A 57,671-nucleotide genomic window follows, 5' to 3' on the forward strand; every position below is an offset into this window, starting at 1 on the left:
GATGAATTATTCTGTCAAAGCTTGTTGAATGTTTCTGAAATTGAGCTACAAAATGTGATTGCCCAATTTTTCTCGCAACATGATGCTATGGCAAAAGCAAAGGCACTCGAACTGAGTGATGAAGCTATTCTGCGCTTACGTACAGGTGAGAACCTAACTCAAGGCACAACGCTTACTCATACCTCTAAAATTGTCGCACTCTGTCTGGCAGAAGAAATTGATGCATTATCGAAAGTTGAGATTTCCGAAATTTCATCAGACTATTTCGTTTAATACATTATTTTAGCTATTAGAATGAACTGGAAAAGACGACATTGATGTCGTCTTTTCTTATAAATGATTTCACTGTCTCTTGCACAGCACAGTTTGTCTGTGGAACACTGTTCTTGTTATAGTGATGGTGTAGATCAATGATTGTTAGAGATAAAAATAATAGTTTCAAATTACTTTTCGCATGGTCTGGCACCATACTTCCTAAAGTACTCCCTGCACTATTAATCGTCATATTGATTTCAGCGATTCTGGTCTACCTATCTTCACATCAATACTTCACTATCCCTGCGGTTCCAGCGATTGGCTTTACCATTTTCGGTATCATCCTCTCCATCTTTTTAAGCTTCCGTAACAACGCCTGTTATGACCGTTGGTGGGAAGGACGTAAACTCTGGGGTGCATTAATTGCCAATTCACGACATATCTCTCGTGATTCGCATGTTCTCAGTAATGAACGTCGCAATATCTTGATGTATCGTGTCATGCTATTTACTCACTTATTACGTGATCGTCTTAGAGCTCAACCTCAATCTTTCGAGTTTTATCACGATAAAGTGGATTTCAATTCAACACAGTTGCAACAACTCAGCAAAAAAATTAATGCTGCGCAATATGTGCTTGAAGCTATTCAAAAAGATTTAGTCCTTGCATTACGTAACGCAGAAGTATCGGACATTATTTATAATAGTTTAAATCAGCATATTGTCGATTTAGGCAATATTCAGGCTGGATGCGATCGTATTTTAAGTACTCCTTTACCCTATTCATATTCAGTACTTTTACATCGTACCGTTTATTGTTTCTGCTTTATTTTACCCTTTAGCCTAGAAGCGAGTTTAGGCATTTGGACTCCAATTTTAGTGGGCTTAATTGCTTATTTATTTTTAGGCTTAGATGCACTGAGTGCACAAATTGAAGAGCCTTTTGGATTACAAGACAATGATCTGCCATTAAATTCAATTGTGCGTTTAATCGAACGAGAAATGTCAGAATCACTTGAAGTTGAATTACCTCCCGCAATTCAACCAATGAATCATAATTTAACTTAAGTCTTGCACCGTTTAATACTCTGTGGCTTTATTTAAAGCCTTATTCAATCAAATTAAAAAAGCACAACTGTTGGGTCGTGCTTTTTAATTTTACAAGTATAAAACGCGATAATTACTGCAGTTGCCCCAAAGTCACACGGTCATTACCACCATAATCTTTGACAGTTCTGACCTCTTTAAAACCCGAATTTTTAAAGATATTACGTACCGCTTCACCCTGATCATAGCCATGCTCAAGTACAATCCAACCTTGTGCAGCTAGCCACTTTTTGCCCTGCTGAATAATATGTTCAATATCCGCCAAGCCTTGTTTTTCCGCAACCAAAGCTCGTTCAGGTTCAGCAGCTAAACTCAGCATGTGCTCATCTTTTGCATCAATATATGGCGGATTAGACACAATCACATCAAAATATTGACGATTCAACGCAGCAAACCAACTGCCTAAAAAGAACTTCACCTGTGTTAGATCATGCTTTTCGGCATTTTGCAGGGCTACTTCTAATGTCGGTTCATAAATGTCTGTTGCAATGACAGACCAGTTAGGACGTTCGCTCGCCAGAGACAATGCGATTGCCCCCGTACCTGTACCTAAATCCACAACACGTGTGTCTTCGGGTAAATCCAGACGTAAAACGGTTTCTACCAATACTTCAGTATCTGGGCGAGGCACCAAAGTATCCTGAGTCACGATCAGGTCTAAGGTCCAAAATGGTTGAGAACCCGTGACATAAGCCAAAGGTTCACCTGCTGCAATCCGAGCCAAACCATTTACATAATCTTGCTCTTGCTCTGCGGTAAGTTCTTGTGCAGATTTGAGTGATAAATCAAAAGCATCAATTTTGAGAATATGCTCAAGTAACCAAGCATTCTCTTGACGCTCATAACTTTCAGCCTCTCCACGTAAGGCTAATGCCTGTGCAATATTCATTAGCCACCGTTTTGTTGAGCTAGCATTGCCAATTGATCTGCCTGATATTCACGGTGCAGACTATCAAGCAATTCGTTTAAATCACCTTCCATCACAGCATCTAACTTATATAAAGTTAAGTTGATGCGATGGTCAGTCATACGACCTTGCGGATAGTTATAAGTACGGATTCGTTCAGAACGATCACCCGAACCTACCAAATCTCGACGCATTTCAGAAGTCGCTGCATCAGCCGCAGCACGTTTTGCATTTTCTAAACGTGAAGCCAGTAAAGCCATCGCTTTGGCTTTGTTTTTATGCTGTGACCGTTCTTCCTGACATTCCACCACAGTTCCAGTAGGAATATGGGTAATACGAACAGCCGAATCAGTTTTGTTGACGTGCTGACCACCCGCACCTGAAGCACGGTAAGTATCAATACGCAAGTCTGAAGGATTGATATCTACAGTCGTATCTACATCAATCTCAGGTAAAATCGCAACTGTACACGCTGAAGTGTGTACACGACCTTGTGACTCTGTCGCAGGGACACGTTGTACACGGTGAGCGCCACTTTCAAACTTCAAGCGACCATATACCCCTTCACCATTCACTAGGCAGATAACTTCTTTGTAGCCGCCATGTTCGCCTTCATTTTCTGAAAGCACCTCTATACGCCAACCTTTCGACTCAGCATACTTACTGTACATACGGAATAAATCACCAGAGAAAATAGCGGCTTCATCACCACCAGTTCCTGCACGGATTTCTAAATAGGCCGAATTTGCATCATTTGGATCCTTAGGAATCATCAAGATATTAAGATCAGCTTCGAGCTGTTCAATAATAGCCTTATTTTCCTTAATTTCTTCTTGAGCCATTTCTTTAAAATCTGGATCAGACAACATAGCATTTGCTGTTTCAATATCAGCTTCTGCTTGTCTATACTTTGCCCAGACTTCCGTAATTTCTGTTAGATCATTATGTTCGCGTGACAATTGACGAAAACGCTTGTTATCCGAAATAACCTCAGCATCAGCCAATAGTGCTGTTAACTCTTCATGACGGTCAGAAAGCTGATCTAATCGCAAACGTAACGATTCTTTCATTGTTTAATCTATCTCAATAGCTCAAGCAGTCTAAATTAGGCTGCATAATTTCAAATTTGAGCATAGTTTACCGATTCTGCCCTTTAATTGACATATCTATTATGCTGATAAATAAGCTTTGGAACCTTTCACATTGCTCATATTTTACTTTTTTCTGCTCTTCAAAAAGTTGTTGCTTATTTACCCATACAATGATTAATCAGCCATAAAATGAACGATTTTAATTAAACTCATACAAAGCACTTACCTAACAGTACAACTTAGTGTCTTGCTCTCCACATTTATGACGATGCGTTTTGTTAGATTTGCCACATCAAAAAATTTCGTCCGCATTTTTGGACATGGAGAATACGATGAAATTGAATGCCGTTTTATTAAGCACCGCATTGGCTGCCTCTTCAATGTTTGCAATGAATACTCACGCTGATAGCACAACACGTGTTGCAGCAGCAAGCGCACTAGGTAGTGTTGCGGGTACTGCTGTAGGTAAAAGCATGGGTGGTACTACAGGTGCTACAATTGGTGCTGCACTCGGTGGTGCGGGCGGCGCAGCGGTAGCAAGTGATCGCCGAAACCGCACAGAATCTGCTATTGGTGGTGCTTTAGGTGGTGGTACAGGTTATACCGTCGGTAAAAGCATGGGTGGTACTAGCGGTGGTTACATTGGTTCTGCACTAGGTGCTGCGGGTGGTGCTGCTTTAGGGAACAAAATTTCTAAAGACAAAGCTGAAGAAAAGGCCAAATCTTCACGTAAATGGAAAAAACGTCACCGTCACTACCGTTAATCGCTTCAGTTCCATCATTCAAGCACCATTAGGTGCTTGTCTTACGTTGGGTTAGAACAGCGAGATCTGAAACTGAAGTATTGGGTTCTAAATTGTGAATTTGTTATGAAGAAACAATACAAAGTAATGACAAAAGCCTCATGCTCAAACACAAAGTCCTTCATTTTAATCCGCTCAACTCTTTTAGATTGGACTTAAGCACATAGCACTTTAAAAATGGAGTTTGCAATGAAACTGAATCATTTAATTTACGCCTCATTAATCGCGACCACAATGATGGGAACTGCATATGCCGATAATGGTACTCGTGTTGCAGCAACATCTGCCTTAGGTAGTGTCGCAGGCACAGCAATCGGCAAACAACTGGGCGGTACCACAGGCGCCACAATTGGCGCTGCACTTGGTGGTGCAGGTGGTGCTGCGGTGGCAAGTGATCGCCGTAACCGCACATCTGCGGCGATTGGTGGAGGTCTTGGTGGTGCTGGTGGTTATACTGTAGGTAAAAATGTTGCTGGAACCAATGGTGGCTATGTTGGTGCCGCTTTAGGTGCCGCAGGTGGTTCAGCGCTAGGACGTAAAGTAGCTGAAGATCGCCGTGATGATGAACGCTATGATACTCGTGGCTATCGCTCAGATCGTAATTATCGCTATAACGATGCACGTTACAATGATCGCTATTACCGTCATGACAACGGACGCCATTTGGGTCACCACAAGAAAAAACGTTGGGATGATTAATCCAACACACTACAAAGCATCTTCGGATGCTTTTATTTTGCGCTCAAGCAATATATCGAAATTAAACGATATACAACAACCCACTTATATCGTATTATTTCGATATATAGTTTTCGAGTCCGGATATGCCTACTCTACAAAATACCCAATTTTCAATTCTGGAACTAGCCCCAGTCCGCGATGATAAAAGTATTGCCTTTTCTCTGCATCACGCTCTTGAGCTTGCTCAACACGCTGAAAAATTGGGCTTTGAACGCTTCTGGTTAGCCGAACATCATAATATGGATGGCATTGCCAGTTCCGCTACAGCCGTATTACTGGGCTATATTCTTGCCAACACGCAAACACTTAAAGTCGGTTCAGGTGGAATTATGCTGCCTAATCATGCACCGCTTGTTGTTGCTGAACAATTTGGGACTTTAGCCACACTTTATCCTCACCGTATTGAGCTTGGTTTAGGTCGTGCACCTGGTACAGATCAAGTGACTATGCGTGCTTTACGTCGTGGGCGCCAAGAAACTGAAGATCAATTTCCACAAGATGTCACGGAAATATTACAGTACTTTAAAGCGCCTGAAGAACATCAAAAAATTGTTGCTACACCAGGTCAATCTACCCATGTGCCTGTTTGGCTTTTAGGATCTAGCCTTTTTAGTGCCCAACTTGCTGCGCGTTTAGGACTTCCTTACTCTTTCGCATCGCACTTTGCACCAAGAATGCTCGGGCAAGCGATTCAACTTTACCGCGATAATTTCCAACCATCAGAATATCTGGATCAACCTTATGTTTCGATGGGCGTGCCCACAGTCATTGCAGACACCGATGAAGAAGCTCAATATCTTGCAACAAGTGCCTTCCAACGTGTACTTGCCTTAATGCGAGGACATAGCCTAAAACTTAAACCGCCTGTAGAAAGCATGCAAAATCTATGGTCACCCGTCGAAAAAATGTCAGTGAATAACTTCTTTGCCTTAGCACAAATTGGGTCGGCCCAAACTGTAAAAGAAGGTCTTGAAGATTTACTCAAGACCTATCAAGTAGATGAATTTATTTTCACCTGTGATATCTATGATACTGAAAAGCGTTTAAAAAACTTTAGCTACCTGATGGATATCAAAAATAATATTTGATTAAACCCATTTGAATGCCATCAAGCCTAAGAAGAATCATTCTTAGGCTTTTAATATTTTTCACAATCGAAATCCTTCAATCCGTCAAAAATGACTCCCGAGTAGCCGAATCAACTTTACGCAGCAGATGAATTAATATTCAATTAGAAAACAAAAATTCTGACAATAAAAAATGATTAAGGGATAATCATGCAACAATTTAGTAAGCTGAATACTTCCGGCTATATTTTTCAACATCAAAAACAAGATTATGAAGTATTTAAAGGACTAATCCGAACATCAGCAGAACTAAGCCTAGATACATGCATCGAGCAAAGAGTTGCAATCATTGGGATCGATCAAAAAATTGCAGCATTGCTTGAGAAAATCCGCAATGTTTCAAGTTCAGTATATGTTTTTCAGATACAACCTGCCTTAATTCTTCCACAGTCAGAGCAACGATATAGCCGTTATGTGCAACATCCATTACTTTTAAAAAACAAGCGCCTCATCAATCCCCGAATCAAAAGCATTTTAGCCCTGCGTTTTTTGGACTCTCAAATTCAGGACAACTGGCTAAAACGACAACTAACACCAAATATTACGCGTGAAAAGAAAGAATTTCTGAAATCTGATGATTATTATCACGCCTTGCAACAAGAAAAATGTCAACTTATTACTTGGCCAGTCAAAAAAATTACAGAAAGCTGCGTTGAATGTGTAGATGGCTCTATTTATCCTGTCGACTTAATTATTACAACGAATTTGCATCAATAATTGCAGAGAATTTCAAATGAAGTTTCATATTTATAATTAAAATAAGTGCAAAAAACACCCAATCTAATTATTTAAATTGGGTATTAATTCATTCAATTTTTATATGAATAGCGGTGTAATTTAATACTATCCAATTCGACGTTTTAAACCCGTCATTTGTAAGACACGCGTAGAAATTTCTTCAATCGACATTTCAGACACATTCAAATATTTAATCCCTTCTGAGATATAAATACCTTCAATTGCGCGCAACTCCATTTGACATTGGCTAAAGCTTGCATAGCGGCTATTGGCTTTACGCTCTGAGCGAATCGCAACCAAACGCTCAGCATCAATCATGAGTCCAAACAGTTTATGCTTATGCGCTTTCAGCACAGAAGGCAAACGATTGTCATCTAAATCTTCTTCCGTAAGTGGGTAATTTGCTACACGAATTCCAAATTGTAATGACAAATAAATGGATGTTGGTGTCTTCCCTGAACGAGAAACACCAATCAGAATTAAGTCAGCTTTATCATAATGACGAGTACGTGCGCCATCATCATTATCAAGTGCAAAATGTACAGCATCAATACGTGCTTTATAAGACTCCGAATCGGTCACGGCATGCGTTTGTCCGACTAAAGTTGTAGGTGGTGTACCCAACTCTTCAGACAACTTACTAATAAGCCCTTCAAACACATCCAAATTCACAGCATTCGCCGTATTAATAATATCTCGCACATAAGGATCTACTAAGGTATCGAACACCAAAGGCTGCTGTCCATCACGCTCAGCTCTTTGATTTATCTCAGAAACTACATTCATAGCAGCTTCTTCAGACGTAATATAAGGGATAATATGAATGTCAAAATCTACATTTGGAAACTGGGCCAGTAAAGAGTGTCCAAGCGTTTCTGCTGTAATCGCAGTTCCATCAGAAATAAAAAACACACTTCGCTTTATTTGTTTACCTTCTGACATTAAAATTCTCCTCGAATATTTGTCTAAGTGCTATATAATCATTATAGTAAACTGATCTTACATGACTGTCGCTTAGTAAAATTAAAAAGCTAAGCAGATTTGTTTTAAATTCATGCCAAGATAGTGATTAATACTGCAAAAGTGGAGTAACAACTTTGGAAGCGCGCGTAATAGGTCTAGAAAAATTAGGGAAACACGATGTAGAGCTCGTGGGTGGGAAAAACTCATCTCTGGGTGAGATGATTAGCCATCTAGCGAATGCAGGTGTATCAGTACCTGGAGGCTTTGCTACCACTGCTGCCGCGTATCGTGAATTTCTCGAGCAAAGTGGCCTGAACGCTAAAATTAACGCAGAACTTGCAGCATTAAATGTTGATGATGTTGTTGCACTTGCAGAAACTGGTGCAAAAATCCGTCAATGGATTGTCGACACCCCTCTTACGGCAGATCTCGAAAAGGAAGTCCGCGACGCTTTCGCCACCCTTTCAAACGGCAACCCTGATATCGCGGTTGCCGTTCGTTCATCTGCGACAGCAGAAGACTTACCTGATGCGTCTTTTGCAGGTCAGCAGGAAACCTTCTTAAACATCCGTGGTATTGACAACGTTCTTATTGCGATTAAAGAAGTCTTTGCTTCACTTTATAATGACCGTGCTATTGCTTACCGTGTTCACCAAAACTTCGCGCATGACATCGTTGCATTATCTGCGGGTATCCAGCGAATGGTTCGTTCTGAAACTGGTGCAGCGGGTGTAATGTTCACTCTAGATACAGAATCAGGCTTCCGTGATGCTGTATTCATTACTGCTTCATATGGTTTAGGCGAAATGGTTGTACAGGGCGCAGTAAACCCTGATGAATTCTATATTTCTAAACCACTTCTGAAAAATGGCAAACATGCTATTTTACGTCGTAATCTTGGTTCTAAACACCAGAAAATGGTATATGGCGAAGAAGGTGCTGCTGGTAAATCAGTGGTCGTCGTGGATGTTGAAAAAGCAGAACGCCAACAATTTGCATTAAATGATCACGAGCTTCAAGAGCTTGCTAAACAAGCCCTGATCATCGAAGAGCACTATCAAGCACCTATGGATATTGAATGGGCTAAAGATGGTGACGACGGTCAAATCTATATCGTTCAAGCACGTCCAGAAACAGTAAAAAGCCGTGAAAACGTCGGCACTATGGAACGCTACCTACTTAAGCAAAAAGGTACTGTAATTTGCGAAGGTCGCTCAATCGGTCAACGTATTGGTTCTGGTAAAGTACGCATCGTGACGTCTATTAAAGAAATGGACAAAGTACAAGAAGGTGACGTACTTGTTTCAGACATGACTGACCCAGACTGGGAACCAGTAATGAAGCGTGCCGCTGCGATTGTGACCAACCGCGGTGGTCGTACTTGTCACGCAGCAATTATTGCTCGTGAACTTGGTGTACCTGCAATCGTAGGTTGTGGCAATGCAACAGAAGTCTTGACTGATGGTCAAGAAGTCACTGTTTCTTGCGCAGAAGGTGACACAGGCTTTATCTACGAAGGTTCGTTAGATTTCGAAATTCAACGTAACTCAATTAACTCAATGCCAAAACTTCCGTTCAAAATCATGATGAACGTAGGTAACCCTGACCGTGCATTTGACTTTGCTCAAATTCCTAACGAAGGTATTGGTCTTGCACGTTTAGAGTTCATTATTAACCGTATGATCGGTGTACACCCTAAAGCGTTATTGAACATTGACAGCTTGCCACGTGAAACTCGTGCAGCAGTTTTGGCTCGTACTGCAGGTTATGCTTCTCCTATCGAATTCTACGTTGAAAAACTTGTAGAAGGTATTTCTACACTTGCTGCGGCATTTGCTGATAAGCCCGTGATTGTTCGTATGTCTGACTTTAAGTCAAACGAATATGCGAACCTAATTGGCGGTAAGCTTTATGAACCAGAAGAAGAAAACCCAATGCTTGGTTTCCGTGGTGCAAGCCGTTATGTATCTGACAACTTCCGTGATTGTTTCGAATTAGAATGTCGTGCATTGAAAAAAGCACGCGATGAAATGGGCTTGACCAATATTCAAATCATGATTCCATTCGTTCGTACTGTACATGAAGCAAAACGCGTCATCGAATTGCTTGCTCAAAATGGTCTTAAACGTGGTGAAAATGGTCTTAAAGTGATCATGATGTGTGAATTACCAACCAATGCTCTATTAGCTGAACAATTCCTTGAACACTTTGATGGCTTCTCTATCGGTTCTAACGACTTGACTCAGCTTACATTGGGTCTGGATCGTGACTCAGGTATTGTTTCTCACCTGTTTGATGAACGTGATGCGGCAGTTAAAGCATTACTTTCTATGGCAATTCATGCATGTCGCAAAGCTGGCAAATATGTTGGTATTTGTGGTCAAGGACCATCAGACCATCCTGACCTTGCAAAATGGTTGATGGAACAAGGAATTGAGTCAGTTTCTCTTAACCCAGACTCAGTTTTAGACACTTGGTTCTTCCTTGCAGAAGAAAAAGCTCAACAAGCTTAAGAAAACATGTTAAAAAAAGACCCATTAGTTGGGTCTTTTTTTCTCTTTTCATTTTTTGAGATTTTATTTTTATGCAAATTTACTTGGCACGTAATAATCAACAAGCTGGTCCGTACACTTTAGAACAGTTGAATCAAATGCTTGCCAGCCAACAAGTACTCTTAACAGATTTAGCTTGGCATGAAGGTATGACCGAATGGAAAGCTTTAGGTGAATTAACCCAAGGGAAACTTGTATACACACCAACAGGTTATGTTCCTCCAACACACACGCCATTACATAACCCCACAATTATCCAAACTAAAGTTGAAGGCAACGTATCTAAAACTGAACTTGCATCAGTCAATATTCGCGCATTAGCAAAAATCATTGATTTACTACTTTGGTTGCCCGCGGCAGCAATTCCTTCTTTCTTTCTTAACGCCAATCAGGTGAATGAGCTAGCTAGCATTCAGCAAAAAATGCAAGCTGCAGATACATCCACTCAAGCAATGCAATTGCAACATCAACTTTTTGCGCTTATTCCAATTGAAGCTTGGCAAACAATGTTTGCCTATATCATTATTATGTTGGCTATTCAGGCGTTCTTTTTAGCAAAGTCTGGGCAAAGCATTGGTAAAAAGTTAACTCGAATTCAAATTGTAGATGCTGATAGCGGTGAAAAAGTTAATTTGACGCGAATCTTCCTGTTACGCAGTATTGTATTTATCATTTTAAATATGCTGTTTATGCCGTTTATTACGATTGCCGATTATTTATTCGCATTCGGTAAAAAGCGACAAACATTGCATGATAAACTAGCAAAAACCATCGTGATAAAGCAATAAACGTGACAAAAATAAAGGGATGATCGGTTCATCCCTTTTTTTATACATAAGTTTGATATTTCAATAAAAAAAAACCAAAAACATCCAATTCCGACCACTAAAATCAGGTTTTATAACAGACATTTAAAGCGACTTTATATATAGCTTAGTTTAACGATATCAGGCATAATGCCCTACAACGTAGCGGTGCCACATGCTTGAGAAGTTTTTTTATTCAAAAATCAAAATTCTCAATCATGCGACACTTTAATCGCTATCCCATATTATTTAGGGAATGGGACTCTTCACCGAGGTTGTAAAATGAGACAAACGATTTTAGCTGTATTGTCTTTATCAACGATTGCTGCACTCTTAACTGGGTGTGGTGGTGATATGGTACTTCTAAACTCTAAAGGTCCAGTTGCACAAGGTCAAAGTGACTTGATGATGACTGCGATCTATTTAATGCTATTGGTCGTAATTCCTTCGATCTTAATGGCATTATGGTTTGGTTGGAAATATCGCTCGTCGAATAAAGATGCAGACTATAAACCTACTTGGGCACACTCAACTGCTATTGAAATTGTAGTTTGGGGTGTTCCAGTTATTATTATTGGTATTCTAGCTTGGTTAACTTGGTGGGGTTCACACAAGTATGACCCGTACCGCCCAATCGATTCTGATAAAGCACCATTAACAGTTCAAGTTATCGCTGAACAGTTTAAGTGGATCTTTATCTATCCTGAGCAAGAAATTGCGACTGTTAACGAAATTCGCTTCCCAGAGAAAACTCCTGTGAACTTGCGTTTGACGTCTAACTTCACAATGAACTCGTTCTTCATTCCTGCACTTTCTGGCCAAATTTATACCATGGCTGGTATGCAAACCCACCTGCATTTGTTAGCAAATGAAACTAGTCCAGCTGAAGGCTACCGCGGTTTCTCTTCTAACTACTCAGGTTATGGCTTCTCGCAAATGCGTTTCCGTGCGCATTCAGTGACTGAAGCTCAGTTTGCTGATTGGGTCGCAGCGGTGAAAGCAGGCAACGGTACTTCAATTAACCCTGCTGCAATTCAGAAAGGTGTTTTAGACCAAGCCGAATTCGCAACCTTGCGTGATGGCAACCGTTCGCATCATCAGATCGAAGTTCTTATCGCTAAAGCGACTACTCCTGAAGAAAAGGCTGCTGCTGAAGCAATGAAGCCTTATCCAACTAAGCCACATCCTGTGACTTACTACTCTTCTGTTGAGAAAGGCTTATTTGAATCAGTGATCAACAAATACATGAGTAACTATCACGGTGCTGATCATTCAGCTACTGCGGGTGCTCACGGGGCTGCTGCTGACGCACATGCCGCAGTTGAACCTGCTTCATCGGCTGTAGGGGAATAAGACATGAGCTTCTTAGGTAAGTTAGGTCCAGACTCGATTCCACACGATCCAATCGTGTTGGTAACGGTTGCATTAATGATTTTAGGTGGTATCGTTGCTGTCGCAGGTATTACCTACTTCAAAAAATGGAGCTACTTGTGGAACGAATGGTTCACATCTGTAGACCATAAAAAAATTGGTATCATGTATATTTTGGTATCTGTAGTCATGTTACTTCGTGGCTTCGCAGATGCGATCATGATGCGCTTACAACTTTTCCTCGCTCGTGGTGGCGGTGAAGGTTACTTACACCCAGAACACTATGACCAGATCTTCACCGCTCACGGTGTAATCATGATCTTCTTCGTAGCAATGGGTCTCGTTGTTGGCTTAATGAACATCTCTGTACCTTTACAGATTGGTGCTCGTGACGTTGCCTTCCCATTGTTAAACTCTGTAAGTTTCTGGCTATTCGCTGGTGCTGCTGGCTTAATGATGGTTTCACTTGCTTTAGGTGAATTCGCTGCTACAGGTTGGATGGCTTACCCTCCTCTTTCTGGCATTGAATACTCTCCTGGTGTTGGTGTTGACTACTATATCTGGGCGTTACAGATTTCAGGTTTAGGTACGCTTTTAACTGGTGTTAACTTCTTTGTTACCATCATCAAAATGCGCGCACCTGGCATGAAACTTATGGATATGCCAATTTTCACTTGGACTGCACTTTGTACAGCAGTTCTGATTATTGCTGCATTCCCAGTGTTAACTGCAACAATTGCAATGTTATCTCTAGATCGTTACTTCGGCTTCCATTTCTTCACAAATGAGCTTGGCGGTAGCCCAATGCTTTATGTGAACTTGATCTGGACATGGGGTCACCCAGAAGTATATATCTTGGTATTACCAGCGTTTGGTATTTACTCAGAAGTTGTATCAACATTTGCTCGCAAAACGTTGTTCGGCTACAAATCTATGGTGTATGCAACAGTTGCAATTACAGTATTGTCATTTGTTGTATGGCTTCACCACTTCTTTACCATGGGTGCAGGTGCCAACGTTAACGCGTTCTTCGGTATCATGACTATGGTTATTGCGATCCCGACTGGTGTGAAAATCTTCTCTTGGTTATTCACCATGTATAAAGGTCGCATTACGTACACAACTCCAATGCTATGGACACTTGGTTTCCTTGTGACTTTTGGTATCGGTGGTTTGACTGGTGTATTAATGGCTGTTCCACCTGCGGACTTCCTTGTACACAACTCTTTATTCCTTATCGCTCACTTCCATAACGTAATTATTGGTGGTGTTGTGTTCGCAATGTTTGCGGGCATCATTTTCTACTGGCCAAAAATGTTTGGTTGGAAGCTTAATGAAGCTTGGGGTAAAGCAGCATTCTGGTTCTGGTTCTTCGGTTTCTACTTTGCATTCATGCCGCTTTATATCCTTGGCTTCATGGGTATGACTCGTCGTTTGAATACATATGACAACCCTGAATGGGATCCGTACATCACAATCGCATTGTTTGGTGCAGTATTAATCGCAATCGGTATTGCATGTTTCTTAATGCAAATCATTGTTGGTTTCTTACAACGCCATGACAACATGGACGTTACAGGCGATCCATGGGATGGTCGTGTACTTGAATGGTCTACATCTTCACCTGCTCCGTTCTATAACTTTGCTCATCTTCCAAAAATCAGCGGTATCGATACATTCTGGAATGACAAAGAGAATGGTGTTGCTTATGCACGTCCAACGTCTTATGAAGATGTACATATGCCAACGAACCGTGCTGCTGGCTTTGTAATCGCAATGTTCATTACTGTTATGGGCTTCGGTTTAATCTGGCACATTTGGTGGTTAGTTGTCGTGACCTTTGTTGCTGCAATCATCAGCTTCATCGTAAGCTCTTTCACTAAGAAAGTTGATTACTATGTTCCTGCTGCTGAAGTTGAGCGCATTGAAAACGAACGCTATGCGATTCTTGAAAAACACTTGAAGAAGGACTAAGACAATGGCTGAAGTACTTCATCACGATAACCACGGACACGATGAACATCATCATCATGATGATACAGACATTACTGTCTTTGGTTTCTGGTCTTACTTGATGAGTGACTTGATCCTATTCGGTACACTCTTCATTGCTTTCGTTGTATTAAGTGGTCATGTTCCACCAGGTACCCCAAGTGCTAAAGAACTATTCGGCGAGTCTTTAGGTTTCGTATTAACTGAAACTTTTGCTCTCTTAATTTCTTCAGTTACATTTGGTTTTGCTGTACTTGCATCATACAAAAAGAATGTTAGCCAAGTTTTAATTTGGTTAGCAATTACTTGGGTATTTGGTGCATCATTCATTGGCATGGAACTGTATGAGTTTAATCACCTTGTACATGCTGGTCATGGTCCAAGCACAAGTGCGTTCTTATCTGCGTTCTTCACTTTAGTTGGTACGCACGGTATTCACGTAACTTCTGGTTTGGTATGGATGATCGTGTTAATGGTTCAAATCAAAAAGTATGGTTTGACATTACCGAATACACGTCGCCTTGCTTGCTTGAGCTTGTTCTGGCACTTCCTTGACATCGTATGGATCTGTGTATTCAGCGTAGTTTATTTGCGGGGAGTTCTCTAATGGGTCACGATAATCATGCGTCTGATGCAGCTCACGGCACCGTGAAGCAATATACTATTGGTTTTATTGTCTCTGTGGTATTAACCATTGTTCCATTCTATATGGCAATGAACCCAGAAAACTTCGGTCGTGGCGCAACCCTTGCAGTAGTTGGTATTACTGCAGTTGCTCAGGTTCTTGTACAGTTGATTTTCTTCTTGCACATGAACTCCTCTGCAGAGCAACGTTGGAACGTAATTGCATTTATTTATACAATTCTTACAATTGCTGTTCTTTTGATCGGTTCTGTATGGGTTATGAATTACCTCCACTTCAACATGATGCTCTAAACTGGTTGTCATGTTAAAAAAGTATTTATTCCTGACTAAACCAGGAATTCTCTTTGGTAACTTCGTTACCACTTTGGGCGGCTTTTTCTTAGCCGCCCAAGGTTCTGTAGATTTCCTTTTACTTCTGATTACACTACTAGCTACAACTTTGGTTGTTGCATCAGGATGTGTAGTTAACAATGTCATTGATCAAGACATTGACCAGAAGATGCAACGTACTCAAAACCGTGCACTTGTTAAAAAAACGATTAGTCCTAGTGTGGCACTGATTTTTGCCGCAGCTTTAGGTCTTTTAGGCTTTGGCATGTTATGGTTTTTTGTCAATGCATATTCTTTTGGTTTTGCTGTTCTTGGTTTTGTTGTTTATGTTGGGTTTTATAGTCTTTGGAGCAAACGTACCACCATTCACCAAACAGTGATTGGAAGTATCTCTGGTGCAAGTCCACCTGTGATTGGTTACACGGCTGTCTCTAACGAATTCGATGTAGCTGCTTTGCTTATTTTCTTAGCTTATGCACTTTGGCAAATGCCTCATTCATGGGGAATTGCAATCTATCGTTTCGATGACTATAAAAATGCAGGTATTCCAATTTTACCTGTTGCGCGTTCAATTTTACGTACCAAGGTCGAAAGCCTGATTTACGTTATTTTGTTTGCAGCAGTACTCAATGGTTTATATTGCTTTGGTTATACAAACTTATTCTTCTTAATTACTTTTAATGGTTTATGTGCTTATTGGGTATATTTATCAATTATTGGTTTTAAAGCCGAGAATGATCAAGTTTGGGCTAAACGTTATTTCTTGTATTCTGTGATTCTGATCACAGCATTAAGTTTTAGCTTTAGTTTTAGCTATATAAGCCCTGCCCCGCATTTACCCCTGTTTTAAAAGATAGAGACCTCCTCTCTATCTTTTAAAGCTGGTCTTCATTTCTACACATAATTACTATTTGTAAGTTCATATCTATTCCACACCTAGATAAATCTTCGATATCATCACTACTTTGCGCATAAATTTAATATTGCTTGAATTTTATTGCCAAACCTTCTAAAATTCACCCCTCGCATCTAATGCGACACAACCTTGGTTGTGACTCCTTGCTTCTAACAATTACGTTAGGGGCTGTATAATCCGTAAGGAGCTGACAATGCGTCACTACGAAATCGTACTTCTGGTACACCCAGATCAAAGCGATCAAGTTGTGGGTATGGTAGAACGTTACCTAACTCACATCAAAGAAGCTGAAGGTCAAATCCACCGTCTTGAAGACTGGGGTCGTCGTCAATTGGCTTACCCAATCAACAAGATCCACAAAGCTCACTACATTCTTATGAATGTTGAGTGTGGTCAAACTACTCTTGATGAGTTAGAAGAATTGTTCCGTTACAACGACGCGATCCTTCGTAGCTTAATCATCCGTCGTGAAAACGCAATCACTGAAGAGTCATTATTGGCTAAGAGTGCTGAAGAAAAGCGTGCGCGTAAAGCTCAACGTGAAGAAGCACAACTAGCTGCTCAAGACTCTGCTGAAGCATAAGGAGAACATCAATGGCACGTTTTTACCGTCGTCGCAAGTTCTGCCGCTTTACAGCTGAGAACGTTACGTACATCGACTACAAAGATATCGACACTTTAAAACAGTACATCACTGAAAATGGCAAGATTGTTCCTAGCCGTATTACAGGTACTAAAGCTCGTTACCAACGTCAATTAGCGCTTGCTATTAAACAAGCTCGCTACTTGTCTTTGATCCCTTACACTGACAATCATAAGTGAGGTTGAGCTGTGGATATTATCTTATTACAACGCATTAAAAACCTTGGTAAATTAGGCGACAAAGTATCAGTTAAAGCTGGTTACGGTCGTAACTTCTTGATCCCTCAAGGTAAAGCTGTAGCTGCAACTGAAGCTAACACTGCTGCTTTTGAAGCTCGTCGTGCTGAACTTGAGAAACAAGAAGCTGAAGTATTAGGTGCTGCTACTGCACGTGCTGATCAATTGAACGAAGTTAACATCGTTATCACTGCTAAAGCTGGTGACGAAGGTAAACTTTTCGGTTCTATCGGTACGCGTGACATCGCTGACGCTTTAACTAATGCTGGTCTTGTTGTTGACCGTGCAGAAGTTCGTTTACCAAACGGCGCTCTTCGTCACACTGGCGAATTCAACATCGCAATCCAATTGCATCATGATGTTGTTGCTGAAGTTCTCGTTACTATCGTATCTGAGTAATTTCTTGCAAGAAAAAAGGGCATGCTCACGCATGCTCTTTTTTTATCTCTACATTTTTCTAATCTTCAAATGTCAGGCTAAAATCAGCTGAAATTTTGATTCTATTTTTATATCAGAGTGCGTATTATTGATGAAATTATCATGATGCGATGCACTTCAATATGCATGATTCATCCCTGCTTTTATCTTTAGGTTTTTGATATGTCTCAGGCGAATGCCACTGCTACACCAAACTCACCCAAAGCAGACAACAAAATAAATGAGTCGAATCAACTCAAAGAATTTCGTACACCACCACATAATTTAGCTATTGAACAGGCTGTACTTGCAGCACTAATGACTGTTGCTGAGTCATTTGAGCAAGTAAGTGATGTGCTCAATGAACAAGATTTTTATGCAACACGCCATAAGTACATTTATCGTGCAATTGAAAAACTTGCTCAAGAAAATTCTCCTTATGATGCAGTATTGGTGAATGACTGGTTAATTAAGCAAAATTTGCTTGATGCAATTGGTGGTGAAGAATATTTAATGCAACTTATGGCAGACTCTCCTTCAAGTTTTTATAACCTTGAAACCTATGCCAATAAAATTAAAGAATTCTCGACTTTACGCAATATGATTAAAGTCAGCTCTGAAATTTTACAAAATGCCTATGACACCAAAGGTCGTAGTGTGAGTGAAATTTTAGATTTAGCTGAGACCAATATTTTCTCAATTGCCGAACAGCACAATAATAATAAGAAAAATTCAGGTCCTAAAGCCATCAACACTGTTGTTGCAGATGTCTTTGATAAATTAAATGAATTGTCACAGCTAGATGGCAATATCACTGGTTTAACAACAGGTTTTGTTGAATTAGACAATAAAACCTCAGGTATGCAAGCGGGAGACATGATTATTGTCGCAGCGCGTCCATCTATGGGGAAAACTACTTTTGCCATGAACTTGGTTGAAAGTGTATTGTTTAACTGTGACTTACCCGCGTTGGTGTTCTCAATGGAAATGCCCGCGGACTCGATTGCTATGCGTTTAATTTCTGCATACGGCAAAGTACATCAAGGGCATTTACGTTCAGGCAAACTCGACGGTGATGAATGGTCTAAAGTCACAGGTACGATTTTACAGTTACAAGAGAAGCATCTGTATATCGATGACTCTTCTGCCCTGCCTCCAACTGAATTACGTGCTCGTGCGCGTCGTATCGCCAAACAGCATGGTGGTAAATTGGGCTGTATCATGGTCGACTACTTACAATTAATGAAAGTCCCTGGTATGGGTGATAACCGTGTTGGTGAAATTGGTGAAATTTCTCGTAGCTTAAAAGCTCTTGCAAAAGAAATGCAGTGTCCCGTCATTGCTTTATCACAGCTTAACCGCTCTCTGGAAAACCGTCCTAATAAGCGCCCAGTCATGTCTGACTTGCGTGAATCAGGTGCGATTGAGCAGGATGCCGACTTAATTATGTTTATTTACCGTGACGAGGTTTATAACAAAGAGTCGAAGGAAGCTGGTACGGCTGAAATTATTATTGGTAAGCAACGTAATGGTCCAATTGGTACAGTCCGATTGGCTTTCGAAGGTCAATATACACGTTTTAGTAACTTATCGCCTGAGTACTATAGTCAGTACGATGATGAAGAATAAAAAATGGGCACTCAGTCCATTTTTTATTTACTCATGAATAATGCAAACAGCATCATTTTACAATCGTCTTTATCGAACAAAACCGATAACTCATAGATTTAAATAGAATAAAGCCATGAAATAAGATGGGTATTTGATTTTTATAGGTCTACAATAACTAACGTATTTTATGGATATTTGCCTGAACGGTAATACCCTTCCATGTTTCTGATTCGATGACTTGAAATAAAACCCTAGTTTTAATCTTGCCATTCTCTATTCCCAAAGGAGTCATTCGGGTGCGCCAAGCAACAGTTTGTATTGATCAATCAGCACTTCAATATAATTTAAACCGTGTTAAACAACTTGCCCCTAAGGCAAAAATCGTGAGCATGGTCAAAGCCAATGCTTATGGACATGGTATCAAAGACTGTCTTGCAGCCTTGAATAATACCGATGCTTTTGGTGTCGCCTGCTTACAAGAGGCACTAGAAATTCGTGCCTTAGGCTATGAACAACCGATTACGTTAATTGAAGGAATATTTTCAGCGGATGAAATGCCGACTGTCATAGAACAAAAGCTTGAATGTGTCGTGCATCAACAACAACAAGTGAACTGGTTACTTGCCCATCAAGAGCAATACAATGCACTTGGGCTCAAAGTCTGGATTAAACTCAATAGCGGCATGAACCGACTTGGTTTTAAAGCAAGTGAAATTATTGCCGTCATTAATACCTTAAAAGCAGCTGGTTTTACATGTGTATTAACCATGCATTTTGCCAATGCTGATGCCGATCATCCCTTAAATGAACAGCAAATAGCACAATTTATTGATATAAAACAAAGTTGCGCTCCCATTCTTGCTTCATGCTGTAATTCTGCTGCAATTTACCGTTGGCCTGAACTCCATTTTGATTATGTTCGCCCAGGCATTATGCTGTATGGTGCAACACCATTCGCAGACCAGACAGTAAGAGACTTAGACTTACAACCCGTCATGACTTTTACTGCTGAAGTTATTGCCTTGAATCATATCCAAAAAGGCGAAAAAGTGGGCTATGGTTCAACCTATACTGCAACACAAAATACCGATTTGGCTATTGTTTCTATTGGCTATGGCGATGGTTACCCGCGTGCATATGTCAAACAAAATTATGTAGTAATTGAAGGGAAAATGCTTCCTGTTGTCGGACGTGTAGCGATGGATATGGTTGCTATTGATGTTACAGGGTTAAAAGTTGCTCTAGGCACACCTGTTGAGCTTTGGGGCAAACAACGTTTGGTCGATGATGTTGCCGATGCAAATGGTACCATTGGGTATGAGATTTTATGCCGTTTGAGCCAACGCCCTCATCGGATAGTGAAATAATAAAATATTGCTTTAGATACTGCTTTCTTCGATGAGTAGTATCTAGGGTTGTATAGCTGAACTGAATAGAATTTATAATTGCTGTTCTGGAATAAGATATAACAACTGCAAAAAATGCTGTAATGATTCATGTTGCAGTAATAAAGGATTAAATTTGCTAGATCCCAATTGCTCAAAATAATGATGTACTTGTGAATGCCGACCTATATATTTCATACTCCAATCTGAAAAATGCGAATCACTCAGAATGTATTGTTGTGACAATATCGTTAAATCAGAGTGTCGTTGATCTTTTTCTATTTTATTCAACAAGTTTAAAACCGAATCTTGTTCTCCTTCCAAACATTGAAAGAAGCAACCATCTGCATAACACAATACGCCTTTGATCTTCAGCTTTACGTTAAAATCCCGGGCTTCAGATAGAATGTCTCTTAAATCTTGTAGTAGTGTTTCGGGTTGAAATTTAGCCTGACTGGCATAGCAAAGTTGGTACATTTTTTGATTTCCTATCTTATTGTTTTATTCATTGTATAAATAAAAGCATAGCGCGATTTCTCGCGCTATGCTTTAAAAAATAACAATACATCATTATTTAAAATAATCTTCCGACGGCTTTGGTAAATTCTGTAATCCACTCCGTAGTGTATCTGACCATTGCTTACTAATATGTTCGAAGTAAGGGTCTTCTTCTGTGATTCGCTTACCTTCAGGAATACGTAAACTGTTCTTGTTATAGATGAGCGCATCAAGTGGCATACCCACCGATACATTTGAGCGCAATGTCGAATCAAATGAAATTAGGCTACAACGTAAAGCTTCACTGAGTGGCATATCATAACTTAAGGCACGATCTAAAATTGGCTTACCATATTTGCTTTCTCCAATCTGGAAATATGGTGTATCGCTGGTTGCACAAATAAAATTACCTTGTGGGTAAATATTATAAAGCTGCATTTCTGCTTGACCAATTTGTCCACCTACCAACAAACTACAGTAATAATTACTTTGTTCCTGCGTGTTTTCAGTTACATCTGCAATGACCTTTTGCAAGGTATGACCGACCAATTCAGCTACTTCAAACATGGTATTTACACTATATAAATTTGGTGTTTGTTGTAATTCTAAATGGTTTTTTAGATGTCCAATCACGGCCTGCGTTGTCGCTAAATTACCCGATGTTTGAATCGTGATAAAACGTTCGCCTTCAATTCCAAATGTATAAAGCTTTCGAAATACAGAAATATGATCTACTCCCGCATTCGTTCGCGTGTCACTGATAAAGACGAGACCTTCTTTTAATCTAAGCGCACAACAATAAGTCATCTCTTCCCCTTAACTTACATTCATTAACATGCAAGTACTTGAACAATTGAGTGCATCGTTTCAATTCCCCCTTTTTCGCGCACTCCACGAATTGGGGCAACATCCCAATAATCTCGACCAATTGCCACATAAATATGCTGGTCTGGGCTAAAAATCTGGTTGCTGATATCGAAACAATACCATGTGTTTCCCAGAAATACTTCCGCCCATGCGTGACTGGCAAGGTGTGATGTATTTGGCACAAATAAATAACCTGAAACATAACGCGCTGGCAAGCCCAAAGCTTTGCACATTGCAATAAAAACATGACTGTGGTCTTGGCATACCCCCTGACGATTATGAAATGCTTCAATGGCAGACGTATTGACTGAAGTGTGATTTGGAATATAAGGAATATGCTGCAAAATGGCTTCAGCAAGTTTAGCCAAATTTTCATGCGTAAATTCAGGTACGAAACGATGTGCAAATTCTTTCATTTCCGCATTGCACATGGTCGTTGGCGTTGGTTGTAAGAATTGATAAGGATTTAGATGATCTATTAGACCCATCACCGAAGGCTGCTTATTCAGCTCAACAATGCCCTGCGCCATAATTGTCATTTGCTCATAAGCATAACGTTGTGAACTGGTAATCCAGATGTTATTGAACGAATCTCTCTTCGTACAACGCTCACCTGGCACACTGACATCCCAGTAATGCACATTCTGATGTGCATTATTCAATGGGGTCATTTTAATATACTGAATGCTATTACATGCCTGTTCAGTATATTGATAGTGTGTCTGGTGATTGATCATGAGTTTCATGCATTCACCTCAAATAAATATTGAATTTGATCACTAAAGTTATAAAAATTTATTTGATCAGGTTGAGTTTTAAGCTGTTGCCAAGCCGTATCTAAACTGTCCCAACCCATTTTCTCCAATACTTGTATAAGCGCCGAAATTTGCTCTAAGGTTTGTGTCTGATCTTGCTTTAAGCGAAGTTGTCGATCTAGTTGCTCTAAAGTTTGCCCCAAAGAATAGAACAAGAAAGTTTCTTCCGGCTCACCCTCTAACACTTCACGACAATCTGCAATCACATCACAAATACATGTCGAACTTGCACTCGCATTCCGAATATATTGATTGAGTTCTGCATAGGTTTTTGCAGAAAAAACGCCTCTCAATTCTTGAACATTGTCTTTGGCAAACTGAAACTGTTGAATAAATGAATAAGGTTGTTCTGGGTCTAATACCAATTCATTTAGCGAGCTTGCATCAAATGCAGGTAAACAAAAAGCATGGGCATAAGACACAGCTTTCTGATCATCCATAAATGGAAATTGCTGACATAAATATTCAATACGCGTTAAATAACGACCTAACCAAAAAATTTGCTGTGCATTCGTGCTAAGTAAGATCATGAAATTGCTCCTTCATTGTTTTGGTTACTTATGAATGTAAATGATCTACAACCCAAGTATCTTTAATGCCACCACCCTGTGAAGAATTCACTACAAGAGAGCCTTCTTGCATTGCCATACGTGTTAACCCCCCCGGTACAATTTCGGTACGATAAGGGGAACTCAGCACAAATGGACGCAAGTCAATATGTCGTTCTGATAACCCTGAATCAGTTAACATCGGACAAACTGACAAATCCAATGTAGGTTGAGCAATGTACAAATGTGGCGTTGCTAAAATTTTATCTTTGAAAGTCGCAATTTGCTGTGCAGAAGCATGTGGTCCGATAAGCATGCCATATCCTCCTGAACCCTGTGCTTCTTTCACAACTAGTTGAGCTAAATTGTCTAATACATATTCAAGGTCTTTGCTTTCACGACATTGATAAGTTGGTACATTTTTAAGGACAGGTTGTTCAGCTAAATAAAACTGAATCATTTTATCGACGTACGGATAAATGGATTTGTCATCTGCAACTCCTGTACCAGGCGCATTTGCAATCACGACATTCTTTTGTAAATAGGCAGACATTAAACCCGCAACACCAAGTGTACTGTCAGGCATAAAACACAATGGATCGAGATAATCATCATCAATACGTCGATAAATTACATCAACTTGCTGTTTACCTCGCACCGTTTTGACATAAACCTTATCGTTTTCGACGTAAAGATCACGCGATGTTACTAAAGGCACACCCATTTCCCTTGCCAAAAAGGAATGCTCATAATATGCGCTGTTAAAACGACCTGGCGTTAAAATGACAATAAAGGGATTATCGTTAAAGGCATTTTCGGCCAATATTTCTTTCAGTAGTAATGGATAATGCTCTATACCTTGTAAGTTATTTTGCAAACATAATTCAGGCATCAGTTTTTGGCTGATTTTTCGGCTTTCCAACATATAAGACACACCCGATGGCGTTCTTAAATTATCTTCAAGCACATAAAACTCGCCATGACGATCTCGGACAATATCAATGCCACTAATTTGGCTGTAAATTTTGCCTTTTAAGCTCTGATTACACATATGTGGCTGAAAAGCCTCATGCTTGAGAACTTGTAGTTCAGGCACAATACCCGCTTTAAGAATATCTTGCTGATGATAAATATCATGTAAAAATAGATTTAGGGCCTTGACGCGTTGTGCACAGCCAAGCGATATCTTATTCCATTGCTTTTTCGCAATTACTCGCGGGATCACATCATAAGGAATGGTACGCTCTGTGCCTTCTGCTTCTCCATATACCGTAAATGTAATGCCTTCATATAAAAAATGCGCTTTGGCATGCTGATTTAAAGCTTGTAATTCATCTAAATTATATTGTGAAAGCCAATGTTCAATTTTTGCGCAAGCGGTTTCTGAAACTGCTTGATCATCTAACATTTCATTAAAAAAAACAGAGTTCGTTCGCTCAAAAAGTAACTGTGTCTTCTCCTGCGGTTTTGCTACACCCTCCACTTTTGCTGTCAATTGCTTATTATTCACTTCTAGTGATAAACCATTAATATCTAAAATCTCTTTTTCATTAAGCATATGACCCTCTTTATAGTTATAGCCAAACTCATTTTTTATTAAGCAATAAGAATGCCACTCCTTGCATCTCTTATACTGATTTACTATTAATCCATTCTTTTCACTTCGACTCAATGTCATTTCTGCTTGATCTTGTGTCTAAATTTATTAAACTTTCTTTGCCCGATTCGGTGATAAATACTTGCCAATTCAGTTCGGTTTTCTTATTGTGTTTAACACTGTCTTGTTAATTCCCCACTTATTTATTTTTATTTGAATTATGTCTGCACAAGAAAAAGAAACATCGAATAGCCTTTATCGACAATGGCAAATCCTGTCCCGTCTTTCTACAGGAAAATGGATGGGAACTCGTGAAATACAGGAAATTTTGCAAAGAGAAGGCATCGATATCAGCTTGCGCACCATTCAGCGTGATTTGAATCAGATTTCACAGCGATTTCCAATTGAGAGCAACAAAACCGTTCCACAGGGATGGCGTTGGCGTTCTGATGCGCCAATTCAAAGTTTGCCTCATATGACCAGTTCTCAAGCTGTCACTTTTATGATGGTTGAGGAACACTTAAAACACCTTCTTCCTCCAAGTTTACTGGAAGAAATGAATCCTTGGTTTGATTTGGCTCGTCGTAGTTTATCTACCCAAAATAATGTACGCCAATGGATTAATCGGGTACGTATAGTCCCTGCTAATCAACCTTTAATTCCACCTGTGGTGGATCGTGCTGCGCAGCAAGCCATTTATGAAGGTTTATTACAAGATAAACAATTGGAATGTGTTTATCAAAAACGCCCTCAAGCAGATGAAAGCGTTTATACATTGAACCCTTTGGCATTGGTGCAAAAAGGTGCAACTATTTATTTAATTTGCACTCGCTATGATAAAACCGACATTCAAACTTTTGCTTTGCACCGTTTTAAGTCAGCCAAAGTACTAGATTCTCGTGCACTACATCCTGTCAATTTCGATATTGATGCCTATATTGACTCAGGTGCACTTGGATTTAGAGTCGACTATAACAAACCAACAGATAATGTTGCTTTAAAACTGACCATTCCAGAATGCGAGTCACATTATTTTGAAGAAAGCCAGTTAAGTCGAGATCAGGTGATTACCCCACTTGAGCATAATCTGGTTCAAATTTCTGCAACTGTTCCTTTTACCTCTCAACTCACGTGGTGGCTACGCAGTTTTGGTAATAAAATTCAGAAAATTGAGCCTGAAGAAGTTGAACGTGTAGTCCGACAACTAGACTGAAATGATTGTGGCAAAAATTTCTAGGTAAAAAAAAGTCCCAACTATTGGGACTTTATAATTTTATTGTATTTATCTGTTTTAATTTATAATCTTGCGTGGTGAAAGTTTTAGACATTATGTTTCTGAACCCCGACTCATATTGTCTACATCGATTATATTTTTTGCTGCACATGGGATGGTTCAGCAAGCAAGTTCTCCTCGGTTATATCGAATGGATTTAGTGGTCATCACTGGTTTCTCCGTGTGGTTTAAGTTCATTCAATATACTGAATCTTCTACTTGACCTGAAATAAGCAATTGTTCCAATCAAATCATATTTTCTGCTTAAATCAATTTATGCAAATCATCTAATAAATGAGATCATCAATAAAACGTCATCTTGTGTTTATTTTATTTAAGAATAAATATTCTGCTGCTTTTCAATCCAAAGTTCTAAACCAGCAAACGTCTTAAAATCATCCACTGCTCTTACATTTAGATGTGGACTACGCTCCAATACCATTTTACTTAAAGCATTGCCTGGCCCAATTTCTAACACAATATCGGGCTGGTTTTCTTGTATAGCGGTTAAACACGAATCCCAATCTATGGCATGGTTCATTTGATCAATCAGCGCTTCGACTGCATCGCAGCTTTTAAAATATTTATGCCCACCTGAACCACTAATGATAGGTACTTCCAAACGATTAAACAGATGCTGTTGTAAAACCTGCCGATAAGGAGCTACAGCACCATTCATTAAAGATGTATGGGAAGGAATACTGACATTCAGTCGCTTCACCGAATGTGTTCCCACCTGTTTAAGTTGTTGTGTCAATTGTTGTAAGTTCGATGCCAGACCACCGACAATAAAATGGCTATCGCTAATTTTTATTGATAATTCAGTCTCTGTGTTTGCCAAAATGGGGGATAACCCTGCCCAATTCATGCCCTGAATAGCCAACAAACCACTCGGTACATGCACAGCGTTTGACATCAATATGCCCCGCTGTCGGGCTAAATAAAGTCCTTGTGCTAAATCTGTTTGAGTTGAGCAAATCAGTGCACTTAATTCACCAAGTGAGTAACCTGAAAAACTCATCGTTTCTTCTAAGCAATGTTTTAACTTTTGGCAGCGACACCACTGTAGGGCAAAAATAAAGGGTTGAGCAAAATCATTACAATACAAATCTGTCTCAGATAAGTCAGCCTTAAACAACTCAGGCAGATGTTGCGTGAGCTGCAAATTGACATCTAACTCTATAGCAAGGTCTTTCAATTGCTGAACATGAGCTAAGTTCTGCACCCCTTGCCCACTAAATAATATTGCGAAATTCATGTTCCACCTTCAGCATGAACAAAGTCACCCCCAATAAGTCTGCACTTCCACCAGGACTAAGATGATGTTGAACAAAGTAATCTTCGATTCTTTTCACTTCTTGCATCCAGTCGACTTGTAGTACCCCACCGCGTACCAAAAACTGCTTCGCCATATCTTGCACAATATATAGAGCCGATAAACCGCCACGCCAAACAATATTGGTATCTTGCAGATGAGACATTAATGCAAGTAAAGCTTGAAGCGATGCACGCTTTTTATCTTCTGTTTTTGCATAAATTTCTAAATAATGTGGAATAGCAATATCTAACACTGTTGTAAAGCCTGAAGCCACTTCCTCAATAGCACCCGTAATGCCGTATTGACTGCGCATGCGTTGCCCATGACTGTCGGGATTACGCTCTAGATGATGCAGTAATTCCTCTTGCCATGTTTGCTGAATCATACGACTAATCGAACTCGCATTCAGTGCAATATCTTGAGCAAAGCATTTTCCTACCGCTGCACTGGCAAAGCCTAAATTAAAAATTGCCCCTTTGTGAGTGTTAATCTGTGCAGTTGCGTGCATCATTTTTTGTTCAGCTTGAATGCCACATTGCCGTATATTTTCAAAAGCAACGTGCTGATAACCATTCAAACATTGGGATTGAAAATAACCCTGTAAAGCGTCAATACTGCGCTGAAATAATGGAAAATCCATATCAGTATGACTGCCCTGTGTTGTCGGACATACTAAACCGGGCTTTTGTTCTAAACTCACTTCTTCATAAAGCGCTGTTCGCGCTAAATGATCTAATCGCATAGCATACTGTGAAATATCCAATACACAGTCATGCTTCTGTATAATCTGCATCTTCAAGCGTACCTTCTAATAATTGTTCTAATCTCAGCATATCCACCCGCTGCAATCCTTTTACAATAATGCTCTGCGATTGGTCTGGATAAATCATCAGGAGTTCATTAAACGATACATGCCAAGCTGGGTGTATTTGGATTTCTCCATCCAAACGTATCTGGCTCAGTGCTTGAGCCTGTTGAAGCAGATTTAGAATCGCTGAAATTTGTGTTAAATCTTTTGGATATAACACCAAATCCAAGTCGGATGTTGAACGTACATAGGCTTCTTTAGTGAGATATTCATAGGCATAAGACCCGTAGACATACACTTCGCAGCCAAGCTCTTGCAAAGCCTCAGCAAAATCATGAATTACTGTATCTGAAAAAGTGTTTGCATGCTCTTTTAAGAGCATATGTAAAGATAGTGGTCGGGCGATCAGTTCAATTTCAGTAATATCGACTAAACAAGCAACCCGATATTTACACCCCTCAACCAAGCAATTGATCGCCAGCTTGACCTGAGCTGCATCGTCATTGTCCTGCCGACAAATAGTCATTGGCACGGACTGTTGCAGCAACTGGTACACTTTTTGTCTAGCAGGTTCAGGTAAGGAACTATCCAAAAAATGTAGATCTGCTACGGGATGCAAATAAGCCAAGTCATGACGATCCATATTCTACTCCTTAGCTGAGTGCTACTTTCTCGACAATTTGATTACAAAGCATTCGCCCCTGACGTTGCTGACCAACTACACGGCGCTGATCTGTCATATAACTTTCGAGATGTTTCCGTTGATTGACTAATGCTTGACTCACCCAATCGGTGTCCAAGTTTTCCCATACGGCGTTGATAGCGCCCATCTTGTAGAAATTTTCGACTCCTGGTGCAAAGATGGCTGAGCTTTGCGACAGTTGTTTCAACTTTTCTACAGGAATTTTGGTGACACGCGCCATCGCGTTCAGATCCATGACTTTGACCTGAGAATCGCTCAGTGCATACACTTCATTTGCCATTAAGCCATAAGAGAGGAAGCCACCACTGACGGCTTGACCGAAAATAATGGCAAGATTGGCATGTCCACGACGGCGTAATAAATCTACACATGAAGCTAAATGTGCATAAGTACGGTTGAGACACAACAATTCATCGGCACGGGAAAGATCTTGTCCTTGCGTATCTACAATAAAAACCACAGGAGTTTGATCACCTTGTTGTACCAATTTTAAAATTTCAGAAGACAAGTGAATGGCAATGTCCTGATTAATCGGCGCAGCATTAACCGTACCCAGAATTCGTACTGGACCAACCGCAGTCTGTGCATCCCCTTTAATGACATAACCCTCAATCTGATAATTCAGATGATTGGGAAAAAGTTGTTTCAAAACTAATTCTGTATTCATTGCATCATCCTTGCTTTAACATCACGACTTCATGCGCCGAGAGCATTGGAATTTTTTCTGGCTGAGCAATGCCCATTTCATGCCAAATCTGTAAGCCATCGTTTTTGCCAAACCAGCGTTGCTGTTGTTGTTCAAGCTGCTGGTGTTGCTGCAATAATTGTTCTAAGTCTAGCGGAGCCGCCTTAGCATCTAGCTGCGTTAAAATCGCATCGCGAATATCTGCAATATCATCCTCAACCAAAGCTTGTACATGATTGAGTAAATAACGATGTTTCCCACCTGTAACGCGCCAAACCAAAGCACGGTCTTTAGAGTCAAATTCTTCCACGCCTTTGACCGTTTCAATCACTTCTGGGCCAGAAAGTGCCAAACGCCCTTCTTCTGTCATGATGATGGCACTGCTCAAACATGCACTAATACCCATACCACCAAAAGCACCACAGGTTCCACCAATCACCGTAATAATCGGAATACCTGCATGTCGCACTTGCAACATGGCACGCATGATTTCTGAAATTGCGATGAGACCTGCATTGGCTTCATGTAAACGCACACCACCTGAATCCACAAAGAACACCACGGCTTGTGATTGATCCTGAATGGCTTTTTGTAAAAGACCGACTATTTTTGCCCCGTGGATTTCCCCCACGGCACCGCCCATGAACTGTCCTTCTTGGGCAATAATATGAATTGGGGTTTGATTGATTGCTGCTGTACCAATAATCACACCATCATCAAAACTACCTGGAATATCCAAAGCAGATAAGTGCGGACTGACTTCGATTTCGGTCGGCTTCAAGATTTCTTTAAAGCTGTTTTCATCGACGACAGCTTGAATACGTGCACGTGCGGTTTTTTCATAAAAACTGTTTTTGAGCATCACTTGATCCATGTTCTATACTCCCTTAAACATAGATATTGCTTGGCTTAAGCGCAGGTTCACTACCGCTGGGGTCGCCCCCATATCATTCAACTGAAATTTAAGCCCTGCCACTGCATGACGTTGTGCAAATTCATTCAGTACAGACTGCCAAACATGTTGAAAACCAACGGCTGATGTGGTGACTTCAATCTGACAAATATCCGCCTGATCATGCTGTGAAACCAAGACTTCTAAATTTCCAGAACCGACCACACCACAAATAACAGCCGCCTGTTCAGCACTCAGCGGTGCTGATTGCAATTCAAATTTTAACTTTTCCATGTCAATCACCAGTTTCTAAAGCGGCTTGGGGGGCTATATAAACCACCCGACCATTTAACTAAATCTTTCACCGATTTTGCTGCGAGCAAATCACGACTCACTTGTGTTGGATCAATGCCTAAATCTTCTGGACGTTGAATAATGCCGCGCTGACGTAATTCTTCAACTTTCGCTGTATCACGCTTCATCCCCACTGGGGTATAACCTGCTACACCACGAATCGCTTGTTCCCGTTCTTCTGGGGTCCGACATAACAGTAAGTTGGCAATGCCTTCTTCCGTCACAATATGGGTCACGTCTTCGCCATAAATCATGATTGGTGGGAGTTCGCTGTCCATTTTGTCTTGTAACTGCCACGCATCTAACTCTTCTACAAAGACAGGATGCATATGTTCACGGTACGTTTCGACCAACTGCACTACTAGTTTGCGACCTTTTATGAGTTTGCCGTCCACCGCTTCACGCCCTGCTTTGGTATAGGCATAACTGGCATGACGACGTCCATGCGGGTCAGAACCCATATTCGGTGCCCCCCCAAAACCAGAAATACGGTCTACCGTCGCGGTTGAGCTGTTGCCTTGCAAATCAATTTGTAATGTTGAACCAATGAACAAATCACACGCATATAAACCCGCAGTTTGACTAAAGGCACGATTCGAGCGCATGCTGCCATCACTACCCGTAAAGAACACATCTGGACGTTCTTTAATATAGTCTTCCATCCCGACTTCAGAACCAAAGCTATGAATTGATTCGACAAAACCACTTTCAATTGCTGGAATTAAAGTTGGGTGCGGATTCAAAGCCCAATTGGTACAGATCTGCCCCTTTAACCCCAATGAAGCCGCATAAGTAGGCAGCAATAATTCAATCGCCGCAGTATCAAAACCAATGCCATGATTTAATCGTTGAATTTGATATGGTGCATAGATACCTTTAATAACCATCATCGCCATTAAAATTTGCACTTCGGTAATTTGTGCAGGATCACGGGTAAATAACGGTTCTATATAGTTGTGCTTGGGACTTTCAATATAAAAATCAACCCAATCTGCTGGCACATCGACACGTGGCAGCTTATCGACAATTTCATTGACCTGTGCAATCACAATGCCGCTTTTAAATGCGGTGGCTTCAATAATTGCTGGCGTATCTTCGGTATTGGCACCCGTATATAAATTTCCTTGACGGTCTGCCGCATGTGCCGTGATTAAACACACATTTGGAGTGAGGTCGATAAAATAACGCCCGTATAACTCTAAATAGGTATGAATTGATCCGATACTAATTCTTTGCTGCTGAACCAATTGAGCCAGACGCAAACTTTGTGGGCCAGCAAAAGAAAAATCAACTTTAGAAGCAATACCCTTTTCAAAGACGTCTATGTGACTCGGTAAAGCCAATACAGACTGAACAATGTGTAAATTATTCACCACATCTGGATTACATTGACTTAAGCTCTTGGAGAGAAAATCTGCCTGTTTCTGGTTATTGCCTTCTAAACACACTCGATCTCCGCAAGCAATGACCGTTTCTAATAGTTCAATGACACGTGCATGTTCAACTTTCTTTTCAAAGCCTTTTTGCTTTGCTTGATTGAGTTTTTCTTGTCTACGGGTTCTCTGCTTATCCCATAAATGCTTCTTAACCATCTGGTTCATGTTGACACCTTTATGCTTTGATTAACCGAAAATGGCATTGATCGTGAGGAAAAATACCGATGGAGCGAGCAAACAACCCAAACCTGTATAGAATGTTGCAACTAAAGCACCATAAGGAACTAAGCGCACATCTGTACCTGCCAAGCCAGCCGCTGTACCACTGGTTGTACCCGCCAGACCACCAAAAACCATGGCAGAACGAGGGCTTTTTAAATACATGAATTTTGCAAGTAATGGTGTTCCGACCATAAAGAACACTGACTTAATCAAACCAATCGCAATTGATAACGCAATTACTTCTGAGCTTGCACCCACTGCTGTGCCTGTTACTGGGCCCACGATATAGGTCATTGCGCCTGCACCAATTGTGGTCATCGAGACAGGATCTCGATAACCCATGAGCCAAGCGACCATAGCGCCAATCACAAAGGGAATCACACAACCCAACAGCAGCGCGATCATGCCGACTTTGCCTGCTTTCTTGACTTCTTTTACATCGACTTCAAATGCGGTAGAAGCAATTGCCAAGTCACGCAACATTGCTCCTCCAAGCAAAGCAAAACCACCAAAAATCGCGATGTCTGAAATGCCTTTTTCACCTTGGGTATATACGCCTGCAAAGTACGCCAAAACCAAGCCCATGGTGATGGCAATCGCTGAACTTTGTAATTTACCCTTGGTCAGATATTTTGAGAGGAGATGCGAGACATACATCATCAACCCCGTTACTGCCAACGCTGTGACTAACGCATTTTTCGTCAATACTGTGACTATTTCTTCCATTACGTTTCTTCCTTGTAACCCAACCAACCGTTTTTATTCTGTATCCATGCCTGACTGGCTGTTAGACCGCTTTTTCTACTGTTTCAACTGACCATTCATAGGTTGCATAATCACCGCTAGATTTGTTCAACCAACGAATGACCAATACCGTACCAATGAGTGAAGCGACAGAAACAATCAGCCCCAACATTCCACCTGAAAGCGCTGCAACTACGTTTTGTCCTGCTGACATGGCAACGACGATTGGAATGTACATCCCTGACCAATACAACACACCGAACTGAGTGACTTGAGGCAGGTGCCCACGTTTAGCCAAAACCTCCTTTGATATAATTAAAAGAATCATGGCAATTGCCACACCACCTACATTGGCTTTTACACCAAGCGCCATACCGAGAATATTTCCTAAATACACACCGAGTAGATGGCAGATTGCCAGTATGGCTGTTCCGTAAATAATCATCGCTGAATCCTCCCTGGATCATGCTTTGCTTCTAATAATCTGACTTATAATTTGCTATAGTTATAGCCTATCTGTATCCAGTGTACAATATTTTGTACTCAAATAAACATAAATTGTATACAATTTTTTGGTGGTGTATGACTTCTATTGCAGAACTCCCTCTTTCTATTCAAATTAGTAAAAAGTTAGAGGATGATATTATTTATGGTTTCTTCTTACCGGGAACCAAACTTGATGAACAAGAATTGTGTGATCGCTATGGTGCTTCTCGTACCCCAATTCGTGAGGCATTAAAGCTTCTTGCAGCCGAAGGTCTGGTCGAAATTCGCCCACGTCGTGGCGCCATTATTCCGACCATTAACCCATTAACTTTATGTGAAATGTTTGAAGTGATGGCTGAATTAGAAGCCATGTGTGGACGTTTAGCCGCGCGTCGTATTCAACCTGAAGAAAAACAAGAATTACAGCGTTTGCATCTATTGTGTCAGGATTATTTAAAGCAAAATGATTCAGAAAACTATTATGAAGCCAACCGCTTATTTCACTTTGCCATTTATCAGGCCAGTCATAATGCTTTTTTAATTGAACAAGCATCCACCTTACATAAACGTTTACATCCCTATCGACGACTACAGCTTCGTGTAAATAATCGAATGAATAATTCTTTTTCGGAACACAATGCCATTTTAGATGCCATTTTTGCAGGTGATGAACAACAAGCTGAAGATTTATTGAAAGCCCATGTGGTTATTCAGGGTCAAAAATTTACAGACTTTATTTCAACAATCGAGAGTATTCAGCCCAAAAGTTAGTCTTTTGTAGAGATTCGAGCACCCAGATAGGTGCTCGTCAGTTCAGCCACTTAAAACAGTTCACGTTTATGAAACCGTCGTGATTTTTGGGTGGTTCAATTCTGCAAAATTTTGAATTTTATCAATGTCTTTTTGAATCGAGCTCGACACCACATTCGGTAGCACCTGATTCACTTTGACAAAGATTTTTTCAGGATATCCCACTTGATAGTACAACTTATCGTTCTGTAAAAATTGATATAGCTCTTCAGCTACAAAAGCAGGGCTGTCCATTTTTACACCCAGCTTTGCATTCATTTCCACTACTACTGGACTGTTCATGGTGGTGGCGGTTGCCCGAGGTGAAAAGTATTTAAACTGAATCGGTGAGTTGGAATATTCACGTGCCAAGGCTTCGGTTGCACCGCGTAAGGCAAATTTACTGGCACAATAACTCACATAACCTGGGTAACCAATACTGCCAAAAGTCGAACCCATGTTAATAATTTGACTTGGTGCAGTTTTCGACATTAATGGAATAATGTGCTGAATCAATTGCAGTGGATAAACCACGTTAATCAGCATCATCTGTTCAATCGCGTCGCTAGATTGATGACTAAACAAAGAAAAATCATTCACCCCTGCATTATTAATATAGTAATTAATGTGAATCTTTTGCTGCGTCAGTGCTTGAATAAATTGTTCACGACTCTCGGCATCGCTCAAATCGCAACGCAGACTTTGTAGCTTTAATTGAGGATATTGTGCTTTAAGCTCTGCCTGCATAACTTGTAATGCTTCAGCATTACGTGCCACAAGTATCACGTTCACATTGTTTTTACATAAATTTTCAACGATAGCTTTACCTATGCCACCTGTTGCCCCAACAATCACTGCAGTTAAATTTGACATAACCCTATTCCTTTTCATTGTATTAAGACTAGTGCTTAAAATGTTTCGTTCAATCCTAAACCCATACTGATATAGAGTTTACGCTGCTCAAGAGGGACTAAAATTTCACGTCGACCATGCATAAAACGTTTGTTGTCGATAATCGCAACATCACCATCTTGCCATTCAATTTCCTGCGTATGCTGTTCGCAAAGTTCCGCAAGTTCTGTAATCAGTTCCTGACTTATCTCGCGACCATCCGCAAAAGTAAATTTCGGTTTTTGATAATTGTAGGAGGGTCCCAAAATGGTATTGGCAAATGCAGGCACGCCTTTCAAATTATCATGGCGAATCATGTTCATTTGCAGATGGTATTCCACACCTTGATCGTGAGAGGGAGTGATCGTTTGTCCTGGAATCATCCGAATAAACTTATTTAAATCCTCCCAAGTTACCGAATCCACCTCCGCAATATTGAAAGCAGTCGCCACATATTTCTGCCAAATCTGTTTTGGTAAATAGCGGCTAATGGTCATCGGTGCAGCAAACTTTTGTTTTAACGGCTCGGATAAGTTTTTCCATACTACATGTCCATCACACACAGTGGTCTGTGAACCTTGAGAAGCACTCACTTCACTAAAAAAAGCAATAATATCTGGAGGTAATGGCGTAGAACCATTTTCAATATGCAACCCAACAGCCTGAGTGCCTGCATCCACTTTCTGAGATTGTTGCGTGATATTTTCACGAGCAGGATCATAAGTCAGCTTTTGGCATAAGGCTGTCATCAACTCACTAAAACGGTGCACGTCATAATGTTCATGTCTGAGTAAAATCCAACCTTGCTCACGTAAGGTATTTTTAATTTCTGCATGGCTTGATGGTGAATAGCTGTCTCTATTCTCAAGGTCAAATACGGATTGTTCAATATTCATATCTTTACTCACTATTTAGTGAAATTTTATGCGTGGAAATTAAATCTTCAGGTCTTATTGCGGCTATCGTTTGCTTAGCTGAACGACAGTTCATTGAAGCGATAAATACTGCCCAAATTGCTTTTTAATTTCGTTGCGTCTCAATTTCCCGTTGTCGGTTAACATCTGATTATTCAGTGAAAATGGTTCTGATGATCGATACCATTGCTTAATTTGGGCATAGTCAGGCATGCGCTCATTTGCTTTCTGTATCGCTTGCGCTAACATGCCATCCGATACATTGTCTTTGGCATAAATCACGGCAGAAAGATAAGGCTGTGCTTCCCCAAAGATAGCAATCTGATTAATTTCGGGTTCACTCGAACCATTCGATTCCACCCATTCAGGTGAAATATTGCGCCCAAAACTACTGACAATAATTTGCTTAATACGACCCGTAATAAACAGATAACCGTCTTTATCAAAGAAGCCTGCATCACCTGTGTGAATCAGAGGATCAACTGCAACCTCATTGAGATAACCCTGCATGGCATTGCCGCGTACTACCACCTCACCATTGTCCGCAATTTGCACATCTACATGGGGTAATGGTTTGCCGACACTGCCAATTTTTCTGGCATTCGGCAAATTGAGGCTAACCACTGAAGCGCATTCTGATAGTCCATAACCCTCATAAACAGGCAAATTCAACTGTTGCGACTGCAACAACAAATCAGTCGAAACCTTACCACCACCAACTGCAATAAATTTCAAACTCGCAAAAGCCTGAGCACCAAATTGCTGAATATATTCCACCATTGCCTTGAGCATTTGCGGCAACAAAATCACGCTCTGAATCTGGTATTGCTGTACCGTTGCTGCAAAGTTTTCCACCTTAAACTCATGGTTCGATACCAGTCCAAAATGACTGACATTACCGACTACAATTGAACGTCCCATATTCAAGGCAACATAAATGCCTGCAATGTTTTCCAATAAAGTAGCAAATGGAATCAAACATAAATGTCGTCCCAATTGGCTCGACTGTAATGCTGCACTGAGCGATTCTGTAATCGACTGAATCGTGTCTTCCGCCAGACATACCCCTTTAGGTGTACCTGTGCTGCCTGAGGTGTAAGTAATCTTTGCAGGAACGACAGAATCCATCGTTGTTGGTGCAGTCACATTTAAACGAATAAAAGTGCCAGAAGCCTGTTCAGCATTAAGTAATTGTTGAATACGGCCTTGCTCACTCAAGGTATGCAACCATGTATGATTTTGCGCCACACAATCAAGGTGATACGCTGACAGGGTAAGATTTACATCTGCCATAAAAATCGTATCGACTGCACTGTCTGTTAACAAATGTAAAATCTGCTGAGCACTAAAAAATAGAGGGATCGGAATCACGGTAATCCCTGCTTTTTTAGCAGCTAAATCAATCAACACCCAATCAATACTATTCATGCCCCAGATCGCAAGTTTCTGCGTCTGTAACAGCCCCAGTTCCTTACTGAGGCGTTCCATAACATGATGAAGTTCTGCATAACTTACTGTACGTACTTCGGTCACAATCGCTTCACGTTTAGGCGTTTGTTTAGCGTACGCTGCAATAACATCGAAAAGTTGATTCATAGACTTCCCCCACTGATTGCAGCATGATTCACTTTGAAATCATAATGTTGTTGGGTTACAGCCAAAGCATCAGCAACATTAATTGCCAACACCAATGGTTTTTGCTGATAGTAATTTCCCCACTGTTTTTTGGCTTCACCCAACACTTCAGGATTTGCCTTTTCTAATACATGAAAATGCAACCCCATTTGCTGTAGTACATAACGTACGGCTATCGTACCCGTACATACCGCCCACTCGACTTCCGCTATCGTGAGATAGAACACCAAAAATGCCACGATCATTTTGGCGTATTCCATGTTCTGAGAGGCCAGATTACCAATTTCTACAATCTTGTCTCGCGCCACATCGCGTTGAATCATTTTTGTTAACGTTTGTTCAATCGGTTGTACGAGGTACTGCTCTAAAAATGCCTGATGAGATTTGAGCGGTTCAATGCCAATCGCCACATGAGTTTGATGCTGAAATTCCCCTACAAATAAGGTGGAGGAATAATGTGATAATGTTGCTTTATGCATTTCCTGATACTTAGTACTGATAAAAGCTTCCACCTGTTTTCGCTCAGGTTGGCCTTCTTGCACAGCATGAATATGGAGCATCATCTTTTTTTGATGTGACACGACTCGATAATTTTTCTGACAGTTTAATCCATTCAAATATTCTAGTTTTAATACAGAATTTTCATAAATTTTATGATTTTTATAATAATTCAGACCACTAAATGTAGTTGAAAATTTTTTCCCAAAGATGAATGTCGTCATAGTCATCTCGCCATAAATTGATTCATTAAAAAATAAGTTTTTAAACTTAAAATTTACTTAAATATTTATGACACTTTTATGACAACCATAACTCTTAATATTTTATTTATTTTTATATTCAAACACTTATATTATTTCAGCTTCATTACATGAGATTTAAGATACAAAACAGCATATTGTAAACCATGACCCATAATCTAACTGAAAATTATTATCTTTTACACTATTCATTATACTCACCGAGTGCTGATGAGATATTTTACAAAGCCTAATTCGAAAAACTAAAATAAATACACACTAAACACTTAAAATAATTATATTTTATTAAAATATATAAAGTATAAAATTACCATCTCCATTTTTTTAATTCACTCAAATGAAATTGATTATAGCTTACACTTAGTTTTAGTCTTGAAAAATACTAAAAATTTTTTAATAAAACAATATATTGGATAATTTGACCTATAACTACCCATTGAGTCATAGGTCAAATATTGAATCTATTAAGCTTGAGCCAAGGCAATCGCTAAGTCACCTGTACCTTTTAATTCCGAGACTTGCCCATCTAAAGGCTGACTGAACTGAATACGCTTGATCTTCGAAGCTTTTTGTTCAGAAAAGACTGGAATTTGGCTCATGGCAAATTCAGACAATGCAGTGATGGTTAAAGATGGATTTACCCCTAAATTACCTGGGACAATTGAGCCATCAATCACACGTAGGTTCTTATAACCAAAGACTTGCCCTGTAAAATCAACCACACCATTTGACTGGTCACGCCCCATCGGCACACCACTCATAATATGAGCTGTAGTAGGTGTTCCCAATATAATTTCTGTCAATGCAGAACCAGGTTCTCCACCCAGTTTTTCAGCAATCAGTTTGGTCGCTTTTTCAGCCGCAGGGAATGAAACCGTCAATGGTGTGTCTTCAGGCTTTTGAACTGCAGTAATACTATTTTTAAACAATCGATACCACTTACGGCGCCATTCCAGATGAATAAAGGCTTCTGACTTTTGCATGACCAATAAGATAATAGAATTTTTAGCTTTGCCCTTATAACGCAGGACTTTATAAGTTTTCCAAGGGTGTAACAAGGTATTGAATACAAACTTCATAAAACGAATAAAACCTTGTCCTGTGACCATGGGTACATAAGGAATGTAGACCCAAGAAGCATCCGCCCCTTCAGGGAAACGGGTCACTTCAATATTGGTATCTGCATCGACTGAAATAAAGGAACTGATCGCTACACCATCATCTAATCGTTCACGCGTGTTGTTCGCTGTGGTTAAGGTTTCCGAATTGGTGCGAATCTCTTGCCCTAAGAGTTTCGAGATATTCGGTAAAGTCTTGTGTTGATCCCGCATTTTGAGCAGCATCGGGACAGTACCCATTACCCCTGCAGACAATACCACCCCACGACTGCGTAGACTATACTGACGAACTTGTTTCCCTAGGGTTTCTTTAACAATAAGTTCATAACCCGAACTACCATCTTCATTTAGCGGGGTAATTTTGATGACTTCAGAACTTGGACGAATCTCAACCCCATTACGTTCGGCAAAATACAGATAATTCTTCATCAAGGTGTTTTTCGAATTATTACGGCAACCCAACATACATGCACCACAGTAATTGCAGGTTTTGCGCTCTGGTCCATCACCATTGAAATACGGGTCCTTCACTGCTTTATTTTGTTGACCATCCGCTTGCGGAAAAAAGACGCCAGTAGTCACCGTTTTAAAAGAATTGGCATAGCCCATTTCGCTTGCGACTGCTTTTAATGTATGGTCTGCTACATTGGTATAGGTATTATGGGTTGTTCCTAACATGCGCTGCGCCAAACCGTAAAATGGTTTGAGCGTTTCTTTCCAGTCTTTCCGAATTTTAGTCCATGCCTCTGACTCAAAAACCGCATCGGGTGGAATCAAATGTACATTGGCATAAATTTGTGAACCGCCACCCACGCCTACACCATGTAAGATGGTTGTCTTACTGGTAAAGGTAAATTGCATGGTGCCTTTGAATCCCAACTCAGGCATCCACAAATAATTTTTGGTATCTAAATTGGTGGTTGGAAAATCATGGTCTTCGCGGCGTAAACCTTTCTCTAAGATCAGGACGTTATAGCCTTTTTCACTTAAGCGTAGCGCACTGACCGAACCACCAAAACCAGATCCAATGACAATCTGATCAAAATCAAAATGTTGATCACCCATTCTATTAACTCCTTTAATAGCTTTTTTTATTTTTAAACATGCATCAGCCCTGAGCTTCAAAAATTATTCTGAAGCTCAACTGCCCTATTTAAGGGTTTAAACAGTAAAACTAAGACTTCATACGAATTAAAAAATTCAGCACCCAAGTGGCAAACTTGCCATACGGCGGCGCCAGAAACTTCAAACTCGAAAACCCTGCCTGATAAAATACTGGGCGCATTTTTGAGAACGTGAGAAAGCCTTCATAACCATGATAATGCCCCATCCCACTTGCCCCCACACCACCAAAAGGCAAGTCATGTTGTCCAACGTGGAATAATGCATCATTTACAGACACACCTCCCGACATGACATGACTAATATAGAACTCGACTAAGCGTTTATTGTGACTAAATGGATAAAATGCCAATGGTCGATCACGATGTACAATGTAATCGACCACTTGATCAGGGCTTTGATAGGTTTTCACCATCAAAATGGGGCCGAAGGTTTCACGCGTATCAATTTCCATCTCAGCAGTGCTGTTGAGCACCAAAGTCAGCGGAATTTTTCGTGTTGCAGCATCGGCTTCTTGTTGGTTTAAATTAATCAGCGTTGCCCCTTTGGCTTCAGCGTCAGCTAGACTGTGAACTAAACGCTGGTAAGCACGATGATCAATCACCGAAGTATAATCTTTACTATGAATATCAGGCACATGCTCTTGCACCCAAGCCTTCGCAGTTTCAATAAATTCCTGAAGTTTCGATTCATGCACAAATAAATAATCAACATTGGTACAAATTTGTCCCGCATTAAACTGCTTCACGAACATAATCCGCTCAACCGCTTTGTCGGTAGGATATTCTGGATCGATGACAGCAGGTGATTTACCACCGAGTTCCAAAGTCACAGGAGTTAAGTTTTCAGCCGCAGCCGCCATTACTTTACGTCCTGTAGTACCAGAACCCGTAAACATCAGATGATCAAATGGCAGTTTTGAAAATGCGACACCAACTTCGCCTGTTTCATCAAAAATTTGTAATTTTTCTTTGGCAAAATATTTAGGGCTAATCTCAATAAGCAACTCTGCCAAATGACGTGAATTTTCCGACATTTTCACCATAGCGGTATTCCCCGCAGCAAACACGGCGGACAATTGCGAGAACATCAAATTAATTGGAAAATTCCACGGCACAATAACGCCAATCACACCCAGTGGTTGAGGAATTAGGCGATTCTTGGCACCAAAGTACATGCTGTGATCGACTCTACGCTTTTGTACCTTCGTCCATTGGTTCAAATGTTTAATACTGCTATTAATATCGTCAGTAGCCGTAATAATTTCTGCCAGTAAAGTTTCATGACGTGAACGATTGCCATAATCACGATTTAAAGCTTCAATAATCGCTTCCCGATGATTATTGATCATGGCCTTTAAATTCAATAAATGCTGTTTGCGTTGTGAATTGCTTTCAATACCTTGCTGATGAAAGCTCGTGCGCTGTAATTGGAAACAGTCTTGTAATGTCTGTTCGATAACTGTTTGCTCTAAATGCGACTGAACTGTAAGTTCCATAGTCTTTCCTTTTAACGGCTAACGGTGGTAGACGCGTTCTTATGCCTAAATGGAGAAAATCTCTTACTCTACTCTAACAAAACACTTGAATTAAGCTTGACTTTTTAGGACACTAACTTGATCTTTTAGGACATTCAGGATCATTGTTATGGCAAGTTATATCCGTGCAGCCAGCCTTGGCGGGTTCGAAGAACTTGTTCGTAGTTACAGTGTAAATCCTATAGAAATATTAAAACAAGTCGGTATTTTGCCATCTTTACTACGCGATCCAGATGCTTTCATTCATTATGATCATTATTTAAGTTTATTAGAAAATGCTGCTTTGCACTGCCAAGAAGAATGTTTTGGTTTAAAACTTGGCGCACTACAAAATATTAGCACGATTGGTTTAATTGGCGTGTATATGTCCCGACAAGCGACCATTTTAGATGCATTACGTGTCGCACAGAAATATGTCTATCTGCATGCTGAAGGCGTGGTTTTTCATGTCAGCGAAGTGAGTGAACAACTTTGTAAACTCACTTTTGTTCGCTTAAGTGAATACAATGTCGAAGTCCCACAAAAGTCACAACTGGCAATCTGCCTCGTGACTAACATTTTAAAAGATTTAATTGGACCTGCATGGCATGCCGAAAAAATTCATCTTAAGCAACATGCTCCCAAACACCCTAAAGTATTTACTGACCATTTCGCTTGCCGAGTTGAGTTCAAAACAGAAGAAGATGCACTGTATTTTCCAGCCAGTTTTTTAACGCATAAACCTTATGCGTTTAATGAAGATCTGGTAGATCAACTGATCGTACAGCGACTGGAAACGCAAAGTAGTACCAAAGGTGATAACGACACTTCTCTAATTGAAAGCTCAGTTCGCATGTTAATGGCAACAGGTGACTGTAGTATTGAAAATATTGCTTTATGTATGGGCATGCATCCAAAAAAGTTACAACGGCTCTTAAAGATGCAAGGCACGACTTATCGTGATTTGCTCGAAAACGTCCGCAAGAAAGAAGCGCTTCGTATGATTAACGCGGGTAATGTCAGTCTCACAGATCTAGCCTTACAACTCGGTTATGCAGAACTCTCCATTTTCAGTCGTAATTTTAAACATTGGTTTGGCACAAGTCCTTCCGAATGGCGTGATCACAATAAACAAGCGTTTACACATTAAAACCATATTGAGTCTTTGAGTATAATTCGATTAGCTTCAACGCATTCACACATAGAATATACTCTTCATCATGATGAGCAATTGGTAGATGTCGTAATATTGCTATAAAAGTAAAGCTAAGGATGACGCCCATTCTTAGCTTTACTTTTTATCTTCAGTTGTAGATTTATCGTCTTATATCAATCTTGGGATACATCAAGCCAGCACTTTAACCAACATTGAAATAGCGACCACAATCACAGTTATGGCAAAAATCTTTTGAATAACGCTTGATGGCACAAGGTTTGTTGCTTTACGTCCTAATAACATACCCACAATACAAGCAATCACAAAGGTTACTGAAATACTGATGGGATACTGAAAACCATCCAATACATGGATTGAAATACTTACACCACCGATCAAGAAGATAATCATCAGTGAAGTGGCGACAATACTGTTCATGTCTAAATCTGTGGCTTTACGTAAGGCAGGCACAATCACGAAGCCTCCGCCTACACCTAGTAGTCCAGTCAACAACCCTGCAACCACACCAATAAAACCCAATACAGAAGCTGTTTTGAAATTCCAGATGAGTCGTCCAGTCGATTTATTCACTTTACAAGGTGGATTTTCCATATCATTGACTTTATTAAAAAAGACTCGATAAGCCACCACCAACATCACTAAGCTAAAAGCAATACTCAACCAGACTGGAGAAATGATATTAGAAAGCTGTACACCATAACGTGCTGAAGGAATACTAATCAGTGCAATCCAAATCGCAGCACGATAACGCACGATTTTTTTGAAGAAACCCTGAATTGTTCCCACAAAAGCCGACAAGGTGACAGCCAATAAGCCGACTGGGGCTGCCTGAGCCACACTCCATCCCTGACTCGCCATCAGTGCAGGAACTGCGAGTATTCCTCCGCCAGCACCCGTCATGCCAAGCAAACATCCTATTGCCAAGCCTTCTAAAACTAACAACCACATGGTTCTAGACCTCTTTACCTCAAGGTGGACTCTTTTTTAAATAAAAGAGTCCCTAACCCATCTATGAAATGACAGATAGGGACTTGTTTTTTAAGGAGTTAAAAAATAATTAGCGTTTAGGTTTAACCAGCCATTCATGCCCTTTGAGCATGCCATCCCAATACATCGGTGGAAGAATCTGCTCTTTTAACAGCCATGCCAGTCGTGTCGGTTGTTCACCATTAAGCAGCCATTTTGGAAAGCTTGGGAGCAACTTGCCACCATAACCAAACTCGGCCAGTACAATTTTTCCACGCTCTACAGTAAGTGGGCATGAACCATAACCATCGTATTGGGCAAAGTTGGCACCACCTTGTAAATATTCCAGCACATTCACGGCAACAATCGGCGCCTGCTTACGTGCTGCGGCGGCTGTTTTGGCATTTGGTGCATTCATGACATCACCCAAAGCAAAAATATGCGGATATTGGGTATGCTGTAAGGTATGTTGATCGACACTAACCCAACCTGCCTGATCGACTAAATTACTTGCCCGAATAAAGTCTGGAGCTTGCTGTGGTGGTACCACATGAATCATGTCAAAATCGGTTTCAATAATAGGACTGTTTTCACCATTCAGTTGCTTAAACCAAGCTCGCTTTTGTCGACCATCCACCTTGATGAGTTGATGGTTAAAATGCAAATTAGCGTCATAACGTTTGACATATTCCATCAAGGCAGGCACATAGGCTGGCACGCCAAATAACGCTGCACCCGTATTGTAAAAATCAATCTGGATATCTTTAAGTACGCTCTGCTTTTGCCAATGATCCGCAGATAAATACATGGCTTTCTGCGGTGCACCCGCGCATTTAATTGGCATCGGCGGTTGGGTAAAAACTGCCTTACCGCGTTTCATTTCTCGGACTAACTGCCAAGTGTAAGGGGCTAAGTCATAACGATAGTTAGAAGTCACACCATTCTTACCCAAAGTTTCGACCAAGCCCTCAATTCCATGCCAATTTAGTTTTAACCCTGGGCAAACCACCAAGACCTCATAATTCAGCGGCTTGCACCCTTCCAACAGCACTTGCTTATTGTCTGGATCAAAAGCTGCCACTGCCGCTTTAATCCATTGAACTTGTTTTGGAATTAAGCTTGCCATAGTTCGCACAGTTTTTTCAGGCTTAAAAATACCACCTCCCACCATGGTCCAACCCGGTTGGTAGTAATGAACTTCTGTGGGATCTATAATGGCGATATCTAAATTCGGCTGACGTGAAAGTAAGCTTGACGCCACAGAAATACCCGCAGCCCCGCCCCCTACAATGACCACACTCAACTTTGGAATATGTTCTTGTGCATGTGCCGATTGCTTTAAAATACGGGGGATTACACCTTGCAAGTCGTATCCTAAAGTTCTTGCTGTCAATAACATTTGCTCTAAGGTCTGATCTGTTACTTGAGACAACGCCCAAAGGGTAATAGACCGTGTTCCAGATCGGCAATATGCCAATAAAGGCTTTTGAGCTTGCGTATAGAGGTGTTTAAATTCTTCGGCTTGCTCATCAGTCACTTTACCGCTCACCACAGGCAAATACTGAATTTGAATCCCATAAGGTTGTAAAACCTGTTCAATTTCAGCCACATTCGGTTGATCGGGACCTTCACCATCTGGACGATTACAAAAGATGGTTTTAATACCACGTGCTGCGATCAATTCAATATCTTGCGTAGTAATTTGATCGGCAACCCAAAATTCAGTATTGACTTGTTTTAATTGCATCTTCTCTCTCCTTTACTGACCACAAGCTTTATTGGCAGGTAATGCGATATCAATTTTTTTCGGATAAGGAAGATTCAAATTGTTCATAATTTCTACAAATTCAGCTTTACTTTTGCCTGTGCCCAAACGTGAATTGTGCAGACGCTCATGCCCGACTGTCGAAGCTAAACGACCTTTATAATCATGACCTGGGTAAACAAGAGTCTCGTCTGGCAAAGTAAAAATTTGAGTATGAATGCTGTCATACAAGATTTCGGCATTGCCTTCCTGAAAGTCGGTACGTCCGCAACCATCAATCAGCAAAGCATCCCCTGTAAACACCATACCCTCTGCAACATAACTGGTACATGCATTGGTGTGCCCTGGGGTATAACGTGCTTCAATATTTATTTCACCTATCCGAATCACACTTCGATCAGTGATAAATATATCGCCACAACTCACTCCTGAATTGCGATGTAATACGGTTTTACAAGCAAACTTTTCACGTAATAAATTGGCAGCGGTAACATGATCCGCATGGACATGCGTATCCAAACTATAGACCAGTGTTAAGTTATGCATTTCTAAATACTGGGTATAGATGTCTATTTCAGAAGCAACTGGGTCAATCAATACAGCTTCACGTGTCTGCTCTGAAGCCAATAGATAAGTATAAGTTGAACTTTCTACTTCAAAAAATTGATGAAAGATCATGTTGTAACACCTGAATAAATACGTTTCTTTATTCTTAAATTGCAAACATGGTGCCAACTTTTAGCTATTTTAATTATATTCATAAAAAACAATATATTAAAATTTAAATTATAAATTCACCCTTTTATACCATTCCATCTTTGTTTCATTTTGTGTTTCAATAAGAAACAACTGAAACACATAGTGAAACACCATGCCGACTCTTCGTTTTTCTTTAAAAACTCAGTTAGAATTATTTTTAGAACAATTACAAAGTCTTATTGATGAAAGTTTGATCTTGATTCAAGAACAGCAGAGCCAAAACTTTATTTATGAATATGGCACATCCGAATTTAATAAAAAAACTATCACGACATTCAAGCATTTAATTCAAAATACACAACTACAAACTGGGCTGATTCATCTGCCTGAAAGCTCTGCTCAATATTTATTGACTAGGAAAAAACTCGATGTACTTGATCAACAGTTTGTAGGCGAAATTTTTGTATTGCAGCCTGTTTCTTTAAATACGGTAAAACCAAAGCCTGTAACAGCATTATCTCTACAAGAGACTTTTCATAGCCAGTCAAGTTCAATGCAGCATATGTTCTCCATTATTGAGCGGGTTGCAATTACCGAATTTCCTGTACTGGTTCGGGGGGAATCAGGCAGTGGAAAAGAACTTGTGGCACAGGCTATTCATCAATACAGTCAAAGAAAAAAGCATCCGTTTATTGCCATCAACTGTGCTGCGCTCAATGCCAGTCTGTTAGAAAGTGAATTATTTGGGCATGTTAAAGGAGCTTTTACTGGCGCAATCCGTGAACACAAAGGTGTCTTTGAACGTGCGGCAGGTGGTACCTTATTTCTGGATGAAATTGCCGAAATTCCACTGGAACTACAAGCCAAATTATTACGAGTTCTCGAAACAGGAGAGTTCACGCCTTTAGGTGGTGAAAAATCGTTAAAGTCGAATGTCCGTATTATTGCAGCGACTCATCGTGCACTACGTGAAGAAGTCAAGTCAGGACGCTTCCGTCAAGACTTGCTCTACCGTTTAAGGGTCATCCCGATTTTCGTACCGCCACTGCGTGAACGCAAAGAAGATATCCCTTTGATTGCCGAATTTTTACTGAATGAACATCGGACTTCAGCGCAAGCCCCTCTTCTTTCAGAGGATGCCCTGCAAACTTTAATGGCATATGACTGGCCGGGCAATGTGCGCGAACTCAAGAATACGTTGTTATATGCACTGGCAATGGCGAATGGTCGTTTCGCAATTACGATTTCTGATTTACCTGATGAGATCATTCATGCAGCACAAGATTCTGAATCTACAACTGAAACATATGAACAACCTATACGAATCAACACCACAAAACTGGATGCCTTTACCTTGCAGCAAACTCTCAAAAAATATCAATATGACTTGGGATTGACAGCACAGGCCCTAGGCATTAGCCGAACCAGTTTGTGGCGCTACCGCAAGAAATTTGGAATATAAACCTCATTTCAAGCGAGCTTTAGTCTTTTGTAGAAAATAGAACCTGTTTTGCATTGAGTATGGATAGGATACTTTTGCCTTACCATCTCAATGCTTTCAATGACTGAAATAAAGTCGAAGCCGTTGCACTAATCCTTGATCGGATTTTTTCATCAAGTTGGCATAATCACGTTGCGCCAGTTCTTTCATTAATCCCAGCCAGATTTGACGTTGCGCTAAACTAGAACCCCGTATAGAACCCAAATAATGTGTCTTTACTGATCCTACACCACAAAATTTTAATGTCGTATCTTTAAGTTGTCGTGTGCTCGGTTCGCCAAAATACCATTTATACGTCCAACCTGCTTGGTCTAAGGTGGTAATGATTCTGGCCGTTTTGCGTTTTAAATGCCCACGAATACGGTTGCTGTTTTCAAAATAACTAAAGGCCTGACTAGGAAGAAATAAACGATCAATAAACCCTTTCGCTACAGCAGGTAAACCACCCCACCACACTGGGAAAATCCAAACCAAATGATCCGCACTCATTATTTTAGACCATGCTGCTTGTAAATCGGGTTCAAGCTCCATTCTTTGTTCATAACCATATTTCAGATTTGGATCAAAATGTAATTTGCCAATTTCAATCACTTCAACCTGCAAGTCAGATGGTACAGCTTCAATATAGGCTTGCATTAAAGCTTGATTAAAACTTGTTGATGATGGATGAGCATTGATGACCACTATTTTTCTTTTCAACTGCTTACTCATATTCTTCTCTAGGTTAGAACAGATTTATCTTTTCAGATATCATCTGATATCTGAAATAGACCTAGCCAAAATAACGCTTAAAGTTTAAGATATCAAGTGATATTTAAAATTTAAATTAATCTATGAAACCCACAAAAATTTCTCGTGATGAAAAACAAATTCAAACTAGAAATCAGTTAATTGAAGCAGGATTTCATCTTATATCTGAGCAAGGCTATAGTGCGGTATCCATTCGGAATCTTTCAAAAAAGGCAGGCTATACGCAAGGTGCTTTTTATTCAAATTTTGAGCACAAAGAAGATTTTTTACTGACCTTAATGAAAATTCAATTTGAACAAGAAAATCTGCAATTACAGAAAATTATTACTCAGACACATTTAATACAGTCTGATTTAATAGCCGCACTCGAACAGTGGTTAATCGATTTTTTCCAGAATGATGAATGGTTGAAAATTTCAATTGAATTGCAATTATATGCGGCACGTGACGAAGTATTTTCCAATGAATATCAGCAAGTTTGGCAGAATCATCAGGCGCAAGTTTCAGAAGTTTTACAACAACTTATTCCAAATTTTTCTGCGACAGAGTCAGCTCAACATGAATACAAGCTTCTAGAAATTATCTCATTAAGTTATGGTTTAGCGCTTCAATATATGATTTTTAAAGATGATGTGCATAAATATGTAAATATTATGATACAGCAACTCATCCAAATAATGCCAGCACATTAAAGCTGGCTCTTTCAATACCTATCCCCCTCATCAAACCCCACATCTAAGCGCTTTAAAATAAAAGCAGCACAGACTGGATAAACATCTGGAAAAAGTGGATAGAGACAAGTGCTTAATCACGTTTCAATCAAGCTAAAGCTGATTGACTAAAGGATTGAGCACATGACCTCATCAAATTTACAACAATGGAATGACTTGGTGGATGGATGCATCGATTTCCGCCCTCAAGATGGTGTGTTTCGCGTCGCAAGGGATATGTTTACCCAACCAGAACTGTTCGATCTGGAAATGGAATTCATTTTTGAAAAAGTCTGGATTTATGCCTGCCATGAAAGTGAAATTCCCAACAAACATGACTTTTTGACCGTTCAAATTGGACGTCAGCCCATTATTGTCAGTCGTGATGGCAACGGCGAGTTACATGCCATGGTCAATGCCTGCGAACACCGTGGTGCAACACTGACCCGTGTTGCGAAAGGCAATCAATCAACTTTTACCTGCCCGTTCCATGCATGGTGCTATAAATCGGATGGTCGTCTAGTCAAAGTCAAAGCACCAAGTGAATACTGTGAAGATTTTGATAAATCAAGCCGTGGGCTTAAACAAGGACGCATTGCGAGTTATCGGGGTTTTGTGTTTGTTAGCCTAGACACGCAAGCCACAGATTCTCTAGAAGACTTTTTGGGCGATGCCAAAATTTTCCTTGATTTAATGGTGAATCAATCCCCAACGGGAGAACTTGAAGTTCTACAAGGCAAATCAGCCTATACCTTTGCAGGGAACTGGAAACTGCAAAATGAAAATGGCTTAGATGGCTATCATGTAAGTACAGTGCATTATAACTATGTTTCTACGGTGCAACATCGCCAGCAAGTAAATGCTTCCAAAGGGGCTGAACTGGATACGCTTGATTACAGTAAATTAGGTGCAGGTGATGCTGAAACCGATGATGGTTGGTTTAGCTTTAAAAATGGACATAGTGTTTTATTCAGTGATATGCCAAATCCAACGGTACGTCCAGGTTATGAAACCGTTATGCCCTATATGGTCGAGAAATATGGTCAAAAATATGCTGAATGGGCAATGCATCGTTTAAGAAACTTGAACCTGTACCCTAGCTTATTCTTTATGGATCAAATTAGCTCGCAACTCCGAATTGTTCGTCCTGTGGCTTGGAACAAAACAGAAGTCATCAGCCAATGTATCGGTGTGAAAGGTGAATCCGTTGAAGCGCGTCGTAACCGTATCCGTCAATTTGAAGATTTCTTTAATGTTTCAGGTTTAGGCACTCCTGATGACTTGGTCGAATTCCGTGAACAACAAAAAGGGTTTCAAGCCCGACTAGAACGTTGGAGTGACATTTCACGTGGTTATCAAGCTTGGGAATATGGTCCAAGCAAAAACTCAATTGATTTGGGCATTGAACCTGTTATCACAGGGCGTGAATTTACCCATGAAGGTCTTTATGTCAATCAACACGGTCATTGGCAACGCCTAATGCTCGATGGCTTCAAGAAAAAGTCATTAAAAATGCTCGACATCACTTTTCAAAATCAAAACGTAGCGGATGAGGTGTAACCATGTCACAACAACTACAATTTGCAGTTTCTCAATTTTTGTATAAAAAATCAGAGCTTTGCGATAAATATGACTGGGACGCCTATCTTGATCTTTATGATGAGGACAGTGAATATCACATTCCACAGTGGATTGATGACCACAATTATGTGCAAGATCCGAATCAAGGCTTGTCCTATATTTACTATGCGGATCGCTCAGGTTTAGAAGACCGTGTATTTCGCATTCGTACCGGTAAAGCTGCATCGGCGACCCCTTTACCTCGTACCTTTCACAGCATTAACAATGTGCAGGTACAAACACGTGAAGATGGTTTGGTTGAAGCCAAAGTGGCTTGGCATACCCTATATAACCGCCAAGGTTTGGAAGGCTCCTTCTATGGTCATGCGACTTATCTACTCCGTCAAACAGAGCAAAGCTTCAAGATTCGTCGTCAGCACAGCATTTTGCTGAATGACAAAATTGATTCTGTTTTAGACTTCTACCACGTTTAAGGAGCATAGAAATGGGACATTCTGTTGCTTTAAATTTTGCCGATGGTAAAACCTTTTTTATCTCTGTGAACCAAGACGAATTGCTGCTTGATGCAGCGGTTCGACAAGGGATTAATTTACCACTCGATTGCCGTGAAGGCGTGTGTGGAACCTGCCAAGGAAAATGTGAAACGGGTATCTATGCGCAAGATTATGTCGATGAAGATGCTTTAAGTGAACGTGATTTGGCAGAACGAAAAATGTTGGCTTGCCAAACTCGAGTAAAGTCTGATGCCGCGTTTTATTTTGATCATAATTCAAGCATCTGTAATGCGGGTGAAACTTTAAAAATCGCAACAACAGTCACTGCGATTGAATTGGTTTCAGAGACTACCGCCATTTTACATTTGGACGCTAGTAGCTTTAGCTCTCAACTACAATTCTTAGCTGGGCAATATGCGCGTTTGCAGATTCCAGATACCGATGACTGGCGCTCTTACTCCTTTGCTAACCGACCAAATGCCACAAACCAATTACAATTTTTAATTCGACTATTACCCGATGGCGTAATGAGCAATTACTTACGTGAGCGTTGTCAAATAGGTCAGACGCTACTGATTGAAGCACCTTTAGGCAGCTTCTATTTACGTGAAGTAGAACGCCCACTGGTCTTTATTGCAGGGGGTACAGGATTATCCGCATTTTTAGGTATGCTCGACAATTTGGTTGAACAACCCAATACCCCACCGATTCAACTTTATTATGGGGTAAATTCAGAGTCAGATTTATGTGAGCAACAGCGTTTACACCACTATACTGAGCAATTTTCCAACTTTAGTTATCACCCAATTGTGACCAAGGCATCAGATGAGTGGCAAGGCAAAGCGGGTTATATTCATGAACATTTGAATAAAGCACAACTGGCTGAACAAGCATTCGATATGTATTTATGTGGTCCGCCACCAATGATTGAAGCCGTTAAAAGTTGGCTTGATGAACAATCCTTACAAGACTATCGACTGTATAGCGAAAAGTTTTTACAGAGTAATACTGCACGAACCTAATTTTAAAACCTAAATTATGCATTCTTCATGGTAATTTCTAGTAAATAACCCCAAAAGAGCCAAGATTATCCTTGGCTCTTTTTTGTCACATCAAAATACGTATCTGATAAACATATATTCGGGCTTAAACATCAATACAGAGATCAAATAAAACTGATAAATCCGAAGATTTATCAGTACATTTTTGCTTAAGCCACACCAGCAAAGTCACGCAACATGCTAATGAATGCTTCTTTTTCCTGTTGTGGATATTTTTCAAACACTCCATTTTGATGGCTATCGGCGATTTCAAACAGATATTGTGCTGTTTGTTTGCCCTTTTCTGTCAATTGATACAAGTTCTCGTGATCTGAAAGTAGCCCTTCACGTTTTAAAATTTCTGCTGCGCGTTCTACTTCTTGCATCGGCATAGCAATATCCCGTGGTAAATCTTCCTTACTTGAAGCAGTTCCGCTGGCAAGCACTAACAGCAATCGAGATTCACTGGTACGAAAACCCGATGCCAATTGTTTCGGAATATAATCCGTTTGATAGGCTTTAAAGGCACGGCTCATTAAATAACACACGTTGTTATATAAATGCCCTTGTTGTGGAATTTCAGAAAGTGTTGGTTCACTGTGTTTTAGCTTTAAACTTGGATGTGGCATCACGCATGAATATGCACCTTGGTGATAGACCAAAGGACTGCGACCTTGATCATGAAATTTCACAACTTTACCAATCATAATCCAGTGATCGCCCCCTTCAATCACTTGGTGACGTTCACATTCAAATATGGCAGAACAGTTTTCTAATAATAAACTCGCACCTTCACCTTCCTGATAATTGGTTCCTTCAAACTTATCAATATTGCGGCGTGAAAACTTGTTGGACAGTTCAATTTGCGAACCTGACAAAATATTGACAGCAAAATGTGTTGCTTGCTCAAACACAGAAAAACTAGATGATTTTTTATCAATGCTCCATAAAATCAGCGGTGGATCGAGTGACACTGAATTAAAACTATTGGCAGTTACTCCGACTTTTTCACCCTGTTCATTTTGCGCTGTGACAATGGTCACACCCGTTGCAAAATTGCCTAATGCGCGTCGGAATTGCAAAGGATCTATGCTTAACGGTTGTACTTTTTGTATTACATTCATCTTTTTCTCCTTAATTTCCATATCACAAGGAAAAGGCTTAAATATCTAAAACTAAACGGGATGATTTGGAACGAGAGCAGCAGACCAAAATTTGTTCATTACTGGCTTTTTCTTCATCGGTAAAATACACATCGCGATGGTCGGGTTCACCTTCAATTACATCGCACATACAGGTGCCACAAACCCCTTGCTCACAAGACATTTCAATGTTGATGCCTTGTTTGGCTAGAGCCTGTAAAATGGTTTCTCCTGCATCTACCAAAATAATTTTTCCACTCCGTTCAGCGATCACTTCAAATGCATCGCCCGAAGTATCAGTTTCAACTTGGAAATATTCTTTATGAATCTGTGCTTGCGGGAAATTGTGGGTCGTAGCGAGATTGACCACCCAGTCCATAAAACCCACAGGACCACAGGTATAAATATGACTTGTTACATCAATATCCTGAATCGCGGCTTCAAAAAACTGGCGATGGCTCGCTCCTTCAGATTTAAAGTGAAAGGTGGTGAATGGTGCTAGTTCGCCATTTTTAATTTCATTGACAAAGGCACAACGGTCTTCGCTCGCACCACAATAATGCAGCTCGAAAGATGCACCCTCATGCGCTAATTGATAGGCCATGGTGATGAGCGGGGTAATGCCAATACCTCCACCGATCAACACCGTATGTTTCGCTGGGTACAATGGAAATAAATTTTTGGGTGCACTCACCTGAATGTGCATTCCATCTTTTAAATCATCAAAAGCTGAAATCGAACCACCACGTGATTCTGCATCTCTTAAAATGCCTAATCTGAACTTGCCAGCCTGATTTGGATTTTGGCAAAGCGAGTATTGACGAATCATACCATTGGGTAAGTGCACATCAATATGGGCACCTGCTTCAATTTTAGGTAATACTTCGGCATTAGCAGATTCAAATTCCATGACTGCAATATTGCCACCTTCTACATGGCGGTTTTTTACGACAACATCATAAAGTGTAGTCATTTTTGTTTTCTCCTTTTCACTTGCTTGGCACAAGGCTTAGCGCATGAATAAACCACCATTAATATCCCAAGTTGCACCTGTGACAAACCCAGCATTTGGACTTGCCAATAACGCACAGGTTTCTGCAATAAACGACATATTGCCTAATGCTTTAACAGGAATATTCTGGATAAATTGTTCCATTTTTTCGTCTGACACTACGCTATGCACAATGGCTGATTCCATTGGACCAGGAGCAACGGCATTTACTGTCACACCTTTAGCTGCAAATTCTTTAGCAAAGATTTTGGTTAAAGTCACAATGGCACCTTTGCTCGCTGCATAATGTGCGCCTGTTGCCGTACCACCATTTTGCCCTGCCAAAGACGCCATATTAATAATGCGCCCATAGCCTTTTTGCACCATGTACTGACCAACAATTTGGCAGGACTGGAATGTACCGCGCTGATTAACTTGGGTAACCCAGTCAAAATCAGCAGCCGTAATCTCCAAAACTGGGGTTGCCTTAGTGACCGTAGCGTTATTGATCAACACATCAAGCTTTGCAAATTTTTGTTCGATCCACTGCACCACGGCATGAAAGTCGTCTTCAACTGAAATATCCAGTTTCACTGGAAACATTTGCTCGGGAAACTGACTTGCTGCTTTGACTTTTTCCGCCTTTTCCAAAGTACTGGCAGATAAAATTACCTGATGACCTTGGCTAGCAAAATATTCCGCAATGACATTGCCCAAACCTGAAGCAGCACCTGTCACTAATACAACCTGTTGCATGCCGATGCTCCTATAGAATGTAGCTAATACCTGACAAGGTATCGGTAGAATTAATTAAATTAATGATTTTACGGTTAATTTTTAAACCTGCGTCGGTATCACGGTTTAAATGGTAAGTCACATCTGCGGTGTAGTGTTTGAGGTTCTCTTTACGGAATTCACGCAAGTTTTGCGCACAACGTAAAATGATTTCACCTTCTTCATCTTTTAAAATCCGAACACGTGAAATGCTCCGAACCGTATTTGCCTTGGGTGAAGTTGAAATTGCTTCGCCATTTTCTAAACGCTGAACACGCAATTTACGCATGTGATGATCGTCATAGGCATAGTTCAGATTGTTTTCATAATCGGTAAGCGTCGGATCAATTGGAATGATATACACTCCTTTTTCATTCCAAAGATTTAACCAAGCATCATGCTCAGAGTGATCCAGCATATCGGCTTCTGCCCAAATAAACGCTGTGACTTCATTGAGTAAATTTAAATCAATTTTCATGTTATTCCCCTTAAGCCGTCATCAACTTTTTCCACTGTTGATAGGCAGAGCGCATCCCAGTTTCAGCACTCACATCACTTTTTAAACCATCTTCAGTTTGTACTTCACCAGCTAAACCACGGTTCAACATAATCCAGAGGTTTTCGCCTGCGGCTGCCCCTTTTTGTACACGTTCCCATGCTTCGGCATCATCGGGCGTACCAAAACCAAATGGGCCTTGGAAATGCTCATGCAAACGCAGGCGATATTGATTCGCAATTTGTGGGCCGCCATCCATGGTAATCACGGAGTGATGAATTTCTGTTTTATCGACTGAAATCGGCTGCATGACTCGGAAAAATGCCATTGAACAGGCAATGTTCGGAAACAGGTTTAAGTTAAAACCAGAACCGCCCACAGCGCGCACAATACGACGCACTTCCAATTCCGCATGACCTTCATCACGTAAAGCTTGTGCTAAATCTTCAAAACGTTCCTGAATTGGACGTTCCATTAATTCTTCGTCTAAATCGACCAATTCAGGAATCATCACCATCACACTGTGACCATTGCCTAAATCTTCGACATAACCGGGTTGATTTTCAAAGTTAAATAATTCTTCTGTTTTTTCATCGACTGAACTTAAGAAAGACTTGTGTACCAATGGAAAATGATAAGCATCAGTGGTGTTTTCAAGCTGGATTTTCCAGTTCCCTGGGAAGGTAAAACGATGTTCGCCTAAAACTTTAATTGGATAACCCGCACCTTGTTTCATGAACAAATCAATCCACTTTTTCGCAGGTCCAAGAAATTGTTCTAAAGGCTCTACATCATGATTGAATGACGCGAAAATCATGCCGTTATATTCTTCAACACGCAGGCTGACCAATGGCAATTCTGATTTATCTAAACATTCACCATAACTTTCTGGGGAAGGAACGCCGCGTAAACTGCCATCAAGTGCATAACTCCAACCGTGGTATGGACAAACAAAGCT

General features: G+C 40.4%; 58 protein-coding genes (2 of these 58 cut by a window edge). 26 read left to right on the forward strand and 32 right to left on the reverse strand.

What is annotated here, in order from left to right:
- Positions 1–273, forward strand: partial view of a hypothetical protein gene (locus F4W09_RS12290; protein WP_016166392.1) — the 3' portion only. The gene continues 78 nt to the left of window position 1, outside the view; the window shows 273 of its 351 coding nt (coding positions 79–351); the start codon falls outside the window, past its left edge; the stop codon is at positions 271–273.
- A gap of 137 nt (positions 274–410) precedes the next feature.
- Complete coding sequence (locus F4W09_RS12295; protein WP_151504967.1) at positions 411–1,322, forward strand: bestrophin family protein; 912 nt, start codon at positions 411–413, stop codon at positions 1,320–1,322.
- Between the two features lie 112 nt (positions 1,323–1,434).
- On the opposite strand, the gene prmC is transcribed toward F4W09_RS12295, so the two are convergent.
- Together prmC and prfA are read right to left on the reverse strand one after the other, a co-directional pair.
- On the reverse strand, positions 1,435–2,250 hold the full coding sequence (gene prmC, locus F4W09_RS12300) for a peptide chain release factor N(5)-glutamine methyltransferase (RefSeq protein ID WP_151504968.1): 816 nt from the start codon (positions 2,248–2,250) through the stop codon (positions 1,435–1,437).
- Complete coding sequence (prfA, locus tag F4W09_RS12305) at positions 2,250–3,338, reverse strand: peptide chain release factor 1 (RefSeq protein ID WP_151504969.1); 1,089 nt, start codon at positions 3,336–3,338, stop codon at positions 2,250–2,252. The genes prmC and prfA overlap by 1 nt, the downstream gene beginning before the upstream one ends.
- Before the next feature lie 353 nt (positions 3,339–3,691).
- On the opposite strand from prfA, the gene F4W09_RS12310 reads away from it, so the two are divergent.
- From F4W09_RS12310 to F4W09_RS12325, 4 genes are all read left to right on the forward strand, one after another.
- Positions 3,692–4,123 (forward strand): glycine zipper domain-containing protein, encoded by a 432-nt coding sequence (locus tag F4W09_RS12310; protein WP_016166396.1) that lies wholly within the window; start codon positions 3,692–3,694, stop codon positions 4,121–4,123.
- Positions 4,124–4,351: 228 nt separating this feature from the next.
- Positions 4,352–4,861 (forward strand): hypothetical protein, encoded by a 510-nt coding sequence (locus F4W09_RS12315; RefSeq protein WP_151504970.1) that lies wholly within the window; start codon positions 4,352–4,354, stop codon positions 4,859–4,861.
- Positions 4,862–4,986: 125 nt separating this feature from the next.
- Positions 4,987–5,991, forward strand: coding sequence for an LLM class flavin-dependent oxidoreductase (locus tag F4W09_RS12320; protein ID WP_151504971.1), 1,005 nt, complete (start codon positions 4,987–4,989; stop codon positions 5,989–5,991).
- A 189-nt stretch (positions 5,992–6,180) separates the two neighbouring features.
- On the forward strand, positions 6,181–6,747 hold the full coding sequence (locus F4W09_RS12325) for an NAD(P)/FAD-dependent oxidoreductase (protein ID WP_151504972.1): 567 nt from the start codon (positions 6,181–6,183) through the stop codon (positions 6,745–6,747).
- A 126-nt stretch (positions 6,748–6,873) separates the two neighbouring features.
- Here F4W09_RS12325 and ppsR read toward each other — a convergent pair whose 3' ends face one another.
- Entirely contained in the window at positions 6,874–7,710 is an 837-nt protein-coding gene (gene ppsR, locus F4W09_RS12330; RefSeq protein WP_044740377.1) for a posphoenolpyruvate synthetase regulatory kinase/phosphorylase PpsR, read from the reverse strand.
- Positions 7,711–7,865: 155 nt separating this feature from the next.
- Between ppsR and ppsA the strand changes: the two genes are divergently transcribed.
- The 12 genes from ppsA to alr all read left to right on the forward strand — a co-directional run bounded on the left by ppsA (position 7,866) and on the right by alr (position 20,617).
- Positions 7,866–10,244, forward strand: coding sequence for a phosphoenolpyruvate synthase (ppsA, locus tag F4W09_RS12335; protein WP_044740376.1), 2,379 nt, complete (start codon positions 7,866–7,868; stop codon positions 10,242–10,244).
- Between the two features lie 71 nt (positions 10,245–10,315).
- Complete coding sequence (locus F4W09_RS12340; protein WP_151504973.1) at positions 10,316–11,071, forward strand: RDD family protein; 756 nt, start codon at positions 10,316–10,318, stop codon at positions 11,069–11,071.
- A gap of 300 nt (positions 11,072–11,371) precedes the next feature.
- A complete protein-coding gene (gene cyoA, locus F4W09_RS12345; RefSeq protein ID WP_044740374.1) occupies positions 11,372–12,442 on the forward strand; it encodes a ubiquinol oxidase subunit II in 1,071 nt (356 codons plus the stop codon).
- A gap of 3 nt (positions 12,443–12,445) precedes the next feature.
- The gene (gene cyoB, locus F4W09_RS12350; RefSeq protein ID WP_044740373.1) at positions 12,446–14,434 is read left to right on the forward strand and encodes a cytochrome o ubiquinol oxidase subunit I; all 1,989 of its coding nucleotides are present in this window, start codon (positions 12,446–12,448) and stop codon (positions 14,432–14,434) included.
- 4 nt (positions 14,435–14,438) lie between these two features.
- Complete coding sequence (cyoC, locus tag F4W09_RS12355; protein WP_016166405.1) at positions 14,439–15,059, forward strand: cytochrome o ubiquinol oxidase subunit III; 621 nt, start codon at positions 14,439–14,441, stop codon at positions 15,057–15,059.
- Positions 15,059–15,388 (forward strand): cytochrome o ubiquinol oxidase subunit IV, encoded by a 330-nt coding sequence (gene cyoD / locus F4W09_RS12360; protein WP_016166406.1) that lies wholly within the window; start codon positions 15,059–15,061, stop codon positions 15,386–15,388. Before cyoC ends, cyoD begins: the two co-directional genes overlap by 1 nt.
- A gap of 10 nt (positions 15,389–15,398) precedes the next feature.
- Positions 15,399–16,277, forward strand: coding sequence for a heme o synthase (gene cyoE, locus F4W09_RS12365; protein WP_016166407.1), 879 nt, complete (start codon positions 15,399–15,401; stop codon positions 16,275–16,277).
- A 259-nt stretch (positions 16,278–16,536) separates the two neighbouring features.
- On the forward strand, positions 16,537–16,926 hold the full coding sequence (gene rpsF, locus F4W09_RS12370; protein ID WP_016166408.1) for a 30S ribosomal protein S6: 390 nt from the start codon (positions 16,537–16,539) through the stop codon (positions 16,924–16,926).
- Positions 16,927–16,937: 11 nt separating this feature from the next.
- Positions 16,938–17,165, forward strand: coding sequence for a 30S ribosomal protein S18 (rpsR, locus tag F4W09_RS12375; RefSeq protein ID WP_004278792.1), 228 nt, complete (start codon positions 16,938–16,940; stop codon positions 17,163–17,165).
- Positions 17,166–17,174: 9 nt separating this feature from the next.
- Positions 17,175–17,621, forward strand: coding sequence for a 50S ribosomal protein L9 (rplI, locus tag F4W09_RS12380; protein WP_016166409.1), 447 nt, complete (start codon positions 17,175–17,177; stop codon positions 17,619–17,621).
- Between the two features lie 201 nt (positions 17,622–17,822).
- On the forward strand, positions 17,823–19,268 hold the full coding sequence (dnaB, locus tag F4W09_RS12385; RefSeq protein WP_044740372.1) for a replicative DNA helicase: 1,446 nt from the start codon (positions 17,823–17,825) through the stop codon (positions 19,266–19,268).
- A 278-nt stretch (positions 19,269–19,546) separates the two neighbouring features.
- Positions 19,547–20,617 (forward strand): alanine racemase, encoded by a 1,071-nt coding sequence (gene alr / locus F4W09_RS12390; protein ID WP_151504974.1) that lies wholly within the window; start codon positions 19,547–19,549, stop codon positions 20,615–20,617.
- A gap of 72 nt (positions 20,618–20,689) precedes the next feature.
- On the opposite strand, the gene F4W09_RS12395 is transcribed toward alr, so the two are convergent.
- The 5 genes from F4W09_RS12395 to F4W09_RS12415 all read right to left on the reverse strand — a co-directional run bounded on the left by F4W09_RS12395 (position 20,690) and on the right by F4W09_RS12415 (position 24,921).
- Positions 20,690–21,112: a BLUF domain-containing protein gene (locus tag F4W09_RS12395; RefSeq protein WP_151504975.1), complete on the reverse strand. Its 423-nt coding sequence runs from the start codon at positions 21,110–21,112 to the stop codon at positions 20,690–20,692.
- 93 nt (positions 21,113–21,205) lie between these two features.
- Positions 21,206–21,940 carry a proteasome-type protease gene (locus F4W09_RS12400; protein ID WP_151504976.1) on the reverse strand — a complete coding sequence of 245 codons (735 nt, stop codon included), beginning with the start codon at positions 21,938–21,940 and terminating at the stop codon, positions 21,206–21,208.
- A gap of 23 nt (positions 21,941–21,963) precedes the next feature.
- On the reverse strand, positions 21,964–22,746 hold the full coding sequence (locus F4W09_RS12405; protein WP_151504977.1) for a transglutaminase family protein: 783 nt from the start codon (positions 22,744–22,746) through the stop codon (positions 21,964–21,966).
- Complete coding sequence (locus tag F4W09_RS12410; protein ID WP_044740367.1) at positions 22,743–23,345, reverse strand: alpha-E domain-containing protein; 603 nt, start codon at positions 23,343–23,345, stop codon at positions 22,743–22,745. Before F4W09_RS12410 ends, F4W09_RS12405 begins: the two co-directional genes overlap by 4 nt.
- Positions 23,346–23,373: 28 nt before the next feature.
- Positions 23,374–24,921: a circularly permuted type 2 ATP-grasp protein gene (locus F4W09_RS12415; protein ID WP_016166417.1), complete on the reverse strand. Its 1,548-nt coding sequence runs from the start codon at positions 24,919–24,921 to the stop codon at positions 23,374–23,376.
- 259 nt (positions 24,922–25,180) lie between these two features.
- Here F4W09_RS12415 and F4W09_RS12420 point away from each other — a divergent pair, with 259 nt between their 5' ends.
- The gene (locus F4W09_RS12420; RefSeq protein WP_151504978.1) at positions 25,181–26,173 is read left to right on the forward strand and encodes a helix-turn-helix transcriptional regulator; all 993 of its coding nucleotides are present in this window, start codon (positions 25,181–25,183) and stop codon (positions 26,171–26,173) included.
- Positions 26,174–26,567: 394 nt separating this feature from the next.
- On the opposite strand, the gene F4W09_RS12425 is transcribed toward F4W09_RS12420, so the two are convergent.
- The 9 genes from F4W09_RS12425 to madL form a co-directional block, all read right to left on the reverse strand.
- Positions 26,568–27,491 carry an acyltransferase domain-containing protein gene (locus F4W09_RS12425; protein WP_151504979.1) on the reverse strand — a complete coding sequence of 308 codons (924 nt, stop codon included), beginning with the start codon at positions 27,489–27,491 and terminating at the stop codon, positions 26,568–26,570.
- Positions 27,469–28,344 carry a triphosphoribosyl-dephospho-CoA synthase MdcB gene (mdcB, locus tag F4W09_RS12430; RefSeq protein WP_151504980.1) on the reverse strand — a complete coding sequence of 292 codons (876 nt, stop codon included), beginning with the start codon at positions 28,342–28,344 and terminating at the stop codon, positions 27,469–27,471. The genes F4W09_RS12425 and mdcB overlap by 23 nt, the downstream gene beginning before the upstream one ends.
- The gene (gene mdcG, locus F4W09_RS12435; protein WP_151504981.1) at positions 28,322–29,002 is read right to left on the reverse strand and encodes a malonate decarboxylase holo-[acyl-carrier-protein] synthase; all 681 of its coding nucleotides are present in this window, start codon (positions 29,000–29,002) and stop codon (positions 28,322–28,324) included. The genes mdcB and mdcG overlap by 23 nt, the downstream gene beginning before the upstream one ends.
- Positions 29,003–29,012: 10 nt before the next feature.
- The gene (gene mdcE / locus F4W09_RS12440) at positions 29,013–29,729 is read right to left on the reverse strand and encodes a biotin-independent malonate decarboxylase subunit gamma (RefSeq protein ID WP_151504982.1); all 717 of its coding nucleotides are present in this window, start codon (positions 29,727–29,729) and stop codon (positions 29,013–29,015) included.
- A gap of 4 nt (positions 29,730–29,733) precedes the next feature.
- The gene (locus tag F4W09_RS12445) at positions 29,734–30,621 is read right to left on the reverse strand and encodes a biotin-independent malonate decarboxylase subunit beta (protein WP_151504983.1); all 888 of its coding nucleotides are present in this window, start codon (positions 30,619–30,621) and stop codon (positions 29,734–29,736) included.
- A 3-nt stretch (positions 30,622–30,624) separates the two neighbouring features.
- Entirely contained in the window at positions 30,625–30,933 is a 309-nt protein-coding gene (gene mdcC, locus F4W09_RS12450; RefSeq protein WP_016166424.1) for a malonate decarboxylase acyl carrier protein, read from the reverse strand.
- 5 nt (positions 30,934–30,938) lie between these two features.
- Positions 30,939–32,594 (reverse strand): malonate decarboxylase subunit alpha, encoded by a 1,656-nt coding sequence (gene mdcA, locus F4W09_RS12455; RefSeq protein WP_016166425.1) that lies wholly within the window; start codon positions 32,592–32,594, stop codon positions 30,939–30,941.
- Between the two features lie 21 nt (positions 32,595–32,615).
- Positions 32,616–33,377: a malonate transporter subunit MadM gene (gene madM / locus F4W09_RS12460; protein ID WP_151504984.1), complete on the reverse strand. Its 762-nt coding sequence runs from the start codon at positions 33,375–33,377 to the stop codon at positions 32,616–32,618.
- A gap of 61 nt (positions 33,378–33,438) precedes the next feature.
- A complete protein-coding gene (madL, locus tag F4W09_RS12465; protein WP_016166427.1) occupies positions 33,439–33,840 on the reverse strand; it encodes a malonate transporter subunit MadL in 402 nt (133 codons plus the stop codon).
- 137 nt (positions 33,841–33,977) lie between these two features.
- Between madL and F4W09_RS12470 the strand changes: the two genes are divergently transcribed.
- The gene (locus F4W09_RS12470) at positions 33,978–34,652 is read left to right on the forward strand and encodes a GntR family transcriptional regulator (RefSeq protein WP_016166428.1); all 675 of its coding nucleotides are present in this window, start codon (positions 33,978–33,980) and stop codon (positions 34,650–34,652) included.
- Positions 34,653–34,718: 66 nt separating this feature from the next.
- Here the strand turns inward: F4W09_RS12470 and F4W09_RS12475 are convergent, their stop codons facing one another.
- From F4W09_RS12475 to F4W09_RS12500, 6 genes are all read right to left on the reverse strand, one after another.
- Complete coding sequence (locus F4W09_RS12475; protein WP_151504985.1) at positions 34,719–35,543, reverse strand: SDR family oxidoreductase; 825 nt, start codon at positions 35,541–35,543, stop codon at positions 34,719–34,721.
- A 35-nt stretch (positions 35,544–35,578) separates the two neighbouring features.
- On the reverse strand, positions 35,579–36,457 hold the full coding sequence (locus F4W09_RS12480) for a TauD/TfdA family dioxygenase (protein WP_151504986.1): 879 nt from the start codon (positions 36,455–36,457) through the stop codon (positions 35,579–35,581).
- Between the two features lie 90 nt (positions 36,458–36,547).
- The gene (locus F4W09_RS12485) at positions 36,548–38,071 is read right to left on the reverse strand and encodes an AMP-binding protein (protein WP_151504987.1); all 1,524 of its coding nucleotides are present in this window, start codon (positions 38,069–38,071) and stop codon (positions 36,548–36,550) included.
- Positions 38,068–38,673, reverse strand: a complete 606-nt coding sequence (locus F4W09_RS12490) for a thermostable hemolysin (protein ID WP_244948570.1) — start codon at positions 38,671–38,673, stop codon at positions 38,068–38,070. Before F4W09_RS12490 ends, F4W09_RS12485 begins: the two co-directional genes overlap by 4 nt.
- 662 nt (positions 38,674–39,335) lie before the next feature.
- Positions 39,336–41,054 carry a GMC family oxidoreductase gene (locus F4W09_RS12495; protein ID WP_151504988.1) on the reverse strand — a complete coding sequence of 573 codons (1,719 nt, stop codon included), beginning with the start codon at positions 41,052–41,054 and terminating at the stop codon, positions 39,336–39,338.
- Positions 41,055–41,163: 109 nt separating this feature from the next.
- Positions 41,164–42,609, reverse strand: a complete 1,446-nt coding sequence (locus tag F4W09_RS12500; protein ID WP_151504989.1) for a coniferyl aldehyde dehydrogenase — start codon at positions 42,607–42,609, stop codon at positions 41,164–41,166.
- 148 nt (positions 42,610–42,757) lie between these two features.
- Between F4W09_RS12500 and F4W09_RS12505 the strand changes: the two genes are divergently transcribed.
- The gene (locus tag F4W09_RS12505; RefSeq protein ID WP_044740356.1) at positions 42,758–43,777 is read left to right on the forward strand and encodes an AraC family transcriptional regulator; all 1,020 of its coding nucleotides are present in this window, start codon (positions 42,758–42,760) and stop codon (positions 43,775–43,777) included.
- A 195-nt stretch (positions 43,778–43,972) separates the two neighbouring features.
- Here F4W09_RS12505 and F4W09_RS12510 read toward each other — a convergent pair whose 3' ends face one another.
- From F4W09_RS12510 to F4W09_RS12520, 3 genes are all read right to left on the reverse strand, one after another.
- Complete coding sequence (locus F4W09_RS12510; protein ID WP_016166437.1) at positions 43,973–44,752, reverse strand: sulfite exporter TauE/SafE family protein; 780 nt, start codon at positions 44,750–44,752, stop codon at positions 43,973–43,975.
- A gap of 109 nt (positions 44,753–44,861) precedes the next feature.
- A complete protein-coding gene (locus tag F4W09_RS12515; protein ID WP_151504990.1) occupies positions 44,862–46,517 on the reverse strand; it encodes a bifunctional protein tyrosine phosphatase family protein/NAD(P)/FAD-dependent oxidoreductase in 1,656 nt (551 codons plus the stop codon).
- A gap of 12 nt (positions 46,518–46,529) precedes the next feature.
- Positions 46,530–47,213 (reverse strand): MBL fold metallo-hydrolase, encoded by a 684-nt coding sequence (locus F4W09_RS12520; protein ID WP_044740354.1) that lies wholly within the window; start codon positions 47,211–47,213, stop codon positions 46,530–46,532.
- Between the two features lie 193 nt (positions 47,214–47,406).
- Between F4W09_RS12520 and F4W09_RS12525 the strand changes: the two genes are divergently transcribed.
- Positions 47,407–48,696: a sigma-54 interaction domain-containing protein gene (locus F4W09_RS12525; RefSeq protein ID WP_151504991.1), complete on the forward strand. Its 1,290-nt coding sequence runs from the start codon at positions 47,407–47,409 to the stop codon at positions 48,694–48,696.
- 96 nt (positions 48,697–48,792) lie between these two features.
- Here the strand turns inward: F4W09_RS12525 and F4W09_RS12530 are convergent, their stop codons facing one another.
- Positions 48,793–49,446: an NAD(P)H-dependent oxidoreductase gene (locus tag F4W09_RS12530; protein ID WP_104441965.1), complete on the reverse strand. Its 654-nt coding sequence runs from the start codon at positions 49,444–49,446 to the stop codon at positions 48,793–48,795.
- A gap of 122 nt (positions 49,447–49,568) precedes the next feature.
- Here F4W09_RS12530 and F4W09_RS12535 point away from each other — a divergent pair, with 122 nt between their 5' ends.
- The 4 genes from F4W09_RS12535 (at position 49,569) to antC (ending at position 53,292) form a co-directional block, all read left to right on the forward strand.
- Positions 49,569–50,177: a TetR/AcrR family transcriptional regulator gene (locus tag F4W09_RS12535; RefSeq protein WP_151504992.1), complete on the forward strand. Its 609-nt coding sequence runs from the start codon at positions 49,569–49,571 to the stop codon at positions 50,175–50,177.
- A gap of 162 nt (positions 50,178–50,339) precedes the next feature.
- A complete protein-coding gene (antA, locus tag F4W09_RS12540) occupies positions 50,340–51,755 on the forward strand; it encodes an anthranilate 1,2-dioxygenase large subunit (protein ID WP_151504993.1) in 1,416 nt (471 codons plus the stop codon).
- 2 nt (positions 51,756–51,757) lie between these two features.
- Entirely contained in the window at positions 51,758–52,249 is a 492-nt protein-coding gene (antB, locus tag F4W09_RS12545; RefSeq protein WP_151504994.1) for an anthranilate 1,2-dioxygenase small subunit, read from the forward strand.
- A gap of 5 nt (positions 52,250–52,254) precedes the next feature.
- Complete coding sequence (gene antC, locus F4W09_RS12550) at positions 52,255–53,292, forward strand: anthranilate 1,2-dioxygenase electron transfer component AntC (RefSeq protein ID WP_171492435.1); 1,038 nt, start codon at positions 52,255–52,257, stop codon at positions 53,290–53,292.
- A 188-nt stretch (positions 53,293–53,480) separates the two neighbouring features.
- On the opposite strand, the gene F4W09_RS12555 is transcribed toward antC, so the two are convergent.
- The 5 genes in view from F4W09_RS12555 to F4W09_RS12575 are tightly spaced (at most 37 nt apart) and all read right to left on the reverse strand, a layout consistent with a single transcriptional unit that may run on beyond the window.
- Positions 53,481–54,434, reverse strand: a complete 954-nt coding sequence (locus F4W09_RS12555; protein ID WP_016166446.1) for a p-hydroxyphenylacetate 3-hydroxylase reductase component — start codon at positions 54,432–54,434, stop codon at positions 53,481–53,483.
- Positions 54,435–54,471: 37 nt separating this feature from the next.
- Positions 54,472–55,425 carry a PDR/VanB family oxidoreductase gene (locus F4W09_RS12560; RefSeq protein ID WP_151504996.1) on the reverse strand — a complete coding sequence of 318 codons (954 nt, stop codon included), beginning with the start codon at positions 55,423–55,425 and terminating at the stop codon, positions 54,472–54,474.
- Between the two features lie 36 nt (positions 55,426–55,461).
- A complete protein-coding gene (locus tag F4W09_RS12565; RefSeq protein ID WP_151504997.1) occupies positions 55,462–56,199 on the reverse strand; it encodes an SDR family NAD(P)-dependent oxidoreductase in 738 nt (245 codons plus the stop codon).
- Positions 56,200–56,209: 10 nt separating this feature from the next.
- A complete protein-coding gene (locus tag F4W09_RS12570; RefSeq protein WP_151504998.1) occupies positions 56,210–56,695 on the reverse strand; it encodes an aromatic-ring-hydroxylating dioxygenase subunit beta in 486 nt (161 codons plus the stop codon).
- A gap of 10 nt (positions 56,696–56,705) precedes the next feature.
- A protein-coding gene (locus tag F4W09_RS12575; protein WP_016166450.1) for an aromatic ring-hydroxylating oxygenase subunit alpha crosses the window boundary here: on the reverse strand, positions 56,706–57,671 show its 3' portion. Its footprint extends 312 nt past the window's final position; 966 of the gene's 1,278 nt are visible here — the last part of the coding sequence; the start codon falls outside the window, past its right edge — the gene reads right to left on this strand; its stop codon occupies positions 56,706–56,708.

It is taken from the genome of Acinetobacter tandoii, assembly GCF_008867985.1.
Lineage (GTDB): Bacteria > Pseudomonadota > Gammaproteobacteria > Pseudomonadales > Moraxellaceae > Acinetobacter > Acinetobacter tandoii.

Bases quoted from the DNA above. Each gene is read 5' to 3' on its own strand.
- rpsR (WP_004278792.1), top strand. From the start codon at position 16,938: ATGGCACGTTTTTACCGTCGTCGCAAGTTCTGCCGCTTTACAGCTGAG.
- cyoD (WP_016166406.1), top strand. From the start codon at position 15,059: ATGGGTCACGATAATCATGCGTCTGATGCAGCTCACGGCACCGTGAAG.
- F4W09_RS12525 (WP_151504991.1), top strand. From the start codon at position 47,407: ATGCCGACTCTTCGTTTTTCTTTAAAAACTCAGTTAGAATTATTTTTA.
- F4W09_RS12520 (WP_044740354.1), bottom strand. From the start codon at position 47,213: ATGATCTTTCATCAATTTTTTGAAGTAGAAAGTTCAACTTATACTTAT.
- F4W09_RS12555 (WP_016166446.1), bottom strand. From the start codon at position 54,434: ATGAATGTAATACAAAAAGTACAACCGTTAAGCATAGATCCTTTGCAA.
- F4W09_RS12445 (WP_151504983.1), bottom strand. From the start codon at position 30,621: ATGGATCAAGTGATGCTCAAAAACAGTTTTTATGAAAAAACCGCACGT.
- F4W09_RS12410 (WP_044740367.1), bottom strand. From the start codon at position 23,345: ATGATCTTACTTAGCACGAATGCACAGCAAATTTTTTGGTTAGGTCGT.
- ppsR (WP_044740377.1), bottom strand. From the start codon at position 7,710: ATGTCAGAAGGTAAACAAATAAAGCGAAGTGTGTTTTTTATTTCTGAT.
- F4W09_RS12470 (WP_016166428.1), top strand. From the start codon at position 33,978: ATGACTTCTATTGCAGAACTCCCTCTTTCTATTCAAATTAGTAAAAAG.
- cyoC (WP_016166405.1), top strand. From the start codon at position 14,439: ATGGCTGAAGTACTTCATCACGATAACCACGGACACGATGAACATCAT.
- cyoB (WP_044740373.1), top strand. From the start codon at position 12,446: ATGAGCTTCTTAGGTAAGTTAGGTCCAGACTCGATTCCACACGATCCA.
- mdcB (WP_151504980.1), bottom strand. From the start codon at position 28,344: ATGCAGATTATACAGAAGCATGACTGTGTATTGGATATTTCACAGTAT.
- cyoE (WP_016166407.1), top strand. From the start codon at position 15,399: ATGTTAAAAAAGTATTTATTCCTGACTAAACCAGGAATTCTCTTTGGT.
- F4W09_RS12415 (WP_016166417.1), bottom strand. From the start codon at position 24,921: ATGCTTAATGAAAAAGAGATTTTAGATATTAATGGTTTATCACTAGAA.
- madL (WP_016166427.1), bottom strand. From the start codon at position 33,840: ATGATTATTTACGGAACAGCCATACTGGCAATCTGCCATCTACTCGGT.
- mdcA (WP_016166425.1), bottom strand. From the start codon at position 32,594: ATGAACCAGATGGTTAAGAAGCATTTATGGGATAAGCAGAGAACCCGT.
- antA (WP_151504993.1), top strand. From the start codon at position 50,340: ATGACCTCATCAAATTTACAACAATGGAATGACTTGGTGGATGGATGC.
- F4W09_RS12560 (WP_151504996.1), bottom strand. From the start codon at position 55,425: ATGACTACACTTTATGATGTTGTCGTAAAAAACCGCCATGTAGAAGGT.
- F4W09_RS12340 (WP_151504973.1), top strand. From the start codon at position 10,316: ATGCAAATTTACTTGGCACGTAATAATCAACAAGCTGGTCCGTACACT.
- F4W09_RS12400 (WP_151504976.1), bottom strand. From the start codon at position 21,940: ATGACTTATTGTTGTGCGCTTAGATTAAAAGAAGGTCTCGTCTTTATC.
- F4W09_RS12500 (WP_151504989.1), bottom strand. From the start codon at position 42,609: ATGGAACTTACAGTTCAGTCGCATTTAGAGCAAACAGTTATCGAACAG.
- F4W09_RS12510 (WP_016166437.1), bottom strand. From the start codon at position 44,752: ATGTGGTTGTTAGTTTTAGAAGGCTTGGCAATAGGATGTTTGCTTGGC.
- F4W09_RS12325 (WP_151504972.1), top strand. From the start codon at position 6,181: ATGCAACAATTTAGTAAGCTGAATACTTCCGGCTATATTTTTCAACAT.
- F4W09_RS12490 (WP_244948570.1), bottom strand. From the start codon at position 38,673: ATGATGCTCCATATTCATGCTGTGCAAGAAGGCCAACCTGAGCGAAAA.
- F4W09_RS12485 (WP_151504987.1), bottom strand. From the start codon at position 38,071: ATGAATCAACTTTTCGATGTTATTGCAGCGTACGCTAAACAAACGCCT.
- mdcG (WP_151504981.1), bottom strand. From the start codon at position 29,002: ATGGATCGTCATGACTTGGCTTATTTGCATCCCGTAGCAGATCTACAT.
- antB (WP_151504994.1), top strand. From the start codon at position 51,758: ATGTCACAACAACTACAATTTGCAGTTTCTCAATTTTTGTATAAAAAA.
- prfA (WP_151504969.1), bottom strand. From the start codon at position 3,338: ATGAAAGAATCGTTACGTTTGCGATTAGATCAGCTTTCTGACCGTCAT.
- F4W09_RS12295 (WP_151504967.1), top strand. From the start codon at position 411: ATGATTGTTAGAGATAAAAATAATAGTTTCAAATTACTTTTCGCATGG.
- mdcC (WP_016166424.1), bottom strand. From the start codon at position 30,933: ATGGAAAAGTTAAAATTTGAATTGCAATCAGCACCGCTGAGTGCTGAA.
- madM (WP_151504984.1), bottom strand. From the start codon at position 33,377: ATGGAAGAAATAGTCACAGTATTGACGAAAAATGCGTTAGTCACAGCG.
- F4W09_RS12515 (WP_151504990.1), bottom strand. From the start codon at position 46,517: ATGCAATTAAAACAAGTCAATACTGAATTTTGGGTTGCCGATCAAATT.
- rpsF (WP_016166408.1), top strand. From the start codon at position 16,537: ATGCGTCACTACGAAATCGTACTTCTGGTACACCCAGATCAAAGCGAT.
- F4W09_RS12425 (WP_151504979.1), bottom strand. From the start codon at position 27,491: ATGAATTTCGCAATATTATTTAGTGGGCAAGGGGTGCAGAACTTAGCT.
- F4W09_RS12570 (WP_151504998.1), bottom strand. From the start codon at position 56,695: ATGAAAATTGATTTAAATTTACTCAATGAAGTCACAGCGTTTATTTGG.
- F4W09_RS12565 (WP_151504997.1), bottom strand. From the start codon at position 56,199: ATGCAACAGGTTGTATTAGTGACAGGTGCTGCTTCAGGTTTGGGCAAT.
- F4W09_RS12420 (WP_151504978.1), top strand. From the start codon at position 25,181: ATGTCTGCACAAGAAAAAGAAACATCGAATAGCCTTTATCGACAATGG.
- mdcE (WP_151504982.1), bottom strand. From the start codon at position 29,729: ATGAATACAGAATTAGTTTTGAAACAACTTTTTCCCAATCATCTGAAT.
- F4W09_RS12395 (WP_151504975.1), bottom strand. From the start codon at position 21,112: ATGTACCAACTTTGCTATGCCAGTCAGGCTAAATTTCAACCCGAAACA.
- prmC (WP_151504968.1), bottom strand. From the start codon at position 2,250: ATGAATATTGCACAGGCATTAGCCTTACGTGGAGAGGCTGAAAGTTAT.
- F4W09_RS12315 (WP_151504970.1), top strand. From the start codon at position 4,352: ATGAAACTGAATCATTTAATTTACGCCTCATTAATCGCGACCACAATG.
- dnaB (WP_044740372.1), top strand. From the start codon at position 17,823: ATGTCTCAGGCGAATGCCACTGCTACACCAAACTCACCCAAAGCAGAC.
- F4W09_RS12405 (WP_151504977.1), bottom strand. From the start codon at position 22,746: ATGAAACTCATGATCAATCACCAGACACACTATCAATATACTGAACAG.
- F4W09_RS12310 (WP_016166396.1), top strand. From the start codon at position 3,692: ATGAAATTGAATGCCGTTTTATTAAGCACCGCATTGGCTGCCTCTTCA.
- F4W09_RS12495 (WP_151504988.1), bottom strand. From the start codon at position 41,054: ATGGGTGATCAACATTTTGATTTTGATCAGATTGTCATTGGATCTGGT.
- F4W09_RS12505 (WP_044740356.1), top strand. From the start codon at position 42,758: ATGGCAAGTTATATCCGTGCAGCCAGCCTTGGCGGGTTCGAAGAACTT.
- F4W09_RS12320 (WP_151504971.1), top strand. From the start codon at position 4,987: ATGCCTACTCTACAAAATACCCAATTTTCAATTCTGGAACTAGCCCCA.
- cyoA (WP_044740374.1), top strand. From the start codon at position 11,372: ATGAGACAAACGATTTTAGCTGTATTGTCTTTATCAACGATTGCTGCA.
- F4W09_RS12480 (WP_151504986.1), bottom strand. From the start codon at position 36,457: ATGAATATTGAACAATCCGTATTTGACCTTGAGAATAGAGACAGCTAT.
- F4W09_RS12535 (WP_151504992.1), top strand. From the start codon at position 49,569: ATGAAACCCACAAAAATTTCTCGTGATGAAAAACAAATTCAAACTAGA.
- F4W09_RS12475 (WP_151504985.1), bottom strand. From the start codon at position 35,543: ATGTCAAATTTAACTGCAGTGATTGTTGGGGCAACAGGTGGCATAGGT.
- F4W09_RS12530 (WP_104441965.1), bottom strand. From the start codon at position 49,446: ATGAGTAAGCAGTTGAAAAGAAAAATAGTGGTCATCAATGCTCATCCA.